This is a genomic window from Pseudomonas sp. BTN1 (assembly GCF_001907715.1).
Lineage (GTDB): Bacteria > Pseudomonadota > Gammaproteobacteria > Pseudomonadales > Pseudomonadaceae > Aquipseudomonas > Aquipseudomonas paracarnis.
Genome location: NZ_MPBM01000051.1, coordinates 1 through 57088 on the forward strand (window position 1 = coordinate 1; position 57088 = coordinate 57088).

The 57088-nt window shown below is 59.9% G+C and carries 53 protein-coding genes (1 of these 53 cut by a window edge); 18 read left to right on the forward strand and 35 right to left on the reverse strand.

Annotated features, from left to right (window positions below):
- Nucleotides 1–26 precede the first annotated feature (26 nt).
- From BMH52_RS23740 to pdeM, 9 genes are all read left to right on the forward strand, one after another.
- Nucleotides 27–1031, forward strand: coding sequence for a ligase-associated DNA damage response exonuclease (locus BMH52_RS23740; protein WP_014717257.1), 1005 nt, complete (start codon nucleotides 27–29; stop codon nucleotides 1029–1031).
- On the forward strand, nucleotides 1028–2662 hold the full coding sequence (locus BMH52_RS23745) for an ATP-dependent DNA ligase (RefSeq protein ID WP_032903242.1): 1635 nt from the start codon (nucleotides 1028–1030) through the stop codon (nucleotides 2660–2662). The genes BMH52_RS23740 and BMH52_RS23745 overlap by 4 nt, the downstream gene beginning before the upstream one ends.
- 224 nt (nucleotides 2663–2886) lie before the next feature.
- The gene (locus tag BMH52_RS23750) at nucleotides 2887–3666 is read left to right on the forward strand and encodes a transporter substrate-binding domain-containing protein (RefSeq protein ID WP_014717255.1); all 780 of its coding nucleotides are present in this window, start codon (nucleotides 2887–2889) and stop codon (nucleotides 3664–3666) included.
- A 57-nt stretch (nucleotides 3667–3723) separates the two neighbouring features.
- A complete protein-coding gene (locus BMH52_RS23755; protein WP_014717254.1) occupies nucleotides 3724–4452 on the forward strand; it encodes an ABC transporter permease in 729 nt (242 codons plus the stop codon).
- The gene (locus BMH52_RS23760; protein WP_003189226.1) at nucleotides 4449–5159 is read left to right on the forward strand and encodes an ABC transporter permease; all 711 of its coding nucleotides are present in this window, start codon (nucleotides 4449–4451) and stop codon (nucleotides 5157–5159) included. Before BMH52_RS23755 ends, BMH52_RS23760 begins: the two co-directional genes overlap by 4 nt.
- Nucleotides 5160–5168: 9 nt before the next feature.
- Nucleotides 5169–6287: a succinylglutamate desuccinylase/aspartoacylase family protein gene (locus tag BMH52_RS23765; protein ID WP_072434311.1), complete on the forward strand. Its 1119-nt coding sequence runs from the start codon at nucleotides 5169–5171 to the stop codon at nucleotides 6285–6287.
- A gap of 13 nt (nucleotides 6288–6300) precedes the next feature.
- Entirely contained in the window at nucleotides 6301–7065 is a 765-nt protein-coding gene (locus BMH52_RS23770) for an ABC transporter ATP-binding protein (protein WP_034126849.1), read from the forward strand.
- A 158-nt stretch (nucleotides 7066–7223) separates the two neighbouring features.
- Complete coding sequence (locus BMH52_RS23775; protein WP_073845255.1) at nucleotides 7224–9704, forward strand: ligase-associated DNA damage response DEXH box helicase; 2481 nt, start codon at nucleotides 7224–7226, stop codon at nucleotides 9702–9704.
- Complete coding sequence (gene pdeM, locus BMH52_RS23780; protein WP_073845257.1) at nucleotides 9704–10354, forward strand: ligase-associated DNA damage response endonuclease PdeM; 651 nt, start codon at nucleotides 9704–9706, stop codon at nucleotides 10352–10354. The genes BMH52_RS23775 and pdeM overlap by 1 nt, the downstream gene beginning before the upstream one ends.
- Before the next feature lie 21 nt (nucleotides 10355–10375).
- On the opposite strand, the gene BMH52_RS23785 is transcribed toward pdeM, so the two are convergent.
- Both BMH52_RS23785 and dcd read right to left on the reverse strand, forming a co-directional pair.
- Entirely contained in the window at nucleotides 10376–10573 is a 198-nt protein-coding gene (locus BMH52_RS23785; protein ID WP_005785769.1) for a hypothetical protein, read from the reverse strand.
- 108 nt (nucleotides 10574–10681) lie between these two features.
- Nucleotides 10682–11248 carry a dCTP deaminase gene (dcd, locus tag BMH52_RS23790; RefSeq protein WP_003189215.1) on the reverse strand — a complete coding sequence of 189 codons (567 nt, stop codon included), beginning with the start codon at nucleotides 11246–11248 and terminating at the stop codon, nucleotides 10682–10684.
- 388 nt (nucleotides 11249–11636) lie between these two features.
- Here dcd and BMH52_RS23795 point away from each other — a divergent pair, with 388 nt between their 5' ends.
- On the forward strand, nucleotides 11637–11846 hold the full coding sequence (locus BMH52_RS23795; protein ID WP_002554837.1) for a cold-shock protein: 210 nt from the start codon (nucleotides 11637–11639) through the stop codon (nucleotides 11844–11846).
- A 156-nt stretch (nucleotides 11847–12002) separates the two neighbouring features.
- Here the strand turns inward: BMH52_RS23795 and rpoS are convergent, their stop codons facing one another.
- From rpoS to BMH52_RS23835, 8 genes are all read right to left on the reverse strand, one after another.
- On the reverse strand, nucleotides 12003–13010 hold the full coding sequence (gene rpoS, locus BMH52_RS23800) for an RNA polymerase sigma factor RpoS (RefSeq protein ID WP_003189214.1): 1008 nt from the start codon (nucleotides 13008–13010) through the stop codon (nucleotides 12003–12005).
- Nucleotides 13011–13116: 106 nt separating this feature from the next.
- The gene (locus tag BMH52_RS23805) at nucleotides 13117–13953 is read right to left on the reverse strand and encodes a peptidoglycan DD-metalloendopeptidase family protein (RefSeq protein ID WP_003189213.1); all 837 of its coding nucleotides are present in this window, start codon (nucleotides 13951–13953) and stop codon (nucleotides 13117–13119) included.
- Between the two features lie 209 nt (nucleotides 13954–14162).
- Entirely contained in the window at nucleotides 14163–14798 is a 636-nt protein-coding gene (locus tag BMH52_RS23810; protein ID WP_169850588.1) for a protein-L-isoaspartate(D-aspartate) O-methyltransferase, read from the reverse strand.
- 41 nt (nucleotides 14799–14839) lie between these two features.
- Complete coding sequence (gene surE / locus BMH52_RS23815) at nucleotides 14840–15589, reverse strand: 5'/3'-nucleotidase SurE (protein ID WP_014717247.1); 750 nt, start codon at nucleotides 15587–15589, stop codon at nucleotides 14840–14842.
- The gene (truD, locus tag BMH52_RS23820) at nucleotides 15577–16635 is read right to left on the reverse strand and encodes a tRNA pseudouridine(13) synthase TruD (RefSeq protein ID WP_073845259.1); all 1059 of its coding nucleotides are present in this window, start codon (nucleotides 16633–16635) and stop codon (nucleotides 15577–15579) included. Before truD ends, surE begins: the two co-directional genes overlap by 13 nt.
- Nucleotides 16632–17105: a 2-C-methyl-D-erythritol 2,4-cyclodiphosphate synthase gene (gene ispF / locus BMH52_RS23825; protein WP_003189207.1), complete on the reverse strand. Its 474-nt coding sequence runs from the start codon at nucleotides 17103–17105 to the stop codon at nucleotides 16632–16634. Before ispF ends, truD begins: the two co-directional genes overlap by 4 nt.
- Before the next feature lie 54 nt (nucleotides 17106–17159).
- Complete coding sequence (gene fghA / locus BMH52_RS23830; protein ID WP_073845261.1) at nucleotides 17160–18005, reverse strand: S-formylglutathione hydrolase; 846 nt, start codon at nucleotides 18003–18005, stop codon at nucleotides 17160–17162.
- 8 nt (nucleotides 18006–18013) lie between these two features.
- Nucleotides 18014–19126: an S-(hydroxymethyl)glutathione dehydrogenase/class III alcohol dehydrogenase gene (locus BMH52_RS23835; protein WP_073845263.1), complete on the reverse strand. Its 1113-nt coding sequence runs from the start codon at nucleotides 19124–19126 to the stop codon at nucleotides 18014–18016.
- A gap of 109 nt (nucleotides 19127–19235) precedes the next feature.
- On the opposite strand from BMH52_RS23835, the gene BMH52_RS23840 reads away from it, so the two are divergent.
- The gene (locus tag BMH52_RS23840) at nucleotides 19236–20132 is read left to right on the forward strand and encodes a LysR substrate-binding domain-containing protein (protein WP_019817856.1); all 897 of its coding nucleotides are present in this window, start codon (nucleotides 19236–19238) and stop codon (nucleotides 20130–20132) included.
- Between the two features lie 129 nt (nucleotides 20133–20261).
- Here the strand turns inward: BMH52_RS23840 and ispD are convergent, their stop codons facing one another.
- From ispD to rpsB, 23 genes are all read right to left on the reverse strand, one after another.
- Nucleotides 20262–20969, reverse strand: coding sequence for a 2-C-methyl-D-erythritol 4-phosphate cytidylyltransferase (gene ispD, locus BMH52_RS23845; protein WP_014717241.1), 708 nt, complete (start codon nucleotides 20967–20969; stop codon nucleotides 20262–20264).
- Nucleotides 20966–21244, reverse strand: coding sequence for a cell division protein FtsB (gene ftsB, locus BMH52_RS23850; RefSeq protein WP_003189195.1), 279 nt, complete (start codon nucleotides 21242–21244; stop codon nucleotides 20966–20968). The genes ispD and ftsB overlap by 4 nt, the downstream gene beginning before the upstream one ends.
- 171 nt (nucleotides 21245–21415) lie before the next feature.
- A complete protein-coding gene (gene eno, locus BMH52_RS23855) occupies nucleotides 21416–22705 on the reverse strand; it encodes a phosphopyruvate hydratase (protein ID WP_003189193.1) in 1290 nt (429 codons plus the stop codon).
- 157 nt (nucleotides 22706–22862) lie between these two features.
- A complete protein-coding gene (gene kdsA, locus BMH52_RS23860; RefSeq protein WP_003189190.1) occupies nucleotides 22863–23708 on the reverse strand; it encodes a 3-deoxy-8-phosphooctulonate synthase in 846 nt (281 codons plus the stop codon).
- Between the two features lie 5 nt (nucleotides 23709–23713).
- Nucleotides 23714–25345 (reverse strand): CTP synthase, encoded by a 1632-nt coding sequence (locus BMH52_RS23865; RefSeq protein WP_003189189.1) that lies wholly within the window; start codon nucleotides 25343–25345, stop codon nucleotides 23714–23716.
- A 273-nt stretch (nucleotides 25346–25618) separates the two neighbouring features.
- Nucleotides 25619–26938, reverse strand: a complete 1320-nt coding sequence (gene tilS / locus BMH52_RS23870; protein WP_073845265.1) for a tRNA lysidine(34) synthetase TilS — start codon at nucleotides 26936–26938, stop codon at nucleotides 25619–25621.
- Between the two features lie 162 nt (nucleotides 26939–27100).
- On the reverse strand, nucleotides 27101–28048 hold the full coding sequence (locus BMH52_RS23875; protein ID WP_003189182.1) for an acetyl-CoA carboxylase carboxyltransferase subunit alpha: 948 nt from the start codon (nucleotides 28046–28048) through the stop codon (nucleotides 27101–27103).
- Nucleotides 28049–28177: 129 nt separating this feature from the next.
- Nucleotides 28178–31699, reverse strand: a complete 3522-nt coding sequence (gene dnaE, locus BMH52_RS23880; protein WP_003189180.1) for a DNA polymerase III subunit alpha — start codon at nucleotides 31697–31699, stop codon at nucleotides 28178–28180.
- Between the two features lie 76 nt (nucleotides 31700–31775).
- Nucleotides 31776–32402, reverse strand: a complete 627-nt coding sequence (rnhB, locus tag BMH52_RS23885; RefSeq protein ID WP_161793220.1) for a ribonuclease HII — start codon at nucleotides 32400–32402, stop codon at nucleotides 31776–31778.
- 2 nt (nucleotides 32403–32404) lie between these two features.
- Entirely contained in the window at nucleotides 32405–33544 is a 1140-nt protein-coding gene (gene lpxB, locus BMH52_RS23890; protein ID WP_073845267.1) for a lipid-A-disaccharide synthase, read from the reverse strand.
- 2 nt (nucleotides 33545–33546) lie between these two features.
- The gene (gene lpxA / locus BMH52_RS23895) at nucleotides 33547–34323 is read right to left on the reverse strand and encodes an acyl-ACP--UDP-N-acetylglucosamine O-acyltransferase (protein WP_073845269.1); all 777 of its coding nucleotides are present in this window, start codon (nucleotides 34321–34323) and stop codon (nucleotides 33547–33549) included.
- On the reverse strand, nucleotides 34320–34760 hold the full coding sequence (gene fabZ, locus BMH52_RS23900; RefSeq protein WP_003172281.1) for a 3-hydroxyacyl-ACP dehydratase FabZ: 441 nt from the start codon (nucleotides 34758–34760) through the stop codon (nucleotides 34320–34322). Before fabZ ends, lpxA begins: the two co-directional genes overlap by 4 nt.
- Nucleotides 34761–34871: 111 nt before the next feature.
- The gene (lpxD, locus tag BMH52_RS23905; protein ID WP_020300967.1) at nucleotides 34872–35927 is read right to left on the reverse strand and encodes a UDP-3-O-(3-hydroxymyristoyl)glucosamine N-acyltransferase; all 1056 of its coding nucleotides are present in this window, start codon (nucleotides 35925–35927) and stop codon (nucleotides 34872–34874) included.
- A 3-nt stretch (nucleotides 35928–35930) separates the two neighbouring features.
- Entirely contained in the window at nucleotides 35931–36434 is a 504-nt protein-coding gene (locus BMH52_RS23910; RefSeq protein WP_003189173.1) for an OmpH family outer membrane protein, read from the reverse strand.
- 45 nt (nucleotides 36435–36479) lie between these two features.
- A complete protein-coding gene (gene bamA, locus BMH52_RS23915; protein ID WP_014717234.1) occupies nucleotides 36480–38867 on the reverse strand; it encodes an outer membrane protein assembly factor BamA in 2388 nt (795 codons plus the stop codon).
- A gap of 74 nt (nucleotides 38868–38941) precedes the next feature.
- On the reverse strand, nucleotides 38942–40294 hold the full coding sequence (gene rseP / locus BMH52_RS23920; RefSeq protein ID WP_014717233.1) for a sigma E protease regulator RseP: 1353 nt from the start codon (nucleotides 40292–40294) through the stop codon (nucleotides 38942–38944).
- 53 nt (nucleotides 40295–40347) lie between these two features.
- Nucleotides 40348–41538 carry a 1-deoxy-D-xylulose-5-phosphate reductoisomerase gene (gene ispC, locus BMH52_RS23925; RefSeq protein ID WP_019817859.1) on the reverse strand — a complete coding sequence of 397 codons (1191 nt, stop codon included), beginning with the start codon at nucleotides 41536–41538 and terminating at the stop codon, nucleotides 40348–40350.
- Entirely contained in the window at nucleotides 41535–42341 is an 807-nt protein-coding gene (locus tag BMH52_RS23930) for a phosphatidate cytidylyltransferase (protein ID WP_032903249.1), read from the reverse strand. The genes ispC and BMH52_RS23930 overlap by 4 nt, the downstream gene beginning before the upstream one ends.
- A complete protein-coding gene (uppS, locus tag BMH52_RS23935) occupies nucleotides 42342–43097 on the reverse strand; it encodes a polyprenyl diphosphate synthase (protein WP_003189167.1) in 756 nt (251 codons plus the stop codon). It lies immediately after the preceding gene.
- A 17-nt stretch (nucleotides 43098–43114) separates the two neighbouring features.
- Nucleotides 43115–43672 carry a ribosome recycling factor gene (frr, locus tag BMH52_RS23940; protein ID WP_003189163.1) on the reverse strand — a complete coding sequence of 186 codons (558 nt, stop codon included), beginning with the start codon at nucleotides 43670–43672 and terminating at the stop codon, nucleotides 43115–43117.
- Nucleotides 43669–44412: a UMP kinase gene (gene pyrH / locus BMH52_RS23945; RefSeq protein WP_003189161.1), complete on the reverse strand. Its 744-nt coding sequence runs from the start codon at nucleotides 44410–44412 to the stop codon at nucleotides 43669–43671. The genes frr and pyrH overlap by 4 nt, the downstream gene beginning before the upstream one ends.
- Before the next feature lie 211 nt (nucleotides 44413–44623).
- Complete coding sequence (tsf, locus tag BMH52_RS23950; protein ID WP_003189160.1) at nucleotides 44624–45487, reverse strand: translation elongation factor Ts; 864 nt, start codon at nucleotides 45485–45487, stop codon at nucleotides 44624–44626.
- A 191-nt stretch (nucleotides 45488–45678) separates the two neighbouring features.
- Nucleotides 45679–46416 carry a 30S ribosomal protein S2 gene (gene rpsB, locus BMH52_RS23955; protein WP_003189158.1) on the reverse strand — a complete coding sequence of 246 codons (738 nt, stop codon included), beginning with the start codon at nucleotides 46414–46416 and terminating at the stop codon, nucleotides 45679–45681.
- A 387-nt stretch (nucleotides 46417–46803) separates the two neighbouring features.
- On the opposite strand from rpsB, the gene map reads away from it, so the two are divergent.
- From map to dapC, 3 genes are all read left to right on the forward strand, one after another.
- Nucleotides 46804–47586 (forward strand): type I methionyl aminopeptidase, encoded by a 783-nt coding sequence (gene map / locus BMH52_RS23960; RefSeq protein ID WP_003189156.1) that lies wholly within the window; start codon nucleotides 46804–46806, stop codon nucleotides 47584–47586.
- Between the two features lie 64 nt (nucleotides 47587–47650).
- Complete coding sequence (locus BMH52_RS23965; protein ID WP_014717230.1) at nucleotides 47651–50353, forward strand: [protein-PII] uridylyltransferase; 2703 nt, start codon at nucleotides 47651–47653, stop codon at nucleotides 50351–50353.
- Between the two features lie 143 nt (nucleotides 50354–50496).
- A complete protein-coding gene (dapC, locus tag BMH52_RS23970; protein ID WP_060767066.1) occupies nucleotides 50497–51696 on the forward strand; it encodes a succinyldiaminopimelate transaminase in 1200 nt (399 codons plus the stop codon).
- A gap of 11 nt (nucleotides 51697–51707) precedes the next feature.
- Here dapC and BMH52_RS23975 read toward each other — a convergent pair whose 3' ends face one another.
- The gene (locus BMH52_RS23975; RefSeq protein WP_073845271.1) at nucleotides 51708–53351 is read right to left on the reverse strand and encodes a Na+/H+ antiporter; all 1644 of its coding nucleotides are present in this window, start codon (nucleotides 53349–53351) and stop codon (nucleotides 51708–51710) included.
- Between the two features lie 279 nt (nucleotides 53352–53630).
- Between BMH52_RS23975 and BMH52_RS23980 the strand changes: the two genes are divergently transcribed.
- From BMH52_RS23980 to BMH52_RS23995, 4 genes are all read left to right on the forward strand, one after another.
- On the forward strand, nucleotides 53631–53939 hold the full coding sequence (locus BMH52_RS23980) for an arsenate reductase (protein ID WP_229999207.1): 309 nt from the start codon (nucleotides 53631–53633) through the stop codon (nucleotides 53937–53939).
- Nucleotides 53940–53970: 31 nt separating this feature from the next.
- The gene (dapD, locus tag BMH52_RS23985) at nucleotides 53971–55005 is read left to right on the forward strand and encodes a 2,3,4,5-tetrahydropyridine-2,6-dicarboxylate N-succinyltransferase (protein ID WP_014717226.1); all 1035 of its coding nucleotides are present in this window, start codon (nucleotides 53971–53973) and stop codon (nucleotides 55003–55005) included.
- A gap of 67 nt (nucleotides 55006–55072) precedes the next feature.
- The gene (locus BMH52_RS23990) at nucleotides 55073–56278 is read left to right on the forward strand and encodes an aminotransferase class V-fold PLP-dependent enzyme (RefSeq protein ID WP_073845273.1); all 1206 of its coding nucleotides are present in this window, start codon (nucleotides 55073–55075) and stop codon (nucleotides 56276–56278) included.
- Complete coding sequence (locus BMH52_RS23995; RefSeq protein WP_073845275.1) at nucleotides 56275–56682, forward strand: SufE family protein; 408 nt, start codon at nucleotides 56275–56277, stop codon at nucleotides 56680–56682. The genes BMH52_RS23990 and BMH52_RS23995 overlap by 4 nt, the downstream gene beginning before the upstream one ends.
- Before the next feature lie 123 nt (nucleotides 56683–56805).
- On the opposite strand, the gene tcdA is transcribed toward BMH52_RS23995, so the two are convergent.
- Nucleotides 56806–57088, reverse strand: the end of a protein-coding gene (tcdA, locus tag BMH52_RS24000; RefSeq protein WP_019817865.1) for a tRNA cyclic N6-threonylcarbamoyladenosine(37) synthase TcdA. The gene runs 527 nt beyond the window's last position; only the last 283 of its 810 coding nucleotides appear in the window; the start codon falls outside the window, past its right edge; it ends in the stop codon at nucleotides 56806–56808.

The following is a 57088-nucleotide window of genomic DNA, read 5'->3' on the forward strand; positions in this document are numbered from 1 at the left end:
CCGTAGACGTGTAGAATAGCCAACCCATGGACCTTGTCATCGCCCGCCCCGAAGGCCTCTACTGCCCTGCCGGTGATTTTTACATCGACCCCTGGCGCCCAGTAGAACGTGCAGTCATCACCCACGCCCACGGCGACCACGCCCGCACCGGCAATCAACACTACCTGGCCGCCGCCCCCGGCGAAGGTATCCTGCGCTGGCGCCTGGGCCAGGACATCAACCTGCAAACCCTGGCCTACGGCGAACGGTTGGTGCATCACGGCGTGACCTTGAGTTTTCATCCAGCCGGGCATGTTCTGGGCTCGGCCCAGGTGCGCCTGGAATACCAGGGCGAGGTCTGGGTGGCGTCCGGCGACTATAAGGTCGAGCCCGATGGCACCTGCGCACCCTTCGAACCGGTGCGTTGCCACACCTTTATCACCGAATCCACATTCGGGCTGCCGATTTACCGCTGGCAGCCTCAGGCGCAGATTTTTGCCGGGATCAATGACTGGTGGAAGGCCAATATCGCCAGCGGCAAAGCCAGCGTGTTGTTCTGTTATTCCTTCGGCAAGGCCCAACGCATTCTCCATGGGCTGGACGCCAGCATCGGCCCGATCCTCAGCCACGGCGCGGTCGAGCCGTTGAACCGGGTGTACCGCGAAGCGGGCATCTACATCCCCGAGACCCTGTATGCCGGCGACTTCAAAAAGACCGACCCACTGCTGCGCCAAGCCCTGATCATCGCCCCGCCCTCCGCCGGAGGCAGTACCTGGATGCGCCGCTTTGGCGACTACAGCGACGCCTTCGCCAGCGGCTGGATGCGCTTGCGTGGTACCAGACGGCGACGCGGTGTGGACCGTGGCTTCGTGCTCTCGGACCACGCCGATTGGCCCGGCTTGTTGTGGGCCATCGAACAAACCGGCGCACAACGGGTAATGGTCACCCATGGTTCGGTCGGTGTGTTGGTGCGTCACCTGCGGGAAAAGGGCTTGGATGCCCAAGGCTTCAGCACCGAATACGGCGATGACGAAGAAGAGGCTACTGCATGAAAGCCTTCGCCGAGCTGTACGCCAACCTCGACGCCACCACTTCCAGCAATGCCAAGCTTGCGGCTCTGCAAGCCTACTTCCTGCAGGCGCCGCCAGCCGATGCGGCCTGGGCGGTGTACTTTCTCAGCGGCGGGAGGCCACGGCAACTGGTGCCGACGCGCCTGCTACGGGACATGGCCACCGAAGCGGCCGGCATCGAACCCTGGCTGTTCGAAGAGAGCTACCAGTCCGTAGGTGACCTGGCCGAGACGATCTCACTGCTCCTGCCAGAATCCACCTACACATCCGAAGACGGCCTGGCCGTGTGGCTGGAAGAAAAACTGCTGCCCCTGCGCGGTCTGCCACCCTTGGACCTTGCAGACCGGCTGCCGGCGCTGTGGGCGCAACTGGACCAACCGAGCCTGATGGTGTGCATCAAGTTGATCACCGGCAGCTTTCGGGTGGGCGTATCCAAACTGCTGGTGACCCGCGCCCTCGCTGCCATGGCCGACCTCGACAGCAAGCGCGTGGCGCAGCGGTTGGTGGGCTACACCGATTTGTCGAACCGTCCCACAGCCGAAGGCTACCTCAAGCTGATTGCCGCCGAATCATCCGACGAGCACGCGCAACGTGGCGGGCAACCCTATCCGTTTTTTCTGGCTCACGGGCTGGCGCAACCGGTGGAGCAATTCGACACCCTGCTCGGTTCACCCGCCGATTGGCAGGTGGAATGGAAGTTTGATGGCATTCGCGCACAACTGGTCAAGCGCGAGGGCCGCCTGTGGGTCTGGTCTCGCGGGGAAGAGTTGCTGACTGAACGTTTCCCTGAACTCCACAGCCTGGTCAGTGGCCTGCCCGATGGTACGGTGATTGATGGCGAAATCGTGGTGTGGAAAGACTCGGTGCAACCCTTCGCGCTGCTGCAACAGCGCATTGGCCGTAAAACCTTGAGTAAAAAAGTTCTTGAGGATGCGCCAGTGGCGGTGCTCGCGTACGACCTGCTGGAGTATCAGGGCGACGACTGGCGCAACCACACCCAAGCCGAACGCCGTACCCAATTGGAACAGGTCATCGCTGCGTGCAACCAACCGGTGTTATTGCCCTCGCCCTTGCTGGAAGGCAAGACCTGGGCAGCCTTGGCCGAGCAGCGCGAAGCCTCTCGCAGCCTGGGCGTGGAAGGCATGATGCTCAAGGATCGCAACGGCCTCTACGGCGTGGGCCGCACCAAGGACATGGGCCTGTGGTGGAAGTGGAAGGTCGACCCCTTCAGCGTCGACGCCGTGTTGATCTACGCCCAGCGCGGCCATGGCCGGCGCGCCAGCCTCTACAGCGACTACACCTTCGCGGTATGGGACGGCCCGCCAGGCAGCGAGCGCACTCTGGTGCCGTTCGCCAAGGCGTATTCCGGGCTGACTGACGAGGAAATGCGCAAGGTCGACGCCATTGTGCGCAAAACCACAGTGGAGAAGTTCGGCCCGGTCAGCAGCGTGACGCCGAGCATGGTGTTTGAGCTGGGTTTTGAAGGGATTGCTCTGTCCAAGCGGCACAAGAGCGGGATTGCGGTGCGGTTTCCACGGATGCTGCGCTGGCGCCAGGACAAGGCGGTGGAGGAAGCGGACAACCTGGCCACGCTACAAGACCTGTTGGCCTGATCCACCTCCCACCTTCTTGATAAATGAAAGATCCAGAATGGTGCACTGTAAATTCAATGCCCATTTTTGGGCGCCGCCTACACTTGGAACTGCCTTATCCCGCCGTTTAAAAAGCCCACCCGGAACTATGGTGCAGAAATTGCTACTTGTGGTGGGTCTGACACCGTTCAGTAACAGTCCTAATCGCGCCACAAGCGCTTATCTTGGTTTCCAGGGATTACCTAATGAAAAAAGCATTGCTGACCCTTTCTGCACTGGCTCTGTGCATGGCTGCTGGTGTTGCTACAGCCAAGGAATACAAGGAATTGCGTTTTGGTGTCGACCCTTCCTACGCACCGTTCGAATCCAAGGCCGCCGACGGCAGCCTGGTGGGCTTCGATATCGACCTGGGCAATGCGATCTGCGCGGAGCTGAAGGTCAAGTGCAAGTGGGTCGAAAGTGACTTCGACGGCATGATCCCGGGCCTGAAAGCCAATAAATTCGATGGCGTGATTTCGTCGATGACCGTGACTCCAGTGCGCGAGAAGGCCATCGACTTCTCCTCCGAGCTGTTCTCCGGCCCGACTTCGCTGGTGTTCAAGAAAGGCGCTGGCTATTCGACGCCAGAATCTCTCAAGGGCAAATCCGTGGGTTATGAGCAAGGCACCATCCAGGAAGCCTACGCCAAGGCCGTACTGGATAAAGCCGGGGTGACCACCAAGGCTTACGCCAACCAGGACCAGGTGTACGCCGACCTGACCTCCGGGCGCCTCGACGCTTCCGTGCAGGACATGCTGCAAGCCGAACTGGGCTTTCTCAAGTCGCCCGCCGGTGCTGGCTATGAAGTGAGCGCCGCTATCGACGACCCGCTGCTGCCGTCGAAAACCGCCATCGGTATCAAAAAAGGTAACACTGAACTCAAGGCGCTTTTGGATAAAGGTATCAAAGCGTTACACGATGATGGCACCTACGCCACTATCCAGAAGAAACACTTTGGCGATCTGAACCTGTACAGCGGCAAATAATGCCTGGGGCGCCCTGCTTCGGGTGGGGCGCTTTTTTATCGCCATAGGTCCTGATTTATGTTCGAAGATCTGTTGCAAACCCTCGGGCTGAGCGCATTCAGCCTGAAGGGTTTCGGCCCGCTGTTGCTGCAAGGCACCTGGATGACCATCAAGTTGTCGGTGCTGTCCCTGGCCGTCAGCGTAGTGCTGGGCCTGCTCGGCGCCAGCGCCAAATTGTCCAGCCTGGCCATTGTGCGTATCCCCGCCCAGCTCTACACCACCCTGATTCGCGGGGTACCGGACCTGGTGCTGATGCTGTTGATTTTCTACAGCCTGCAAACCTGGCTCAGTGGCTTTACCGACTTTATGGAATGGGAATACATCGAGATCGACCCGTTCAGCGCCGGGGTGATCACCCTGGGCTTTATCTACGGTGCGTATTTCACCGAAACCTTTCGCGGTGCGATCCTCGCCGTGCCCCGCGGCCAACTCGAAGCCGCCACCGCTTACGGGCTCAAGCGCGGGCAGCGGTTTCGCTACGTGACCTTCCCGCAGATGATGCGCTTTGCGCTGCCGGGCATCGGCAATAACTGGATGGTGATGCTCAAGGCCACCGCACTGGTGTCGATCATCGGCCTGGCAGACTTGGTAAAAGCCGCCCAGGACGCTGGCAAGAGCACCTATCAATTGTTTTATTTCCTGGTGCTGGCGGCGCTGATCTACCTGTTGATCACCAGCGCGTCCAACTTTGTCTTGCGCCGACTTGAACGTCGCTACTCCGCAGGCGCCCGGGAGGCCGTGCGATGATCGAGCTATTGCAGGAATACTGGCGCCCCTTTCTTTATAGCGACGGCCAGCACATCACCGGTCTGGCCATGACCTTGTGGCTGCTCAGCGCCTCACTGGTCATTGGTTTTCTGGTATCGATTCCACTGTCTATCGCCCGCGTTTCGCGCAAGCGCCTGGTGCGTTGGCCCGTGCAGTTCTACACCTACCTGTTTCGTGGTACGCCGCTCTATATCCAATTGCTGATCTGCTACACCGGCATCTACAGCCTTGCCGCCGTACGAGCACAACCGGTGCTGGATGCGTTCTTTCGCGATGCGATGAACTGCACCCTCCTCGCGTTCGCCCTCAACACCTGCGCCTACACCACCGAGATTTTCGCCGGGGCGATCCGCAGCATGGCCCACGGCGAAGTCGAGGCGGCCAAGGCTTATGGCCTAAGCGGCTGGAAGCTGTACGCCTACGTGATCATGCCTTCCGCGTTGCGACGCTCGTTGCCCTACTACAGCAACGAAGTGATCCTGATGCTGCACTCGACCACCGTGGCCTTTACCGCGACGATCCCGGATATCCTCAAAGTGGCGCGGGATGCCAACTCCGCCACCTTCATGACCTTCCAGTCATTCGGCATTGCCGCACTGATCTATCTGACGGTGACCTTTGCCCTGGTCGGCCTGTTTCGCCTGGCGGAACGCCGTTGGCTGGCCTTTCTCGGGCCGAGCCACTAAGGAGTTTGCATGCACCATCAGCTACATGACTTGATCGCGCCGGTGCCCGGCACGGCGCGGCAGATCCACAGTTTTCACTTCGGCCCGCAGCAGCCCGAAGGCAAGGTGTACATCCAGTCCTCCCTGCATGCCGATGAATTGCCGGGCATGCTGGTGGCCTGGCATCTGAAGGCGCGCCTGGCAGAACTTGAAACGGCCGGGCGCTTGCGTAGCGAAATCGTGCTGGTGCCCGTCGCCAACCCGGTGGGACTGGAACAGGTGTTGATGGACATCCCCTTGGGCCGCTACGAACTGGAAAGCGGGCAGAACTTCAATCGCCTGTTTGTCGACCTCAGCGAAGACGTCGGTAACCAGGTCGAAGACCTGCTGGGCGATGATCCCCAGCGCAATGCCCAATTGATCCGCAGCGCACTGTCCCACGCCCTGGCCGCGCACACCGCCCAGACCCAGTTGCACTCCCAACGCCTGGTGCTGCAACGCCTGGCCTGTGATGCCGACGTGGTGCTGGACCTGCATTGCGACTTCGAAGCCGTGACGCACCTGTACACCACGCCCGAAGCCTGGCCACAGGTAGAGCCGTTGGCGCGCTACCTGGGTTCGCAGGCCAACCTGTTGGCCACCGATTCCGGCGGGCAGTCTTTTGATGAGTGTTTCACCCTGGTGTGGTGGCAGTTGCAGCAACGCTTCGGCGAACGCTACCCGATCCCCATGGGCAGCTTGTCGGTGACCGTCGAGCTGCGTGGCCAGGGCGATGTCAACCACGGCCTCGCCGCGCTGGACTGCCAGGCCATCATTGATTATTTGATCCACTTCGGCGCCATTCGCGACAATGCAGCCCCCTTGCCTGCCCTGGCCTACCCGGCTACGCCGTTGGCGGCGGTGGAGCCGGTGACCACGGCGGTGGGTGGCTTGCTGGTATTCAACGCCCTGCCAGGCCAATACCTGGAGGCCGGGCAATGGGTCGCCGACATCATCGACCCCATTACAGACCGCGTAACGCCTGTGCACTGCCAGCACGCCGGGCTGCTTTACGCCCGTTCGCTACGCCGCATGGCCACGGCCGGCATGGTGATCTGCCATGTCGCCGGCACACAGGCCTACCGCAGCGGTTATCTACTTTCGCCTTGAGGATGCATGCCCCATGTACAAACTGACCGTTGAAGGCCTGCACAAAAGCTATGGCGACAATCAAGTGCTCAAAGGTGTGTCGCTCAAGGCCAAGACCGGTGATGTGATCAGCCTGATCGGCGCCAGTGGCTCAGGCAAGAGTACCTTCCTGCGCTGTATCAACTTTTTGGAAACCCCCAACGATGGCGCCATGACCCTGGACGGCCAAGCGATCCGCATGGTCAGCGACCGCCATGGCATGCGCGTGGCCGACGACGCCGAGTTGCAACGCTTGCGCACACGGCTGGCAATGGTGTTCCAGCACTTCAACTTGTGGAGCCACATGAGCGTGCTGGAAAACATCACCATGGCCCCGCGCCGCGTGCTGGGTTGCAGCAAGAAGGACGCCGAAGACCGTGCCCGCCGCTACCTGGACAAAGTCGGGCTACCGGCGCGGGTGGCTGATCAATACCCGGCATTCCTCTCCGGCGGCCAGCAGCAGCGTGTCGCCATCGCCCGCGCCCTGGCCATGGAGCCGGAGGTGATGCTGTTCGATGAACCCACGTCGGCGCTGGACCCGGAGTTGGTGGGCGAAGTGTTGAAGGTGATCCAGGGCCTGGCCGAGGAAGGTCGCACCATGATCATGGTGACCCACGAGATGAGCTTTGCGCGCAAGGTTTCAAGCCAGGTGCTGTTCCTGCACCAGGGTCTGGTGGAGGAGCAGGGCTTGCCGGAGGATGTGCTGGGCAATCCGAAAAGCGAACGCCTGCAGCAGTTTCTGAGTGGCAATTTGAAGTAGGCGCGAGCTTGCTCGCCAAAATCATCAACGATAACGCGGGCCTCCAGATTAAACGCAGCGCCTGGGCTTTGTTCGCGGGCAAGCCCGCGCCTACAGTTGGAACGTCGGCACTGCTTGAAGGGTCTTTGAACTAACCCCTCCAGAGCGTCCGCTGCCGCATGGCAAAAACCCACGACTTCGCCAAGCAATGGTTTGCCACCCAAGGCTGGAAGCCATTCGCCTTTCAGAAAGAGGTATGGGCCGCGGTCAAGGCCGGCCAGTCGGGGTTACTGCATGCCAGCACCGGGGCGGGTAAAACCTATGCCTTGTGGTTTGCCGCACTCAACCGTTTCGCCATTACCCGCCCGCCCGCTACAAGCAAGCGCAAACCGCCTGCCGAGCCGCTGACCGTCCTGTGGATCACGCCGATGCGCGCCCTGGCCGCCGACTCCGCACGCGCCCTGCAAGCACCGTTGGAGGCCTTGCACATTCCCTGGAGCGTGGGCCTGCGCACCGGCGATACCAGCAGCAGCGAACGCGCACGCCAGACCCGCCGCCAGCCCACCGCCCTGGTCACCACCCCGGAAAGCCTGACCCTGATGCTGGCCCGTGCCGACAGTGAAACCAGCCTGGCGCACCTGCGCATGGTCATCGTGGATGAATGGCACGAACTGATCGGCAATAAGCGTGGCGTGCAGTTGCAACTGGCACTGGCACGCTTGCGGCGCTGGCATCCTGAGTTGATGGTGTGGGGTATTTCCGCGACGCTGGGTAATCAGGCCCACGCCTTGGAGGTACTGGCCCCACAGGGCGGCGGCATCAATGTACAGGGGCAAACGGCCAAGGCACTGAAGGTCGACACCTTGCTGCCGCCCGTCACCGAGCGCTTTCCCTGGGCCGGGCATATCGGCTTGAAGATGTTGCCGCAAGTGGTCGCCGAGGTAGAGGCCAGCAGCAGTTGCCTGGTATTTACCAACACCCGCGCGCAATCCGAGATCTGGTACCAGGCGATTCTGGGCGCTCGTCCGGACTGGGCCGGCTTGATTGCCCTGCACCACGGTTCGTTATCGCGAGAGACCCGGGACTGGGTGGAGCGAGCGTTGAAAGATGGACAGCTCAAGGCAGTGGTGTGCACTTCCAGCCTCGACCTGGGCGTTGACTTCCTGCCGGTGGAACGGGTGCTGCAAATCGGCTCCGCCAAGGGCGTAGCACGGCTGATGCAACGCGCCGGGCGCTCCGGCCACGCGCCAGGGCGGCCCTCACGGGTAACGCTGGTGCCCACCCACAGCCTGGAGCTGGTGGAAGCCGCAGCCGCCCAGGATGCGATCGCCCAACGGCGCATCGAAGCGCGGGAATCACCGTACAAGCCGCTGGATGTGCTGGTCCAACACTTGGTCAGCATGGCCTTGGGTGGCGGGTTTACTCCGGCGGCACTGTTGGACGAAGTTCGCGGCGCCTGGGCCTATCGCGACCTCACCGAAGCGGACTGGGCCTGGGCCCTGGGGTTTGTGCGCCATGGTGGCCTGTCACTCACCGCTTATCCGGATTACCGCCGGGTGGAGCCCGATGAGCACGGCATCTGGCGCGTTCCGGATGCCCGCCTGGCACGCCGCCACCGCATGAGCGTGGGCACCATCGTCAGTGACGCCAGCATCCAGCTCAAGTTCTGGAGCAAAGGCGGCGGCGGCAAGAACCTGGGCAGTGTCGAGGAAGGCTTTATTGCAAGGCTCAAGCCGGGGGATGGATTTTTGTTCGCGGGGCGGTTGCTGGAATTGGTGCGCGTGGAAAACATGACCGCTTACGTACGCCGCAGCAACGCGAAAAAAGCCGCCGTGCCACGCTGGAATGGCGGGCGCATGCCCCTTTCCAACGAACTGGCCCAGGCGGTGGTCGAGCGTTTTGATGCCGCCGCGCATGGGCACTTCGACGGCCCAGAGATGAAGGCGGTGCAACCGTTGCTGCATACCCAATTGCGCTGGTCCGGGCTGCCGACCCGCGAGCATTTGCTGGCTGAAACCCTGCGGTCGCGAGAGGGCTGGCACCTGTTTCTGTACCCATTCGCTGGCCGCCAGGTACACCTGGGCCTAGCCAGTTTGCTGGCATGGCGGGTCAGCCAGCAGCAGCCGCTGACCTTTTCGATTGCGGTGAATGATTATGGCCTGGAGCTGTTGAGCGCCACCGAGGTGCAGTGGCCCCAGTTGTTGAATACAAGGTTGCTGAGCCCCCAAGGCCTGCTGGCGGATGTGGTCGCCAGCCTCAATGCCGGCGAACTGGCCCTGCGCCGCTTTCGCGAGATTGCGCGAATCGCCGGGCTGGTATTTGCCGGGTATCCCGGCGCGCCAAAAAGCACGCGACAAGTGCAGGCTTCCAGTGGTTTGTTCTTTGAAGTGTTCAAGCAATATGACCCACAAAATCTGCTGCTGGCCCAGGCAGGAGAAGAAGTTCTGCGGGACGAGCTGGATATTCGCCGGCTGGAACAGACGCTGAATCATCTGTCGACGCTGAAGCTGGACCTGCACAGGATCCAGCGGCCCACGCCCCTGGCCTTTCCGCTGCTGGTAGAACGGATGCGCGAAAGCATGAGCTCGGAAAAACTCTCGGAGCGCATCGCGCGGATGGTCAAGGACCTGGAAAAAGTCGCCGACAAAGGGCAAGGCTGATGCATTACCCACTGACGCTAGAAGGTGAAGAGCTATGGCTATTGCCGCAGAAAGCTGTGTACTGGCCCGCGCGTAAATGTTTGCTGATCGCCGACGCGCATTTTGGCAAGGCGTCGGCCTATCGCAGCCTGGGGCAGCCGGTGCCACAGGGCACGACTACGGCCAACCTGGAAGGCCTGGACAGGCTGTTATCGGCCCTACCCTGCGAACAGTTGATCTTTCTCGGCGATTTCCTGCACGGCCCCGGCTCTCACGCCAGCGCCACCCTGAACGCAATCCGGGCCTGGCGTGAGCGCAATCGCACACTGGCCTTGATCTTGATTCGCGGCAATCACGACAAACGTGCCGGCGACCCACCACTGGACTTGGGCATCGACGTGGTCGCGGAGCCTCTGCTGATGGGCCCTTTCGCCTTGCAACATGAGCCCGACGCCCATGCCAGCCATCATGTACTGGCGGGGCATGTGCATCCTGTGTACCACCTGCGCGGTAAAGGGCGCCAACGGCTACGCCTGCCGTGCTTCCAAGTCGGCGGGCGGGTAAGCCTGCTGCCAGCCTTTGGCGCGTTTACAGGGGGCTATGCCGTGGAGCAGGCCCCAGACCGCCGAATCTATGTGATCGGCGATCACCAGGTCTGGCCGATTCAATGATCGATAAGGCCTGCTCAGGGATCAGGCAACGGGCGCGGGTGGCGGCTCGTCCGGTAAGGTCGGCTCACCCGGTTCGGTAGGCTGTGGGTAATCAGGTTCGGGTTGACCAGGGATGCCCCCCGCGTGCGCGGGGTTGGCCATCAAGGACCAGGCCAGAACACCAATCTGGTTGGGTTCAAGCCGGGCGAGTTCTGCGCTGATTCGCGGGTCGATCTTCATAAGGTACTCCTCAAGTATGGCCCGGCGCGTTTCACACGCGCCGAAGCAGTACACCTAGATAGAGTCACTTTCTGCAGACAAATTCCCTTTACCCGAAGGCGCTTTCGATCAAGCGCGTGGGAGAGTGACGCCGCGTTGGCCCTGATACTTGCCCGCACGGTCCTTGTAAGACACTTCACAAGCCTCATCGGACTGCAGGAACAGCATCTGTGCCACGCCTTCGTTGGCGTAGATTTTCGCCGGCAAGGTGGTGGTGTTGGAGAATTCCAGGGTCACGTGGCCTTCCCACTCCGGCTCGAGCGGTGTGACGTTGACGATAATGCCGCAGCGGGCATAGGTGCTTTTACCCAGGCAGATGGTCAACACGTCGCGCGGAATACGGAAGAATTCCACGGTGCGCGCCAGGGCGAAAGAGTTGGGCGGGATGATGCACACGTCGCTCTTGACGTCGACGAAGCTCTTTTCGTCGAAGTTCTTTGGATCGACGATCGCCGAATTGATGTTGGTGAACACCTTGAATTCATCGGCGCAACGCACGTCGTAGCCATAGCTGGAAACACCGTACGAAATCACGCGCTCGTCGCCTTCGCCACGAATCTGACGTTCGACGAACGGCTCGATCATGCCGTGTTCCTGCGCCATGCGGCGAATCCACTTGTCCGATTTGATGCTCATGGCGGTGTCCTGAATAGCGAGGCGAAAAAAATCTGTGGGCCATCTTACCGGGGCCGGCGTTGGGGTTCAAAGGCCGTACGGGTTTTCTTGATCAATGCACGGCCGGTTATAAGCCATAGCGAGCGTGGCCGGGACCCGGACGGCAGGCGCCAATGACTGTAAATACCACCGCCAGTCACGAAAATAGAGAAACCTTCGGAAATACCATTGGCACGTTCCGGAAAAAGGGTTAAGGTGGCGCCACTGTGCTGCTTGTGTCACTGAGAATCTCTACACGATATGTTGAATTTCGATCCAACCATCTCCAAGAATTTTTCCTGCTCTTTGCACTCAGTCTCGGCCAGGGCTTTTCCTGAGTCGCAGTTAACTTTGTCCAAGGAGATACACCATGTCTAATCGCCAAACTGGTACCGTTAAGTGGTTCAACGATGAAAAAGGCTTCGGCTTCATCACTCCACAATCCGGTGACGACCTGTTCGTTCACTTCAAAGCTATCCAATCCGACGGCTTCAAAAGCCTGAAAGAAGGCCAACAGGTTTCTTTCATCGCTACCCGCGGTCAGAAAGGCATGCAAGCTGAAGAAGTTCAAGTTATCTAACTTGTACTGACTTAGTCGAAAAAACCCCGCCCTTAAAAGCGGGGTTTTTTTATGCCCGATCGTTCCCGCGCTTTGCGTGGGAACGATCAGGGCACAGCAAAACGCCCGATGCATTCACATGCATCGGGCGTTTTGTCATCGCTTCCCTACCAATCGTTATTGGAACAACGACTCACTCGACAAGCCATTCTTCTCCAGGATCTCGCGCAAGCGCTTGAGGCCCTCTACCTGGATCTGCCGCACCCGCTCACGGGTCAGACCAATCTCCAGACCTACATCCTCCAGGGTGCTGCTCTCATGACCGCGCAGACCGAAGCGGCGAATCACCACTTCACGCTGCTTGTCCGTGAGCTCTGACAGCCACTGGTCAATACTTTGGGAAAGATCATCGTCCTGCAACAGCTCGCAAGGGTCCGTCGGACGATCATCGGTCAGGGTGTCCAGCAGGGTCTTATCCGAATCCGGCCCCAGCGAGACATCGACCGAAGAGACACGCTCGTTAAGGCCCAGCATGCGCTTGACCTCCCCTACCGGTTTTTCCAGCAGGTTGGCGATCTCTTCAGGCGAAGGTTCATGATCGAGTTTTTGCGTCAGCTCACGCGCCGCCCGCAGGTAGACGTTGAGCTCCTTGACCACATGGATCGGCAACCGGATCGTGCGGGTCTGATTCATGATCGCCCGTTCGATGGTCTGGCGAATCCACCAGGTGGCATAGGTGGAGAAACGGAAGCCCCGCTCAGGGTCGAATTTTTCCACAGCCCGGATCAAGCCCAGGTTGCCCTCCTCGATCAGGTCCAACAGGGACAGCCCACGATTGACGTAGCGTCGGGCGATTTTCACCACCAGGCGCAGGTTGCTTTCAATCATGCGCTTACGCCCAGCCGGATCGCCCTTCTGCGACAGACGCGCAAAATGGACTTCTTCTTCGGGGGTCAACAGAGGGGAAAAGCCGATTTCATTGAGGTACAGCTGGGTCGCATCGAGCGCCCGCGTGTAATCAACGTACTTGTGCTGCTTCAACGCGGCAGCATTTTTGGATTTGGTGCGAACTGAAGGTGGTGATACCCCTTCATTATCTGACATCGTTTCCAAATCGATACCGGCCTCCATAAGGAGAACCTCATCGTCGATGTCAAACTCCGGCACTTCTTTACTGAGAGCCATTGTTATAGTCCTTTGGTGAGTTCGACCTCAAGCTCAAGCGACGCCTCTATCCTTGGCAACGCTGGAGCCTGTTCCTTCTACGTGAGGGAACAGGCTGTGCAACACATCAACGACGGGGCAGGAATTGCAGCGGATCTACAGGCTTCCCTTGGCGGCGAATCTCAAAGTGCAGTTTCACCCGGTCTGTGCCCGTTGACCCCATTTCGGCAATCGTCTGTCCGACTTTGACCTGCTGCCCCTCCCGAACCAACAACCTGCGGTTATGACCGTAGGCACTGACGTAGGTATCGCTGTGTTTGATGATGACCAGCTCGCCGTAGCCCCGCAAACCACTCCCGGCGTACACCACCGTCCCATCAGACGCAGCTAAAACAGGCTGTCCCAAATCCCCGGCGATATCAATGCCTTTATTCAAACTACCGTTTGAAGAGAATTTTCCAATCAACACTCCGTTTGAAGGCCATCCCCAACCGGTCGGCGCAGGCCCGGCAGGTGGCAACGGCGCGGGTGCCGGTTTGCTCGCAACCGTAGGCGTGGCGCTGCCTGCAGGCCGAGTGATGATGGTGGTCTTGCTTGAGGACGATGGCGAAGAACCCGACTTTGTCACAACTGCCGTAGGTGCAGAACCCGAGCGACCATCGAAACGAATGGTTTGCCCGGGATGGATCGTATACGGCACAGGAATGTTGTTACGGGCGGCCAGCGCCTTGTAGTCCCAGCCATAACGGAAGGCAATCGAGAACAGGGTGTCGCCTTTGCGCACCACGTATTGGCCGGTGGTGACCGTAGGTCTCTGGGGGGTTGCGTTGGTACGGTCAACGACCCGCGCACCGCCGGATGGCGTGCTCGAGCAGGCTGCCAATAAGGAACTCAAGACAAGGCCAAGCACCAGTCGCTGAAAGCTTGTTTTACTCATTCGCTGCGCAGGACCTGTGAGACTCACCCGCCGCTCCCTTTGTGGTGGCTGAACGTTAACGCCTGGATCAGGCTTGAAATATGACGCAAGTATAACTGGGCATTGGCTTTTTACTGGCACCTGACTGAAAGGAAAAATTCATCATGTTTAATCGTGGCTGCCAGGTGTGTTGATTCAATAGACCCCGCCGTAAGACACATCCCCGCCTACAGAATTCACTGCGCGCGAAGAAATGATCAGGCCAGCGGGCCGTTGAGCAAGGGGACGAAACGCACAGCACCGAGTACATGCCGGGAAAAACCTTCGTCCTCACGGATAATAAGCATCAACTGTTGCACTTCGCCGGAGCCCACCGGGATGACCAGCCGCCCGCCAGGTGCCAATTGATCCAGCAAGGCTTGCGGCACATCGGTGGCCACGGCGGTGACGATGATACCGTTGTAGGGCGCCAGCGCCGGCCAGCCCTCCCAGCCATCGCCCCAGCGGAATACCACGTTGCGCAGGTTCAGCTCCACCAGACGCTCTTTGGCCCGGTCCTGTAGCACCTTGATGCGCTCGACCGAAAACACTCGCTCTACCAATTGCGACAGCACGGCCGTCTGATAGCCAGAGCCGGTACCAATCTCCAGCACCTTGTCCAACGGCCCCGCCGCCAGCAATAGCTCGCTCATACGCGCAACCATATAGGGCTGAGAGATGGTCTGGTTGTGGCCGATGGGCAACGCTGTGTCTTCATAGGCGCGATGTGCCAGTGCCTCATCAACAAACAGATGCCGCGGCGTGCGTCGGATTACTTCCAGCACCTGTGCGTTGGACAAGCCTTCTTCATACAGACGCTGGATCAACCGCTCCCGGGTGCGCTGGGAGGTCATCCCGATGCCGCGGCGCAACAAGTCGTCTTGTTCACGAGCCATCAACGCAGTCCCTCCAGCCAGCCATCAAGGCCACTGAAGGCATCACTGAAGGTGCGATCAAACAGCAACGGGGTAACGGAGACATAGCCTTGCATCACCGCATGAAAGTCCGTGCCCTCGCCGCCATCTTCGGCGTCACCGGCCGCGGCGATCCAGTATCCTTCCTTGCCGCGTGGGTCGACCACCTTCAAGGGCGCCGCAGCACGGGCGCGATGGCCCAGGCGCGTGAGTTGGATACCGCGAATATGGTCGAGGGGCAAGTTGGGGATATTGACGTTGAGCACCGTACGCGGCGGCAGGTCCAGGGAGCCATGGGCCTCCACCAGCTTGCGCGCGTAATACGCCGCCGTCGCCAGATTATCCAATTGCCGCGAGGCAAAGGAAAAGGCAAAGCCGGTGCGGCCCAGGAAGCGCCCCTCAAGGGCGGCCGCCACGGTACCGGAATACAGCACGTCATCACCCAGGTTGGCGCCCAGGTTGATCCCCGAGACCACCAGGTCTGGCTGGTGCTCCAGCAAACTGTTGATTGCCAGGTGCACACAGTCGGTGGGGGTGCCGTTAACGCTGATAAAGCCATTGGCCAGGACCCGCGGATGCAGCGGACGGTCGAGCGTCAGCGAACTGCTGGCGCCGCTCTTGTCCTGGTCGGGGGCAACCACCACGCACTCGGCGTAATCCTGCAGCGCAGCATGGAGCGCGGCAAGACCGGGTGCGGTGGCACCGTCATCGTTTGATATCAGAATACGCATGGGCTGTCCGTCTGCCCCACCGGCACCAGATCAACAAGCTCGCGCACCAAGACAGTGGCGAAGCATCCGGCCGGCAGGACGAATTCCAATTGCAGAATGTCAGGCCCGGGATAATGCCACGTCAACCCGCCAATGGGCAGTCGCAGAATGCGACGTTCCTGGCTCATTCCCGCCTTCACCAACCAATCACGTAGGTCTGCTTCTCCAGCGGCGACAGATTGTTCCAACTCGTATGTAAGACCTTTCGCCGGCGAATCGCCTTCGCCCCACTGCGGGCCGGTGGGATGCAGGTCCAGGATCGCCAGGCGCGGGTCACTGCACTCAGCTTCCCCGGCCGGAAAAAAACTGCGACTGTCGGTAAACGCCAGCAGATCGCCAACTTGGGCACGCTGCCATGAACCGTCGGCGACGCGGGCCGCCAACACTTGGTTGAACAGGTAACTGCGAGCCGTGGACAGCAAGCGCGAGCGCACGTTGCGCTGCTCGGGCAGGGCCTCGCGGGCAGCCCACTCGCGAGCATCCGCCACATTGCCGCCGTTGTGGCCAAAACGCTGGGTGCCGAAATAATTGGGGATGCCGTGCCGGGCAATCAACTGCAGACGTGCGTCGATGGCAGCGGTGTCGCCGGCCAGTTGGGTCAGGCGCAAGGTGAAACCATTGGCCGAATGGGCCCCACGCTGCAACTTGCGCTTGTGACGGGCGGTTTTAAGGATCTTGAGGGTGTCGTTTTCTGCGCCGCTCATGTCCGGGTCGGCCTTGCCGGGCAACTGCACGCTGAACCACTGGCGGGTCAGGGCCTGACGATCCTTGAGCCCGGCATAGCTGACGGTGCGCAATGGCACCCCAGCAGCCTTGGCGATACGCCGTGCCGCTTCCTCAGTGTTCAAGCCGCGCTTTTCCACCCACAGCCACAGGTGCTCGCCATCGCCGGTCAGCGGGATGTCCAGCACCTCATCAACCTGGAAGTCTTCGGCCGTGGCCTTCAGTACCGCGCTGCCCAGGGCCTCGCCATAGGCCCGCGGGCCCAGCAGTTGCAGGTCGTTCATGCGCGCAGCAACAAGGCGACGGAGTGCACCGCAATGCCCTCTTCACGACCGGTAAACCCGAGCTTTTCGGTAGTGGTGGCTTTCACGTTGACTTGATCCAATTCAATTTGCAGGTCTGCGGCGATCGCTGTGCGCATCGCTTCGATATGGGGGGCCATTTTCGGCGCCTGGGCGACGATGGTGTTATCGACGTTGCCAACCTTCCAGCCCTTGGCATGGATCAGGCCGACCACATGGCGCAGCAACACACGGCTGTCCGCGCCCTTGAAGGTGGGATCGGTGTCCGGGAAGTGCTTGCCGATATCGCCCAATGCAGCCGCGCCGAGCAAGGCATCGCTCAAGGCGTGCAAGACCACGTCGCCGTCGGAATGAGCCAGCAACCCATGGTGGTGTGCAATACGCACGCCGCCCAGGGTGATGAAATCGCCTTCAGCGAAACGGTGCACATCGTAGCCGTGGCCAATACGCATAAAAAAACGCCCCGATTTAATTCAGGGCGTGATTCTACCTACTTTTGCCTCAGATTAACCGAGCAAAGCACGACCATGATGCCGCAAATGGTCTTCGATGAAGCTGGCGATGAAGAAGTAGCTGTGGTCGTAGCCAGGCTGCAGGCGCAGTTCCAGCGGATGGTTGGCTGCCTTGGCTGCTTGCAGCAGGGCTTCGGGCTTGAGCTGAATGGCGAGGAAATCGTCGCGATCGCCCTGGTCCACTAACAGCGGCAACTTTTCCGAGGCTTCGCTGATCAGCACGCAGGCATCCCATTCACGCCACTTCGAGCGCTCTTCACCCAAATAACGGGAAAAGGCCTTCTGGCCCCACGGACAGTCCATCGGATTGTTGATCGGCGAAAATGCCGACACCGACAGGTAACGTCCAGGGTTGCGCAGCGCACAGACCAGCGCACCGTGACCGCCCATGGAGTGGCCGCTGATGCCGCGCTTATCCGACGCAGGGAAATGCGCCTCCACCAGTGCCGGCAATTCCTGCACCACGTAGTCATGCATCCGATAGTGCTTGGCCCAGGGTTCCTGGGTGGCATTGAGGTAGAAGCCGGCGCCGAGGCCGAAGTCCCAGGCATTGTCCGGGTCGCCCGGCACGCCGGGGCCACGGGGGCTGGTGTCCGGCGCGACGATAATCAAGCCCAACTCGGCGGCCATGCGCTGGGCGCCGGCCTTTTGCATGAAGTTTTCGTCAGTACAGGTCAAACCGGACAGCCAATACAACACCGGCAGCTTGCCGCCCTGCTCCGCTTGCGGAGGCAGGTAGACGGCAAAGGTCATGTCGCAACCGAGCACATCGGAATGATGCTTGTAGCGTTTATGCCAGCCGCCGAAGCTCTTCTGGCATGACAGGTTTTCCAGACTCATGGCCGACCTCAGAAGTGAATGACGGTACGAATGCTCTTGCCTTCATGCATCAGGTCAAACGCTTTGTTGATATCTTCCAGGCCCATGGTGTGGGTGATGAAGGTATCCAGCGGAATTTCACCGGACTGAGCCATTTCCACGTAGCTTGGCAATTCGGTACGACCGCGCACGCCACCAAACGCCGAACCACGCCAGACGCGACCGGTGACCAGCTGGAATGGGCGAGTGGCAATTTCCTGGCCAGCACCGGCCACGCCGATGATCACTGACTCGCCCCAGCCTTTGTGGCAGCACTCAAGGGCCGCACGCATCAGTTGCACATTGCCGATGCACTCGAAAGAGAAGTCCACGCCGCCGTCAGTCAGGTCGACAATCACGTCCTGGATTGGGCGGTCGTAGTCTTTCGGGTTGATGCAATCGGTGGCACCCAGTTGCTTGGCGATTTCGAACTTGGCCGGGTTGATATCAATAGCAATGATGCGACCGGCCTTGGCCTTGACTGCACCGATAATCGCCGACAGGCCAATACCGCCCAGGCCGAAGACGGCCACGGTGTCGCCCGGCTTGACCTTGGCGGTGTTGATCACCGCACCGATGCCGGTGGTGACACCACAACCGAGCAGGCAGACTTTTTCCAGCGGCGCTTCTTTAGGAATCTTGGCCACGGAGATTTCCGGCAGCACGGTGTACTCGGAGAACGTCGAGGTGCCCATGTAGTGGAAAATCGGCTGGCCCTTGTAGGAGAAACGCGTGGTGCCATCCGGCATCAAGCCCTTGCCCTGCGTGGCGCGAATGGCCTGGCACAGGTTGGTCTTGCCACTCAGACAGAACTTGCACTTGCCGCATTCCGGGGTATACAGCGGGATCACGTGATCGCCCACAGCCACCGAAGTTACGCCCTCGCCGATGGCTTCCACCACTGCGCCGCCTTCATGGCCGAGGATCGACGGGAAGATGCCTTCCGGGTCAGCCCCCGACAAGGTGTAGGCGTCGGTGTGGCACACGCCGGACGCGACCACCCGCAGCAGCACCTCGCCAGCCTTGGGCATGGCGACATCCACTTCAACAATCTCAAGGGGCTTATTGGCCTCGAAGGCTACGGCGGCACGGGACTTGATCATCCGGGTTTCTCCATCGGGTTAAAAACTGAGACGGTGAGTGTAAATCATCACCTATTGATGAATAATTCGGACTAAAGCAAAACATTATTGCTGTACAGGGACAATCACCATGCTGGAGAACCGCTGGGAAGGCATTGACGAGTTTGTCGCGGTGGCCGAATGCAGCCAGTTCACGGCGGCGGCCGAACGGTTGGGGGTGTCTTCATCCCATGTCAGCCGGCAAGTGGCGCGCCTTGAAGAACGCCTGCAAACCCGATTGCTGTACCGCAGTACGCGCAAGGTGACTTTGACCGAAGCCGGTCAGACCTTCCTGCAGCACTGCCAACGCCTGCAGGACGGTCGCGAGGAAGCGTTGCGGGCGGTGGGCGACCTGACCAGCGAACCCAAGGGCATGTTGCGCATGACCTGCGCCGTGGCCTATGGCGAACGCTTTATCGTGCCGCTGGTGACACGATTCATGGCGCACTATCCGCAACTGCGCGTGGACATCGAGTTGACCAACCGCTCGCTGGACCTGGTGCATGAAGGCCTCGACCTGGCCATCCGCCTGGGACGCCTGCAAGACTCGCGCATGGTTGCCAGCCGCCTGGCACCTCGACGCATGTACCTGTGCGCGTCGCCCTCCTACCTCGAACGGTACGGTCGGCCACACAGTTTGTCGGAGTTGAGCCGGCATAACTGCCTGATTGGCAGCTCGGATATCTGGCAAATGGCTCAGGATGGGCGGGAATTTTCCCAGCGCGTGCAAGGCAATTGGCGCTGCAACAGCGGGCAAGCGGTGCTGGATGCGGCGTTACAAGGCATGGGCTTGTGCCAGTTGCCGGATTACTACGTGCTGGAGCATCTGCACAGCGGGGCGTTGGTGTCGTTGCTGGAGGCTCATCAACCGCCAAATACTGCGGTGTGGGCGTTGTATCCGCAGCAGCGGCATTTGTCGCCGAAGGTGAGGAAGCTGGTGGACTTTTTGAAGGTGGGGTTGGCGCAGAGGCCGGAGTACAAGCATTGAATTGAGGTGGTCTGCACCGGCCTCATCGCGGGCAAGCCCGGCTCCCACAGTTGGACGTGTTGTTTGATGTGGCAGCGATCAAATGTGGGAGCTGGCTTGCCTGCGATGAAGCAGACCCGGTCTGACGGGTTACCGCCGGTTAGCCCAGCGCAACTTCAACCACTCCAGGTCTTCCGGCCGAGTCACCTTGATATTGTCCGAACGCCCTTCGATCAGGCGCGGCGCCTGCCCGGACCATTCCATGGCCGACGCTTCATCGGTGATCACCGCATCGGCCACCAGGCTGTCGGCCAAGGCGCGATGCAAGGCGCCCAGGCGGAACATCTGCGGCGTGTAAGCCTGCCAGATCAGGCTGCGATCAACGGTATCCACCACACGGCCATGCTTGTCGACACGCTTGAGGGTGTCGCGCGCCGGCACCGCCAGCAGGCCGCCTACCGGATCGTCAGCCAGTTCCGCCAACAATTTGTCGAGGTCATCACGGCTCAGGTTAGGCCGCGCAGCGTCGTGCACCAACACCCAGTCGTCATCACTGGCGCCCAGGGCGTTGAGTTGCAGCAGCGCATTGAGTACCGAGCCGGAACGTTCCGAGCCCCCGTCGGCACGCTGTATACGCGGGTCAGTGGCGCATGCCAAGGTGGGCCAATAAGGATCGTCAATTGCAAGACTGACCACCAGGCCCTTGAGGCGTGGGTGGTCGAGAAAACAGCCGAGGCTGTGTTCGAGAATAGTGCGCCCGCCCAGTTGCAGGTACTGCTTGGGACGGTCTGCGGCCATACGGGCACCGACGCCCGCGGCAGGAATCACGGCCCAGAAGGCCGGTAAATCGTGGCTCATTGGGCCAACTGGTAGAGGGTCTCGCCCTCCTTGACCATGCCCAACTCATGACGAGCCCGCTCTTCAACGGTCTCCGTGCCTTTTTTCAGCTCAAGCACTTCAGCGTCCAGGACACGGTTGCGCTCCAGCAGGCGTTCGTTTTCGGCACGCTGGTCGGCAATTTGCTGGGTCAGTTCTTCCACCTGCGCAAAGCTGCCATTACCGACCCATAGGCGGTACTGCAGGCCAGCCAGCAACAAGAGCAAGACGAGGAACAACCAATTGGGACTGCGCATCGAAATCCGGGTATCCAGTTAAAAAAGACAGTTATGCAAACCTTTTGCAGCAACTGATAGCACAAAGCCTGGAAAAACCAGGCTTGCGCTTGTCAGTCAGCAGATTAGCGCCGAAATTCACATTTTCGTGAGATTTCTGACGCTATCTGCCGACTTTTTACCATTTACTGCTTAGCCGCGAAACTCGCCACGACCGTTGTACTTGGCTTTACCTGCCAATTGCTCTTCGATGCGCAGCAATTGGTTGTACTTGGACACGCGATCGGAACGGCACAGGGAACCGGTCTTGATCTGGCCCGCCGAAGTACCCACGGCCAGGTCGGCAATGGTGGAATCTTCGGTTTCGCCGGAGCGATGGGAGATCACGGCGGTGTAGCCCGCGGCCTTGGCCATCTGGATGGCTTCCAGGGTTTCGGTCAGGGTGCCGATCTGGTTGAACTTGATCAGGATCGAGTTGGCGATCTTCTTGTCGATGCCTTCTTTCAGGATCTTGGTGTTGGTCACGAACAGGTCGTCACCCACCAGCTGGATTTTTTCGCCGATCTTGTCGGTGAGGATTTTCCAGCCATCCCAGTCGGACTCGTCCAGGCCGTCTTCGATCGAGATGATCGGGTAGCGCTGGGTCAGGCCTTTGAGGTATTCAGCGAAGCCTTCGGAGTTGAACACCTGGCCTTCGCCGGACAGGTTGTACTTGCCGTCTTCATAGAATTCGCTGGCGGCGCAGTCCAGGGCCAGGGTCACGTCGGTGCCCAGCTTGTAGCCAGCGTTGGCCACGGCTTCGGAGATGACTTTCAGTGCATCTTCGTTGGAGGCCAGGTTCGGCGCGAAACCACCTTCGTCACCCACGGCAGTGCTCAGGCCACGAGCCTTCAGTACAGCCTTGAGGTGATGGAAAATCTCGGTACCCATGCGCAGGCCTTCGGAGAAGGACTTGGCGCCAACCGGCTGTACCATGAATTCCTGGATGTCGACGTTGTTATCTGCGTGCTCGCCACCGTTGATGATGTTCATCATCGGCACCGGCATCGAGTAGACGCCCGGTGTGCCATTCAGATTGGCAATGTGTGCGTACAACGGCAGGTCCTGGTCCTGCGCAGCCGCCTTGGCAGCTGCCAGGGACACCGCGAGGATGGCGTTGGCGCCGAGGCTGCCTTTGTTTTCAGTGCCGTCGAGCTTGATCATCGCGTGGTCCAGGGCTTTCTGGTCCAGCGGGTCCTTGCCCAGCAACAGGTCACGAATCGGACCGTTGATGTTGGCTACAGCCTTGAGTACACCCTTGCCCAGGTAACGGCTCTTGTCGCCATCACGCAGTTCCAGCGCTTCGCGCGAACCGGTGGAAGCACCGGACGGCGCGCAGGCGCTGCCGATGATGCCGTTATCGAGAAGCACGTCGGCTTCGACGGTGGGGTTGCCACGGGAGTCGAGAACTTCACGACCTTTGATGTCGACGATTTTTGCCATTGTTGTAAACACTCCAAAGTTGACGAAAACGACGCAGCTGAAGGAAATCTTTTGACCGACCGCAAGGGTGGAACAACGGGGCAGGCTTGCAGACGACAAGGCTCAGGCCCGGGGGCCTGAGCGTAAAGCGTGGGAAATTCTACCGGAGAAATGCCAGTTACGCGGTCTCTACCGTCGGAAAACTCTTGACCAGCTCGTCCAACTGCTTGAGTTGGGCCAGGAATGGCTCCAGCTTGTCCAGGCGCAGGGCGCATGGGCCATCACATTTGGCGTTGTCCGGGTCCGGGTGAGCTTCAAGGAACAGGCCCGCCAGGGACTGGCTCATGCCCGCCTTGGCCAGGTCCGTCACCTGGGCACGTCGCCCGCCAGCGGAGTCCGAACGACCACCGGGCATTTGCAGCGCGTGGGTCACGTCGAAGAACACGGGGTATTCGAACTGTTTCATGATGCCGAAACCGAGCATGTCCACCACGAGGTTGTTGTAGCCGAAGCTCGAACCCCGCTCGCAGAGGATCAACTGGTCGTTACCCGCTTCCACGCATTTGCTCAGGATGTGTTTCATCTCCTGAGGAGCGAGGAATTGGGCTTTCTTGATGTTGATCACAGCGCCGGTCTTGGCCATGGCGACCACGAGGTCGGTCTGGCGCGACAGGAAGGCCGGCAACTGGATGATGTCGCACACCTCGGCGACCACGGCAGCCTGCTCAGGCTCGTGGACGTCGGTGATGATCGGCACGCCGAAGGCTTGCTTGATGTCCTGGAAGATCCGCATGCCTTCTTCAAGGCCCGGGCCGCGATAGGAGGTCACGGACGAACGGTTGGCCTTGTCGAAGCTGGCCTTGAAGACGTAAGGGATACCCAGTTTCTGGGTGACCCGCACGTACTCCTCACACACCTGCATCGCCATGTCGCGGCTTTCCAGCACGTTCATGCCGCCGAACAGCACCATGGGCTTGTCGTTGGCAATCTCGATGTCGCCTACGCGAATGATCTTCTGGGCCATCAGGTTTACGCCTTCTTCTGATGTTGCGTCAGTGCTGCTTTGACGAAACCACTGAACAACGGGTGACCGTCGCGCGGCGTCGAGGTGAACTCCGGGTGGAACTGACACGCCACGAACCACGGATGATCCGGTGCCTCGACCACTTCAACCAGCTTGCCATCACCGGAGCGGCCGGAGATTTTCAGGCCAGCTTCTTTGATCTGCGGCAGCAGGTTGTTGTTCACTTCATAGCGGTGGCGGTGACGCTCGACGATCACGTCCTTGCCGTAGCAGTCGTGTACCAGCGAGCCAGCTTCCAGCAGGCAATCCTGTGCACCCAGGCGCATGGTGCCGCCCAGGTCGGACGTTTCGGTACGGGTTTCAACGGCGCCAGTGGCGTCTTCCCACTCGGTGATCAGACCCACGACCGGATGGCCGCTGCTGTGATCGAACTCGGTAGAGTTGGCGTCTTTCCAGCCCAGCACGTTACGGGCGAACTCGATAACGGCCACTTGCATGCCCAGGCAGATACCCAGGTACGGCACCTTGTTTTCACGGGCGTACTGCACGGCAGTGATCTTGCCTTCCACACCACGCAGGCCGAAACCGCCGGGAACGAGGATAGCGTCAACACCTTCGAGCAGCGCAGTGCCCTGGTTCTCGATGTCTTCGGAGTCGATGTAGCGCAGGTTGACCTTGGTACGGTTGCTGATACCGGCGTGGCTCATGGCTTCGATCAGCGACTTGTACGCGTCCAGCAGTTCCATGTATTTGCCGACCATGGCGATGGTGACTTCATGCTCTGGGTTGAGCTTGGCGTCGACAACCGCTTCCCACTCGGACAGGTCTGCACCGCCGCACTGCAAGCCGAAACGCTCGACCACAAAATCATCCAGGCCTTGCGAATGCAGGATGCCCGGGATCTTGTAGATGGTGTCGGCGTCTTCCAGGGCAATCACCGCACGTTCTTCAACGTTGGTGAACTGCGCAATCTTGCGGCGCGAGGAAATATCGATCGGGTGATCGGAGCGGCATACCAGCACATCCGGCTGCAGGCCGATGGAACGCAGTTCCTTGACCGAGTGCTGGGTAGGCTTGGTTTTGGTTTCGCCGGCAGTGGCGATGTACGGCACCAATGTCAGGTGCATCAGCATCGCGCGCTTGGCGCCGACTTCGAAACGCAACTGGCGGATGGCCTCGAGGAACGGTTGGGACTCGATGTCACCCACGGTGCCACCGATCTCGACCATGGCCACGTCGGCATCGCCTGCACCCTTGATGATGCGGCGCTTGATTTCGTCGGTGATGTGCGGGATCACCTGGATGGTTGCACCCAGGTAGTCACCACGGCGCTCTTTGCGCAACACGTGCTCGTAGACACGGCCGGTGGTGAAGTTGTTGTTCTGGGTCATGGTCGTGCGGATGAACCGCTCGTAGTGGCCCAGGTCCAGGTCGGTCTCGGCGCCGTCGTGGGTGACGAACACTTCACCGTGCTGGAACGGGCTCATGGTGCCCGGGTCGACGTTGATGTACGGGTCCAGCTTGAGCATGGTGACCTTAAGTCCCCGCGCCTCCAGGATGGCCGCCAATGAAGCGGAGGCAATGCCTTTCCCCAATGAAGAAACAACACCGCCCGTGACGAATATGTAGCGCGTCATGAAAAACCCTAGAAGTCTGCGTTAAAGCGGTCCGAGCCGCCGGGGAAAGCGAAGGAAGGCCGAAGCCCCCGATCACCTGCATTAATCACAGTGCACCTTTCAAAAAAACCGCCGCGTTGTGACAGACCAGCAATGAAACACCGGTACGTTGATCGCTACACATTTTTTGGAATCGCCCAGCAAAGACTGCTTGGTAATCGGCAACGACTGCGATTCAGGCGAATCCACAGAAGTTGTATCAAGAAGGGAGCGTAGTCTACCGGAAAGGCGCTATCAGCTCAAACCTTGATCGCAGGTCTGTGGCAACCAATCCAATTGCACCTCACCCATCGACCGGGCCCATGCCCCCGCAACGCTTGGCACAGCCAGCAATTGCTCGCCCCGATAGACCAGCGGCAATCTGCCACGGACGAAGCCCGGCATGCCGCTTTCATTCAGCAGACGCTTGAGATCGCGCCGGCCTCGGCCCGGTACGTCGATGATTTCGCCACCCTGGCGATAACGCACCTGCAGCGGGCCTTCGGGGGCCTTGCCGATAAATCTCAGTTGACCATTGCCCGTTAACTCTAGTGGATTTTGCGGATCGGGCCAGCTCACCGATGCGTCGGAAAACTCCGACCATGTTGTGGGCAACCACCAGATGCGTTCACCGCTACGCTGCATTTGGCCGTCGGCCAGGCGCCACAGAGGCTGTGCGTCACGCTTGGCATCGCGCAGGGCATGCCAACCGGCCCAGTGATCGCTGTCGGGTAAACGGGTCAGTGGCATGAGCCAATGCCGCAGGGCGTTACGCTGGCGGGCATCGGACAATTCACGCAATGGTTCAAGCGCCAGGGACTGCAGAGGCAACCAGGGAAACGCAGAAGGCTGATCGGCGCGCTGCAGGTCCATCAGCGCCAATTCGTCGAGCAGCCCCTGAGCCTCAGCCATGTGTTCAGCCGTGCGAGCCAGGTGGGTGATCGCCTGGGGCCAGCGCTCCGTCACGGCAGGGAGTACACGGTGACGCAAGTAATTGCGGGAAAACCGGGAATCAACGTTGGAGGGGTCTTCGATCCACTGCAACTGATGCTGATGGGCGTAGGCTTCCAGCTCGCTACGGGTGCACGCCAGCAACGGCCGCACCAAGCGGCCTTGGGCCAACGGGCGATGCTCAGGCATAGCCGCCAACCCTCGCACACCGGCGCCACGCAGCAGGCGAAACAGCAGGGTTTCGGCTTGATCGTCGCGATGCTGGCCAGTGAAAAGCACCTCCCCTGCCTCCATGACTTGCATGAACGCTTGGTAGCGCGCCTCGCGGGCCGCGCGTTCAAGGCTCGCACCGGGACTGACCTGCACGCGCATGACGCGCAAAGGTACGCCCAGGGCGTCGCAGACCGATTGGCAATGAGCAGGCCATGCATCGGCAGCAGCTTGCAGACCATGGTGGACATGAACGGCGCTGAGGGGCGGTAATGTTTCGGATCTTGCCAGGGTGGCCAGAAGATGCAGCAGCACGGCGGAATCGAGCCCACCGGAGAAAGCGATATGCCATGCCGGGGCGTTGCGCCAGGGGGACAGGGCTTGCAGGAATTTGGCGGATAAGCTGGGCGTCATGACAAAGTACCGCCATTCATCTGGAATGAAATAAACCAGCCTGCACAAAACAAATGTGGGAGCGGGCTTGCTCGCGAATGCGGTGTATCAGACACATATTCAGTGACTGACACTCCGCATTCGCGAGCAAGCCCGCTCCCACATTTTAGTACTAAGTCGCTCTTAGAGGCCGTAGCTCATCAGGCGCTCATAACGACGAGCCAGCAGCGCTTCGTTATCCAGCTTCTTGAGCATCGCCAGTTGCGAACCCAACTCGGCACGGATGGTCGCAGCGGCGGCAGCCGGGTCACGGTGGGCGCCGCCCAGTGGCTCGGCGATGACCTTGTCCACGATACCCAGGCCTTTGAGGCGATCGGCGGTGATGCCCATGGCTTCGGCAGCGTCCGGCGCCTTTTCGGCGGTTTTCCACAGGATCGAGGCACAACCTTCCGGCGAGATCACCGCGTAGGTCGAGTACTGCAACATGTTCAATTGGTCGCAGACACCAATGGCCAGGGCACCGCCGGAACCACCTTCACCGATCACGGTGGCAATGATCGGGGTTTTCAGGCGCGCCATGACGCGCAGGTTCCAGGCAATCGCTTCGCTCTGGTTGCGCTCTTCGGCGTCGATACCCGGGTAGGCACCCGGCGTGTCGATGAAGGTCAGGATCGGCATCTTGAAGCGCTCGGCCATTTCCATCAGGCGGCACGCCTTGCGATAGCCTTCCGGGCGCGGCATGCCGAAGTTGCGGCGTACTTTCTCGCGCACTTCACGGCCTTTCTGATGACCGATCACCATAACCGGCTGATCGTCCAGGCGAGCGATACCGCCCACAATGGCCGCGTCGTCGGAGAAGTGACGGTCGCCGTGCAACTCGTCGAACTCGGTGAAGATGTGTTCGATGTAGTCCAGGGTGTAGGGACGGCGCGGGTGGCGAGCCAGGCGCGCGATCTGCCAGCTGGTCAGCTTGCCGAAGATGTCTTCGGTGAGCGTGCTGCTCTTGTCTTGCAGGCGAGCGATTTCATCACCGATGTTCAGCGAATTGTCATTGCCGACCAGGCGCAGCTCTTCGATCTTGGCTTGCAGGTCAGCGATCGGCTGTTCGAAATCAAGAAAATTCGGGTTCATAAGCGTCCGTCTTGGGTCGACGGCCAAGGGGTGCCTGGCCAGCCGGTTGTCTATTCGCGCCCTACCTTAAGGGAGAGGCGCGTTTAGGTCGAGATTAAATGTTTAGTCGAGATCAGATCTATCTGACCGTCAACGGTATTGGAGGAAGACGTTGTCTCGCCCGAACTGGTCACGCAAAGCTTGAATCAAGCCATCAGCGGGATCAATTCGCCACGTCTCACCAAACTGCAACATGGCCTTGGCATCGCTGCCGGTGTACTCCATGGTCACCGGGCATGCGCCACGATGGCGTTTTAGCAGATCACCCAACCAGCGTAGCTGATCGCCTTTAAGCGCTTCGGTTTTGACCTTCAGGCGCAGGCTTTCGGCCAGGTTGGTGCGAGCGTCTTCCATGCTCATCACGCGCTTGATGCGCAGGCGCAGGCCACCGGAGAAGTCATCATTGCTGACCTCCCCTTCCACCACCACCATGGCGTCGGTCTGCAACAGCGATTGGGCGGAGTGAAACGCGTCGGCAAACAATGACGCTTCGATGCGGCCCGAGCGGTCATCGAGGGTGATGAAGCCCATCTTGTCGCCCTTCTTATTTTTCATCACCCGCAGGGCGATGATCATACCGGCGACGGTCTGGGTATCCCGCGCCGGTTTGAGGTCGATGATGCGCTGACGGGCAAAACGGCGGATTTCGCCTTCGTACTCGTCAATCGGGTGACCGGTGAGGTACAGGCCCAAGGTGTCTTTTTCACCCTTGAGGCGTTCCTTCAGAGTCAGCTCCTTGGCCTTGCGGTGATTCGCGTAGACATCCGCATCCTCTTCGACGAACAGCCCGCCAAACAGGTCGGCGTGGCCGCTGTCATGGGTACGAGCGGTCTGCTCGGCGGCCTTGATCGCCTCTTCCATGGCGGTCAGCAGCACCGCCCGGTTACGATCGATATTGGCCTGGTAAGCCTTGGGCTCATCATGAAAATACGGGCCAAGACGGTCGAGTGCGCCGCTGCGGATCAGGCCATCGAGGGTACGTTTGTTGATGCGCTTGAGATCCACCCGCGCGCAGAAATCGAACAGGTCCTTGAACGGCCCGTCCTGACGCGCTTCGGTAATGGCCTCCACCGGGCCCTCGCCCACGCCTTTGATCGCGCCGAGGCCATAGATGATGCGGCCTTCGTCGTTCACCGTGAACTTGAACTCCGAAGCGTTCACGTCCGGCGCGTCGAGGCGCAGCTTCATGGTGCGCACTTCCTCGATCAAGGTCACGACCTTGTCGGTGTTGTGCATATCCGCCGAGAGTACCGCCGCCATGAACGGTGCCGGGTAGTGGGCTTTCAACCAGGCGGTCTGGTACGACACCAGGCCATAGGCGGCGGAGTGGGATTTGTTGAAGCCATAACCGGCGAATTTTTCTACCAGGTCGAAGATGTTACCGGCCAGGTCGGCATCGATGTTGTTGGTGGCGCAACCTTCAATGAAACCGCCGCGCTGCTTGGCCATTTCCTCGGGCTTTTTCTTACCCATGGCGCGACGCAGCATGTCCGCACCGCCGAGGGTGTAGCCGGCCATCACCTGGGCGATCTGCATCACCTGTTCTTGGTACAGGATGATGCCGTAGGTCGGCGCCAGTACGGGCTTGAGGCCCTCGTACTGGTAGTCGGAGTGCGGGTAAGCCAGCTCGGCGCGGCCGTGTTTACGGTTGATGAAGTCATCCACCATGCCCGATTGCAGCGGGCCCGGACGGAACAGGGCCACCAGTGCGATCAAGTCTTCCAGGCAGTCGGGCTTGAGCTTTTTGATCAGCTCCTTCATGCCCCGGGATTCAAGCTGGAACACCGCCGTGGTTTCGGCTTTTTGCAGCAGGCTATAGGTCGGTTTGTCGTCCAGCGGGATAAACGCGATATCCAGCGGTTCTTCGCCGACCTTGGCACGGTCGCGGTTGATGGTCTTGAGTGCCCAGTCGATGATCGTCAGGGTCCGCAGGCCGAGGAAGTCGAACTTCACCAGGCCGGCGGCCTCCACGTCGTCCTTGTCGAACTGGGTGACCAGGCCGTCGCCTTCTTCATCGCAATAGATCGGCGAAAAGTCGGTGAGCTTGGTCGGCGCAATAACCACGCCACCAGCGTGTTTACCGACGTTACGCACCACGCCTTCGAGCTTGCGCGCCATGTCCCAGATTTCGGCGGCTTCTTCATCGACCTTGATGAAGTCGCGCAGGATTTCTTCCTGCTCGTAGGCTTTTTCCAGGGTCATGCCGACTTCGAACGGGATCATCTTCGACAGGCGGTCCGCCAAACCGTAGGACTTGCCCTGCACCCGCGCCACGTCGCGGATTACCGCTTTGGCGGCCATGGAGCCGAAGGTGATGATCTGACTCACCGCGTTGCGGCCATATTTTTCGGCCACGTACTCAATCACGCGGTCACGGCCATCCATGCAGAAGTCGACGTCGAAGTCGGGCATGGAAACCCGTTCCGGGTTCAGGAACCGTTCGAACAGCAGGTCATATTCAAGCGGGTCAAGGTCGGTGATCTTCTGTACGTAGGCCACCAGCGAGCCAGCACCTGACCCCCGGCCAGGGCCTACCGGTACACCGTTGTTTTTTGCCCACTGGATAAAGTCCATTACGATCAGGAAGTAACCGGGGAATCCCATCTGGATAATGATATCCAGCTCGAAATTCAACCGATCGACATACACCTGGCGCTTGGCTTCGTAGTCCTCGGTGGTGTCCTTGGGCAGCAGAACACTAAGGCGTTCTTCCAGACCATCGAACGACACTTTGCGGAAATACTCATCGATGGTCATGCCATCGGGTATCGGGAAGTTGGGCAAAAAGTGCTTGCCCAGCTTCACTTCAATATTGCAGCGCTTGGCGATCTCGACGGAGTTTTCCAGGGCCTCGGGCAAGTCGCTGAACAGCTCCGCCATTTCCTCGGCGCTTTTGAGGTACTGCTCTTCGCTGTAGTTCTTCGAGCGGCGCGGGTCATCCAGGGCCCGGCCTTCACCGATGCACACGCGGGTTTCGTGGGCTTCGAAGTCTTCTTTCTTGATAAAGCGCACATCGTTGGTCGCCACCAGCGGCGCACCCAGCTTATCGGCCAGGGCGACGGCAGCGTGCAGATGCTCTTCATCGTTGGGACGGTTGGTGCGCTGGACTTCCAGGTAGAACCGGCCTGGGAACACCTGCATCCACTCACGCGCCAGCACTTCGGCTTCCTGAGGGTTGCCGCCCAGCAGCGCGATACCGATTTCGCCCTCTTTGGCCGCCGAGAGCATGATCAGGCCTTCGCTGGCTTCGGCCACCCACTCGCGCTCGATGATGATTGAGCCGTTACGCTGGCCATCGATAAAGCCACGGGAGATCAGTTCGGTGAGGTTGCGATAACCCACGCCGTTCATCGCCAGCAGGCTGATGCGGCTCAGGGGGTTATCCGGGTCTTTGTTGGACAGCCAGAGGTCGGCGCCGCAGATCGGCTTGATGCCGGCGCCCATGGCGTTCTTGTAGAACTTGACCAGGGAACACATGTTGTTCTGGTCGGTAACCGCGACCGCAGGCATGTTCATGCCCACCAGGGTTTTGACCAGCGGTTTGATCCGTACCAGGCCGTCGACCAGGGAGTACTCAGTGTGCAGGCGTAGATGAACGAATGAAGCCGGCATAGTGATCCTGTCTTGATACATGAAAACAACAAGGCCCGGATTGTACCGGGCCTGGGTAAAAACATCAGCCTTGCTGCTAAACCTCGATCAGGCTTTCACGGGCCTCATAAGCCTGGCGCACCGGGGCAAACGAGCGGCGATGGATCGGGGTGGGGCCGAGCCGAGCCAGAGCTTCCAGATGAACGGGGGTCGGGTAGCCTTTATGGCCACCAATGCCGTAGCCGGGATAGATCAATTCGAACGCGGCCATTTCACGGTCGCGGCTGACCTTGGCCAGGATCGAGGCAGCCGCAATGGCCGGAACCTTGCTATCGCCCTTGACCACCGCTTCGGACGGCATTGTCAGTTTAGGGCAGCGGTTACCGTCGATCATCGCCATTTTCGGGGTGATGTGCAGCCCTTCCACAGCACGCTGCATCGCCAGCATGGTGGCGTGCAGGATATTCAGCTCGTCGATTTCTTCGACTTCAGCCCGGGCGATATGCCAGCTCAGGGCTTTTTCACAGATTTCGTCATAGAGTTTTTCGCGACGGGCTTCGGTGAGCTTCTTCGAATCGTTGAGCCCCAGGATCGGGCGGTTCGGATCAAGGATCACCGCCGCCGTAACCACTGCGCCACAGAGCGGACCGCGCCCGACTTCGTCAACACCCGCCACCAGTTCGTGGGCCTGGGCAACGAGGCTGAAATCCAGGCCCATTTGCATGGTCATAAGGCTTCCTGTTTATGGCCGATCAAGGTCAACACGGCGTCGGCCGCCTGGTTCGAGGCATCACGGCGTAACGTGCGGTGAATATCGTCGAAACCACGGGTCTGCTCTTCGCCGCCGTCGATCAAGGGTAGTAGGGTTTGCGCAAGCGCGTCGGGCGTTGCATCGTCCTGCAACAACTCCGGCACCAGCAGGCGCTGGGCCAACAGGTTGGGCAAGGAAATGTAAGGGCTCTTGACCATGCGCTTGAGAATCCAGAAGGTCAGTGGCGCCAGGCGATAGGCCACGACCATCGGCCGCTTGTACAGCAAGGCCTCAAGCGTGGCGGTGCCCGAGGCGATCAACACCGCATCGCAGGCTGCCAGGGCCAGGTGGGACTGGCCATCGAGCAGCGTCAACGGCAGGCTGCGACCTTCCAGCAGGGTTTCGATCTGGGCACGGCGTTGTGGGCTGGCACAGGGCAGTACAAAGCGGATCCCCGGCTTTTGCGCCTGGAGACGTTCGGCGGCATCAAAAAACAGCGCTCCCAAACGTCCTACCTCGCCGCCACGGCTCCCTGGCATCAACGCAACCAAGGGGCCATCGGGCAAGCCCAGCTCGGCACGCGCAGCCGCACGATCAGCTTGCAAGGGAATGGCGTCAGCCAGGGTGTGGCCGACAAACCGCACCGGCACGCCCTTCTCTTCGTAGAACCGGGCTTCGAATGGCAGCAAGGTCAGCATCAGGTCGCAGCCTTCGCGGATTTTCAACACACGCTTCTGGCGCCACGCCCACACGGATGGGCTGACGTAGTGCACGGTCTTGATCCCGGCCTGGCGCAACTTGAGTTCGATATTGAGCGTGAAATCCGGCGCATCGATGCCGATAAAGACGTCAGGCTGTTCTTCGATCAGTGTCTTGATCAACAGCTTGCGGCGAGCCAGCAGCTCACGCAGGCGCCCCAAGACTTCCACCAGCCCCATGACCGACAGGCGCTCCATGGGGAAGTAGGAGGTCAGGCCTTCGGCCTGCATCAACGGGCCACCGACCCCGATAAATTCCACCGCCGGATGCTGGGCCTTGAGCGCCCGCATCAAGCCGGCACCCAGGATATCGCCGGAAGCTTCACCGGCCACGAGCGCAATACGCAGAGTGGCCATGATCAGCGAGTGATGCCGCGAGTCGAGGTCTGGATGGAGTCACGGAACACCGCGACTTCCGAGAACTGCGTGGCAGGCTCGGCCAACTCGGCCAAGGCCTGTTCCACGGTCAACCCTTGGCGGTAAACCGTCTTGTAGGCACGGCGCAAGGCGTGGATGGCCTCTTCACTGAAACCGCGACGACGCATGCCTTCAAAATTCATGCTACGGGCTTCGGCAGGGTTGCCGAATACCGTCACGAACGCCGGGACATCCTTGCCGATGGCGGTGCCCATGCCGGAAAAGCTGTGGGCGCCGATATGGCAATACTGATGCACCAGGGTAAAACCGGAGAGGATCGCCCAGTCATCAACGTGCACATGGCCTGCCAACGCAGTGTTGTTGACCAGAATACAATGGTTGCCGATCACGCTGTCATGGCCGATGTGCGCATAGGCCATGACCAGATTGTGATCACCCAAGGTGGTTTCGGCGCGATCCTGCACGGTGCCGCGGTGAATGGTGACGCCTTCACGAATGATGTTGTGGTCACCGATGACCAGGCGTGTTTCTTCACCCTTGTACTTCATGTCCGGGGTGTCTTCGCCTACCGAGGAAAACTGGTAGATACGATTGTGTTTGCCAATTCGGGTGGGACCCTTGAGGATCACGTGCGGCCCGATGACAGTCCCCTCGCCGATTTCCACACCTGCGCCGACGATCGACCAAGGGCCGACCTCAACGTCGGCGGCCAGTACGGCCGACGGATCGATGATTGCGCGAGGGTCAATCAAACTCATAGTTTGCGTTCCGCACAGATGATCTCGGCAGAGCACACCGGCTTGCCATCTACCGAGGCCTGGCATTCAAACTTCCAGATCTGGCGTTTGCAACTGATGAACTTGGCTTCCAGGATCAACTGGTCACCCGGGGTGACCGGGTTGCGAAAACGCAGCTTGTCCGAACCCACGAAATAGTAAAGCGTGCCGTCGGCAGGCTTGAGGTCGAGCATTTTGAAACCAAGGATACCGGCAGCCTGGGCCATGGCTTCGATGATCAACACACCTGGCATGATTGGATGCGCAGGAAAGTGACCATTGAAGAATGGTTCGTTGATGCTGACATTCTTGTAGGCACGAATGCGCTTTTCCTCGACGTTGAGGTCCACTACGCGGTCCACCAGCAGGAACGGGTAACGGTGAGGCAGGTATTCGCGAATCTCGTTGATGTCCATCATTTCGGGGGGAAGCCTGTAATAAAGATTGGGGGCGGGCGCACCAGGCGCACGCCCCGCTAGCAAATCAAGGAGGCCGTCTAGCGGCCGCGCACACTTGATATGGAAATGGTATCAGCCTTCTGATGAAGCATTACCGCCAGGGGTCACGTCCCCGACACGCTTTTCAAGCTGTTTGATACGTCGTGCCATGTCGTCGATCTTCCTCAAACGCGCGGCACTCTTGCGCCATTCGGCCGCAGGTTGCATCGCGGTACCGGATGAATAGGCCCCTGGCTCTGTGATCGAGTGGGTCACCATGGTCATGCCGGTGATGAAGACGTTGTCGCAAATGTCGATATGCCCCACCAGCCCCACGCCACCGGCGAGCATGCAATGCTTGCCGATCTTGGTGCTGCCGGAAATACCCACGCAGGCGGCCATGGCGGTGTGATCGCCAATCTGTACGTTGTGAGCGATCTGGATCTGGTTATCGAGCTTCACACCGTTACCGATCACGGTATCGGCCAAGGCTCCGCGATCCACAGCAGTGTTCACACCGATCTCCACATCGTCGCCGATCAGTACGCCACCGACCTGGGCAATCTTGTGCCAGACACCTTTGGAGTTGGCAAAGCCAAAGCCTTCGCCGCCGATAACAGCACCGGACTGTATGACCACACGTTGACCAATACGCACATCGTGGTAGAGAGTCACGCGGGGGGCTAGCCAACCATCGGCACCAATTTCACAGCGTGCACCGATAAAGCAGTGGGCACCCACGGTGACACCAGCACCAATACGCACCCCGCTCTCGATCACGGCAAACGCACCGATGCTGGCGGCAGGGTCAACCTGGGCATCCTCGGCGATCACGGCAGACGGGTGAATACCGCCAGCCGCCTTCGGCTTGGGATCGAACAGGTGCGACGCCTTGGCGTACGACAGGTACGGGTCGGCCACCACCAGCGCATCCCCGGTAAACCCTTCGGCGTCAGCGGCCTTCAGCAACACGGCTGCGGCCTGGCAGTCGACCAGGTATTTACGGTATTGAGGATTTGCGAGGAAGCTCAACTGAGCTGGGCCAGCCTCCTGCAAGGTGGCTAGCCCAGTGATTTCTTTCTCCTTGGAGCCACGTAAGGTGGCCCCCAGGAACTCGGCCAACTCGCCGAGCTTGATAGTCGCTGTCATGGTTTACTTCAGCTGGTTCATGCGCTCGATCACCTGGCGGGTGATGTCGTATTGAGGCTTGACGTCGATCACGGCGCCACGCTCGAACACCAGGTCAAAGGCACCCTTCTTGATGACTTCTTCCACAGCGCTGTCCAATTTAGGCTTGAGCTGCTTGAGCATTTCGCGGTCGGCCACAGCCTTGGCTTCGTTCAGCTCCTTGGATTGGAACTGGTAGTCACGGGCCTTTTGCTTGAATTCAAGCTCCAGACGCTCGCGCTCACCTTGCTGCATCTTGTCGCCACCGGCTACCAGGCGGTCCTGGATACCCTTGGCGCTGCTTTCCAGCGTCTTGAGCTTGGTCAGTTGCGGACCGAATTTCTTCTCGGCATCCACGGCGTATCGCTTGGCCGCATCGGACTCCAGCAGGGCCATCTGATAGTTCAGGACCGCGATTTTCATTTCGGCGAAGGCCGGGGTGGTGACCAGCACAGTGGCCAGCAAGACCAATTGAGTCAACTTACGCACGATGTACTCCTACAGAATCCGTTGTCGTTATCTTAGGTCAGACGCTTAGAACGTCTGGCCGAGGGAGAATTGGAAAATCTGGGTTTCAGCGTTATCCGGTTTCTTGATCGGCATGGCCAGAGCAAAGCTCAACGGGCCCAGCGCAGTCACCCAGGTCACACCCACGCCCACGGAGCTCGCCAGGTTGCTGAGGCTTACGTCGTTGCACTGAGTGTTGGACTTCAAGCCACTTGGGTTCTTGATCTGTTCGCACTTGGAGTCGAACACGTTACCCACGTCCCAGAAGACCGAAGTACGCAGGGAACGCTGGTCCTTGACGAACGGCAGCGGGAACAGAATCTCCGCACCACCCTGGATCAACACGTTACCACCGAATGGCAGCGGGTCGTTGTCCGAGTCAGCGACAGTGCCCTGGTTACCAGTCCGGTCAACACCGCGGCTTGGCGTACCACGCGGACCCAAGGTGCTGTCCTTGAAACCACGTACCGAATTGAAACCACCTGCATAGTAGTTTTCATAGAACGGCAAGCCATCGGTCGAACCATAACCGTCGCCATAGCCCAGCTCTGTGTGCAGGCGCATGGTGTAGTTATCGCTCAACGGCTGGAACAACTGGCCGCGGTAGTCGAGCTTGAAGAACGACAGGTCGCTGCCCGGCGTGGTGACTTCCGCAGTCAGGCTCTGGGAGTGGCCGCGGGTTGCCAGTACGCCTTTGTTCAGGGTCGACTCGGACCAACCGGCAGACGCCTTGAAGTTCAGGAACTTGTCGCCTTCACGACGGGTGAAGTCGAAGATTTCGTCCACGGTGTACACACCGGTCTTGATCTCATCCTGCTGGGCGGTAAGGCCAAAGGTCAGGCGCGAGGTTTCGCTGATCGGGTAACCCACGTTGACACCAGCACCCAGGCTGTCGATCGCATAGCTTGCAACGTCAACATCGAGGTCTTTGTAGTCGGTGGTGCGGTAGAAGGCGTTGTAGCCCAGGCTCACACCGTCTGCAGTCCAGTAGGGGTCGGTGTAGCCGAAGTTGTATCGGCTCTGGTATTCGCTGCGGGTCAGGCCGATGGACACACGGTTACCGGTACCCAGGAAGTTGTTCTGCGTGATGGAACCACCCAGGATCAAACCGGCGCTCTGGGCGAAACCGACACTGGCAGTGATCGAACCCGAGGCTTGTTCTTCAACGGCGTAGTTCACGTCAACCTGGTCATCCACACCCGGTACGGCCGGGGTTTCGACGTTGACTTCCTTGAAGAAGCCCAGGCGCTCAAGACGGGTCTTGGATTGGTCGATCAGGTAGGTCGAAGCCCAGCCACCTTCCATCTGACGCATTTCACGACGCAGCACTTCGTCCGCAGACTTGGTGTTGCCTCGGAAGTTGATGCGGTTGACGTAGGCACGCTTGCCCGGATCGACGACGAAGGTGATGTCCACGGTGTGGTCTTCATCATTCGGGGTCGGCACGCCGTTGACGTTGGCGAAGGTATAGCCTTCGTTACCCAGGCGGCGGGTGATCAGCTCAGAGGTAGTGGTCATCAGCTTGCGCGAGAACACCTGGTCCTTCTGCACCAGCAACAGGGACTTGACCTGGTCTTCAGGCACTTTCAGGTCACCGCTGAGCTTGACGTCACGAACCTTGTACTTCTCACCTTCGTTGACGTTGACGGTAATGTAGACGTGCTTCTTGTCCGGGGTGATGGACACCTGGGTCGAAGCGATGTCCATGTTGATGTAGCCACGGTCCAGGTAGTAGGAGCGCAGGCGTTCCAGGTCACCGGAGAGTTTTTCACGGGCGTACTTGTCATCGTTCTTGAAGAACGACAACCAGTTGGTGGTCTTGAGTTCGAACAGGTCGACCAGGTCTTCATCAGGGAACTTGGTGTTGCCCACGACGTTGATGTGCTGGATGGCGGCCACGGTGCCTTCGTTGATGTTGACCTTCAGGCCCACACGGTTACGAGGCTGGGGGATCACTTCGGTTTCCACGGTCGCGGAGTAGCGGCCCTGGGCGACGTACTGGCGTTGCAACTCGTTACGCACACCCTCAAGGGTTGCGCGCTGGAAGATCTCGCCCTCGGCCAGGCCCGATTGCTTCAGGCCCTTCATCAGGTCTTCAGTGGAGATGGCCTTGTTACCTTCGATCGCGATACTCGCGACGGAAGGTCGCTCGACGACCGTGATGACCAGGACGTTACCTTCGCGACCCAGTTGGATATCTTGAAAGAACCCGGTTTTGAACAGCGCACGAGTGGATTCCACCAGGCGACGATCATCCGCCTGTTCCCCGACGTTCAACGGCAAGGCACCAAAGACGCTACCCGCGGAAACCCGCTGGAGGCCGTTGACGCGAATATCGGAGATGGTGAAGGACTCGGCGTGAACTTCGGCGATCATCAATACGGTGAGAACCGCAGTTAGCAGCAGACGTTTCATGAAGTCCTTTCTTATTCCAACTGGCAATAAACAAACTGCCGCAAAATGCGGCAGATTCGCAATTCAGCGAAGCGTTACAGACGTCCCAGATCGTTGACCAGGGCTAACAACATCACCCCGACCACCAAACTGATACCAATCTGTATCCCCCAACCCTGCACCCGATCCGACAAGGGGCGACCACGCACCCACTCGACCAGATAAAACAGCAGATGCCCCCCATCCAATACTGGAATGGGCAGCAAATTCAGAACCCCAAGGCTAATACTCAGATAAGCCAGGAAATTCAGGAAATCCGCGACACCCGACTGGGCAGAAGCGCCCGCCACTTTAGCAATGGTTATCGGTCCACTCAAGTTTTTTACCGAGAGCTCACCGAACAACATTTTCTTGAGGGATTCGAGGGTCAGCACGCTCATGGTCCAGGTGCGTTTCGCACCCTCGCCAATCGCGGCCAAAGGCCCGAAACTGACCTCTCGCACCATCGATGGCGGCCATTCGACACCTTTGACCCCGGCACCCAGGTATCCCCCGGCCGCCTTGGCTTCCCCTCGCACCGACAAGGTCACGGGGACGTCGATTTGAGCACCCTCGCGCTCAACTTTCAGCACAATTTTGGTATCAGGACGCACACGCACAAGGTCGACCACCTGCTGCCAGTCACCCAGCGCCTGGCCATCAAGGGCCAACAGGCGATCACCGGTTTTCAGGCCAGCAGCCTGGGCCGGCCCCTTTGGATCGAGTTCGGCCAGCACCGGCGGCAAGGCCGGACGCCAAGGGCGGATCCCCAGGGATTTGATCGGATCGGGCTCATCGGCGCCCTTGAGCCAATGGTCCAGCGCCAATGCCCGCGGGGTTTCGGCGCTGGAGTCCTGATCACGCACCACCACATTGACGGTGCCGCTTTCACCCAGGCGACGCACCAACTGCAAATTGACCGCGCCCCACCCTGTGGTGGGTTCGCCATCAATCGATACAATTTCCTGCCCTGCCGTCAGGCCCGCCTTGGCCGCGATGCTGTCGGCTTCGACCGCGCCAATGACCGGGCGCACCTGCTGGCTGCCCAGCATGGCCAAAACCCAGAAGAACACCATCGCCAACAGGAAGTTGGCAATCGGCCCCGCCGCGACAATCGCGATACGCTGACGAACGGTCTTGCGATTGAAGGATTGGTCCAACTGGTCTGCAGGCACTTCGCCTTCGCGCTCATCGAGCATCTTGACGTAGCCGCCCAACGGGATAGCAGCAATGACAAACTCAGTGCCGCGGCGGTCATGCCAGCGCAACAACGGCATGCCGAAACCGACGGAAAAGCGCAATACCTTGACGCCGCAACGACGCGCGACCCAGAAGTGGCCGAATTCGTGGAAGGTCACCAACACACCCAGAGCAACCAGGGTGCCGACAATCATGTAGAGCGCACTCATCTAATTTCTCCGCATCTCAATCCAATGCCTGAAGACTCAAACCTGCCCACGGCCTAACCCGCATTGCGATCCAACCATTGCCCAGCCAGGGCTCGGGCCTTGGTGTCAGCCTCGAACACCGCCTCCAGGTCATTCACTGCCACTACCGGCTCACGCGCCAGGACGTCCTCGATGATACTCGCGATCTGCGGAAAGCGGATGCGCCGTTCAAGAAACGCCGCCACGGCCACTTCGTTGGCCGCGTTAAGCATCGCCGGGGCACTGTTACCCGCCTCGGCCGCTTGCCGCGCCAGGCGCAAACAAGGGAAACGCTGCTCGTCTGGAGCTTCGAAGTCCAGGCGCGCAATTGCAAACAGGTCCAACGGTGCTACGCCGGAATCAATCCGCTCAGGCCACGCCAAGGCGTTGGCGATCGGTGTGCGCATGTCCGGGTTACCCAACTGCGCCAACACCGAGCCATCCACGTAATCGACCAGGGAATGGATCACACTTTGTGGATGAATGACCACCTCAACCTGGTCAGGCCGCGCATCGAACAGCCAGCATGCCTCGATCAACTCCAGGCCCTTGTTCATCATGCTCGCCGAATCCACGGAGATTTTGCGCCCCATGGACCAGTTCGGGTGAGCGCATGCCTGATCGGGAGACACATGGTCCAGCTCGGCCGACGGAGTCTGGCGGAATGGGCCACCCGATGCCGTCAGCAAAATCCGGCGCACGCCGACCTGGCTCAAGCCGCGGGCAAAATCACCGGGCATGCACTGGAAGATGGCGTTGTGCTCGCTGTCCAGAGGCAGCAGCACCGCGCCGCTCTTACGCACCGCTTGCATAAAGAGTGCGCCGGACATGACCAAGGCTTCTTTGTTGGCCAGCAGGATTTTCTTGCCAGCATCGACTGCCGCCAAGGTCGGGCGCAAACCGGCTGCACCGACAATCGCCGCCACGACGGTATCCACGTCCGCATCGGCCGAGACCTGGCACAACCCTGCCTCGCCGACCAATACCTGAGTAGCCAGCCCGGCAGCCCGCAGATCCTCTTGCAGATTACGAGCCGCAGCCGCCTCAGGCACCACGGCAAAGCGCGGCGAGTGACGCACGCACAAGGCCAGCAACTCGCGCAAACGCGTGAAGCCGGTCAGGGCGAAAACTTGATAGCGATCGGGGTGACGCGCTATGACATCAAGGGTACTGAGCCCGACCGAGCCGGTCGCGCCCAGCACCGTAACCTGCTGCAGGCGGCTCACGAAGCGATCATCCACAACAGCACGGCAAAAATAGGCAGCGCAGCGGTGAGACTGTCGATACGGTCAAGCACACCGCCATGGCCTGGCAGCAGGTTACTGCTGTCCTTGATGCCCGCCTGGCGTTTGAACATGCTCTCGGTAAGGTCGCCCACCACCGAGATGAAGACGACAATAGCCGTCCCCAGCAAGGCCAGAAGCACTTCCTTTACCGACCAGTCACGCACCACACCGACCACCAAGGTGATCAGCAGCGTCAAGGCCAGGCCGCCGTATACGCCTTCCCAGCTCTTGCCGGGGCTTACGGCCGGGGCCAGCTTGCGTTTGCCAAAGGCTCTACCCGAGAAGTAGGCACCAATGTCAGCACCCCATACCAACACCATTACAGCCAGGATCAATTCGTTGCCCAGCGGGTAACGCTTGATTTCCACCAGCCCTTGCCAGGCCGGCAACAGGATCGCCAGGCCGATCACCAGCTTGCAGGCCACGCTGGACCATTGGCCACTGGTGCGTGGATAGGTGAGTACCAGGAACGTCGCCAACGCCCACCACAACACTGCTGCTCCCAGCACCCAGGGCGCGATGTCCGGCAGGATGTACATGAAGAACAACAACAGCGCGACCACGGCGGCGTAGGCCACACGCGGCAACTGGTTGACGAAACCTGCCAGGCGCGCCCATTCCCACGCCCCAAGGGTCACGACCAAGCCGATGAACAGCGCAAAGCCGGAACCGTCGAGCAGGAAAAAACCGCACAAGGCAATCGGCAGCAGGATCAGCGCCGTGATGATTCGTTGTTTAAGCATTTAAACCCGGGCTCCAGCTTCGATCTGCTCGCTCGTTTTACCGAAACGACGCTGACGGGAAGCGAAATCGGCCAGTGCATTACGCATGGCATCGTGTTTGAAGTCCGGCCAGAACAGGTCGGAGAAGTACAGCTCGGTGTAGGCTAGCTGCCACAGCAGGAAATTGCTGATGCGATGCTCGCCACCGGTACGAATGCACAAGTCCGGCAACGGTAGGTCGCCGGTCACCAGGCAGGTTTGCAACAGTTCGGGCGTGATGTCGTCCGGGCGCAGATGGCCGGCCTGCACTTCGCGGGCCAGCCGCTGTGCAGCCTGGGCGATATCCCACTGGCCACCGTAGTTGGCTGCGATCTGCAGTACAAAACGGTTACTGCCGGCAGTGATGGCCTCGGCTTCGCGCATGGCCGTTTGCAGCTCCGGATGGAACCGCGAACGATCACCAATGATGCGCAGACTGATGTTGTTGTCATTGAGGCGCTTGGCCTCACGACGCAAGGCCTTGAAGAACAGGTCCATCAAGGCGCTGACCTCATCGGCGGGCCGCTGCCAGTTCTCACTGGAGAACGCGAACAAGGTCAGCACTTCGACCTTGGCCTCGGCGCACACTTCAATCACCGCCCTTACCGCGTCAACACCCGCTTTATGCCCGGCAACACCCGGCATAAAGCGTTTTTTCGCCCAGCGATTATTCCCATCCATGATGATCGCGACATGGCGCGGCACCACGGAGGGCACAGTCTGCTTGGTCTTTTCCATGAAGGCGTCCTGACCCCTTATACGGCCATCAGGTCCTTTTCTTTTTCTTCGGTCGCCTTGGTAATCTGGGCTTCGGCGTCCTTGGTCAGCTTGTCGATATCAGCGACGGCACGGCGCTCTTCGTCTTCGCTGATTTCCTTATCCTTGACCAGTTTCTTCAGGTCGCCCAGCGCATCGCGGCGGATGTTACGCACGGCAACGCGCGCATCTTCAGCAGCACTGCGCGCCTGCTTGGTGAAGCCCTTTCGGGTTTCTTCGGTCAGGGCTGGCATGGAGATCAGCAGCAACTCGCCCAGGTTGGTCGGGTTGAGGTTCAGGCCGGCACTCTGGATAGCCTTGTCGACAGCCGCGAGCATGTTGCGCTCGAAGGCCACAACTTGCAGGGTGCGCGAATCCTTCACGGTCACGTTGGCTACACCGCTCAGCGGGGTGTCGGAACCGTAGTAAGGCACCATCACGCTGCCCAGGATGCTTGGGTGCGCCTTGCCAGTACGGATCTGGCCAAAGGCGTGGCTCAAGGATTCCAGGGATTTCTGCATACGCGCCTGGGCGTCTTTCTTGATTTCGTTGATCATTGTTGGCCTTCCTCGATCAGAGTCCCTTCTGCGCCGCCGTGTACGATATTCAGCAGGGCGCCGGGCTTGTTCATGTTAAATACGCGCAGCGGCATCTTGTGGTCGCGGCACAGGCAGATAGCGGTCAGGTCCATGACACCCAGCTTGCGATCCAGTACTTCATCGTAGGTCAGATGATCGAACTTCTCGGCATGCGGGTCTTTGAATGGGTCTGCAGTGTAAACGCCATCCACCTTGGTCGCTTTCAACACCACGTCGGCATCGATTTCGATAGCACGCAGGCATGCGGCCGAGTCGGTGGTGAAGAACGGGTTACCTGTGCCAGCGGCAAAGATCACCACTTCCTTGGAGTTCAGGTGGCGCATGGCTTTGCGGCGATCATAATGATCGGTCACGCCAACCATGGAAATAGCCGACATCACAATGGCCGAGATATTGGCGCGCTCCAAGGCGTCGCGCATGGCCAGGGCGTTCATCACAGTGGCCAGCATGCCCATGTGGTCGCCGGTAACCCGGTCCATACCGGCAGCACTGAGTGCCGCACCGCGGAACAGGTTGCCACCACCAATCACCAGGCCGACCTGCACACCGATACCGACCAATTGGCCGACTTCCAGCGCCATGCGGTCAAGCACCTTGGGGTCGATCCCGAACTCTTCCGAGCCCATCAGGGCCTCGCCGCTGAGCTTGAGTAGAATGCGTTTATAGCGAGCCTGATAACCACTGCCCTGCTGAGCCATTGCGAATCTCTCCTGCGGCGTATTTTTTAAAAATTCTTGGCGAGCCGTTTTACGGCTTGCGTTCACTCTAGCTGGACGCTGTCACAGCGCCATCGGAACACGGCTTTGTAAGCCAGTTCCGAGAGGAAACCAAATAAAATTGGCCTTCCCATTTGAAAAGAGGCTGCGCGCGTGAGCGGGCAGCCTCTTTCGGCGACAGTTTGGAACTGTCTTATTGCTTGGCGGCAGCCAGCTGGGCAGCAACTTCTTCAGCGAAGTTGTCGACCGGCTTCTCGATGCCTTCGCCTACTTTGAAGTAAGTGAAGGAAACGATTTCAGCACCGGCTTTCTTGGCCAGTTCGCCAACCTTGATTTCAGGGTTCTTGACGAACGCCTGCTCAACCAGGCTTGCTTCAGCCAGGAACTTGCTGATGCGGCCTTTAATCATGTTTTCAACGATGTTCTCTGGCTTGCCGGCGATCTTGTCGGCGTTAAGGCTCAGGAACACTGCTTTTTCACGTTCGATTGCGTCGGCAGACACTTCCGAAGGCAGCAGGAACTCAGGGTTGCTTGCAGCAACGTGCATTGCGATGTCTTTAGCCAGCTCAACGTCGCCGCCTTTCAGAACAACTGCAACACCGATCTTGTTGCCGTGCAGGTAACCACCAACAACATCACCTTCAACGCGAACCAGGCGACGGATGTTGACGTTTTCGCCAACCTTGCCGACCAGTACCAGGCGATCAGCTTCTTGAGCTTCGATCAGTGGAGCGGCGTCAGTCATTTTCTCGGCGAACGCTTTTTCAACGCTGGCAGCAACGAATGCCTTGAAGTCATCCTGCAGAGCCAGGAAGTCGGTCTGGGAGTTCACTTCCAGCAGAACGGCGGATTTGCCGTCTTCTTTCAGAGCGATAGCGCCTTCAGCAGCCACGTTGCCTGCTTTCTTGGCAGCCTTGATGGCGCCGGAAGCACGCATGTCATCAATGGCTTTTTCGATGTCGCCGCCGGCCTTGGTCAAGGCCTTTTTGCAATCCATCATGCCTTCGCCGGTACGCTCACGCAGTTCTTTAACCAACGCCGCAGTAATCTCTGCCATTTCAAAATCCTCTTGGATAGGTTTTCAACCATTCCACCCGATCAAACGGGCGATCAATTCTTCCCGAATCTCCGTTGTAGGCCGCTGCACGTTACAAACAATGTAGCTGCGCTGCCGACAAATGGTTTTCGAGGTGGCAAAAAGGGGGCCAAGCCCCCTTTTTGCTTACTGAGTCAACGCCAGGGCGTCAGTTACTCAGCGGCAGCTACCGGAGCTTCTTCAACGAACTGCTCGGTACCGCCAGCAACGTGGTTGCGGCCACGGATTACAGCGTCAGCCATCGAACCCATGTACAGCTGGATAGCGCGGATTGCGTCATCGTTGCCTGGGATGATGTAGTCAACGCCTTCCGGGCTGCTGTTGGTATCGACTACGCCGATAACCGGGATGCCCAGCTTGTTGGCTTCGGTGATCGCGATGCGCTCGTGATCAACGTCGATCACGAACAGTGCGTCAGGCAGACCGCCCATGTCCTTGATACCACCCAGGGAACGATCGAGCTTTTCCAGATCACGGGAGCGCATCAGCGCTTCTTTCTTGGTCAGCTTGGCGAAAGTACCGTCTTCGGCTTGTACTTCAAGGTCACGCAGACGCTTGATGGAAGCACGGATGGTTTTGAAGTTGGTCAGCATGCCGCCCAACCAGCGGTGATCGACGTACGGCGAACCGCAACGTGCTGCTTCTTCAGCAACGATCTTGCCAGCGGAACGCTTGGTGCCGACGAACAGGATCTTGTTTTTGCCCTGCGCCAGACGCTCTACGAAAGTCAGCGCTTCGTTGAACATTGGCAGGGTTTTTTCAAGGTTGATAATGTGAATCTTGTTACGCGCGCCGAAAATGTACTTACCCATTTTCGGGTTCCAGTAACGGGTCTGGTGACCGAAGTGCACACCGGCCTTCAGCATATCGCGCATGTTGACTTGGGACATGATAGTTCCTTAATAAGTCGGGTTTGGCCTCCACGTATCCCAATGACCAACCAGCGGCATCAAGGCCTCCGGCACCCAGGTCATCGTGTCGACACGTGTGTGGATTTAAGCTTTGCGGGGTATCCCCGGAAAGCGGCGCATTTTATACCACAGCATCGGCAAAAACGAAACCCGCAATCACATTTGCCGGTCGCCGCCTTTGCGTAAGCCCTTGAATACAGCCAACATGCCTCTACCTCATAGAGAGAAGCGATCACCAGACGCGCATGATTTGCCAGCATCGTCTGTTAGAATCGCGTTTTTTGGGACTTGCGCGAATGTTGTAACCCTTTGTCGCGCCCCCGTGAACCGTATTGATTTCAGCGCGTCGCGCTAGAGAGAGCCTGTATGACCGTTACCTTGAAAACCGCCGAAGACATCGCAGGCATGCGCGTTGCCGGCAAACTGGCTGCCGACGTGCTGGAAATGATCGCCGAACACGTCAAGCCCGGCGTCACCACCGAAGCGCTGGACCGTATCTGCCACGACTATATAGTCGACGTGCAAAAAGCCATCCCTGCCCCGCTGAATTACAAAGGTTTCCCCAAGTCGATCTGCACCTCGATCAACCACGTGGTCTGCCACGGCATTCCGGGCGACAAACCACTGAAAGACGGCGACACCCTGAACATCGACGTCACGGTGATCAAGGATGGTTACCACGGCGATACCAGCCGCATGTTCCACGTCGGTAACGTGCCGGTGTGGGCCGAGCGCCTGTCCCAGGTCACCCAGGAATGCATGTACAAGGCCATCGAGATCGTCAAACCCGGCTGCCGCTTGGGTGACATTGGCGAAGTGATCCAGAAGCACGCGGAAAAGAACGGCTTCTCGGTGGTGCGCGAATTCTGCGGCCATGGTATCGGCAAAGTGTTCCACGAAGAGCCGCAGATTCTGCACTACGGCCGTGCGGGCACCGGCATGGAACTCAAGGCCGGCATGACCTTCACCATCGAACCGATGATCAACCAGGGCAAGGCCGACACCAAGGTGTTGGGCGACGGTTGGACCGCCATCACCAAGGACCGCAAGCTCTCGGCCCAGTGGGAACACACCCTGCTGGTCACCGACACCGGTTATGAGATCTTCACCCTGCGCGCCGACGACACCATCCCACGCGTTTCGGCCTGAAGGCTGCCCAGGTTTTCCCACAGCGTGTTGTGACTGACTGATAGATAGAAAGGAAAGCCGATCGATGCCCCAGGTGGATCCCGAACTCTTCGACCGTGGCCAGTTCCAGGCCGAGCTGGCATTGAAGGCAAGCCCCATCGCCGCCTTCAAGAAGGCCATCCGCCAAGCCCGCGAGGTGCTCGATGCGCGCTTTCGCAGTGGCCGGGATATTCGCCGCCTGATCGAAGACCGCGCCTGGTTCGTCGATAACATCCTGCAAAAGGCCTGGGAGCAGTTCAATTGGAGTTTCGACGCCGATATCGCCCTGGTGGCGGTCGGCGGCTACGGTCGCGGCGAACTGCACCCCTACTCCGACATTGACCTGCTGATCCTGCTGGACAAAGCCGATCACGAGACCTTTCGCGATTCCATCGAGCGCTTTCTGACGTTGCTGTGGGACATCGGCCTGGAAGTCGGCCAGAGCGTACGCTCGGTGGACGAATGCGCGGAAGAGGCCCGTGCGGACCTGACGGTGGTCACCAACCTGATGGAAAGCCGCACCATCTGTGGCCCCGAGCGCCTGCGCCAGCGCATGCTCGAAGTCACCAGCACCGCGCACATGTGGCCAAGCAAAGACTTTTTCCTGGCCAAGCGCGCCGAACAAAAAGCCCGGCACCACAAGTACAACGACACCGAATACAACCTGGAACCCAACGTCAAAGGCTCACCGGGCGGGCTGCGGGATATCCAGACGATTTTGTGGGTAGCGCGCCGCCAATACGGCACGCTGAACCTGCGCGCCCTGGCTGGCGAAGGCTTTCTGGTGGAGAGCGAAAACACTCTGCTGGCCTCGTCCCAGGAATTCCTGTGGAAGGTGCGCTACGCCCTGCACATGCTGGCTGGTCGTTCCGAAGACCGCCTGCTCTTCGACCACCAGCGCTCTATCGCTACCCTTCTGGGCTTTGAAGGCGAAGATGCGAAGACCAGCATTGAAAGCTTCATGCAGCAGTACTACCGGGTGGTCATGAGCATTGCTCAGCTCAGCGACTTGATTATCCAGCACTTCGAAGAAGTGATCCTGGCTCCCGAAGATGAAGCGCCGCCGCAGCCGATCAACGCGCGTTTCCAACTGCATGACGGCTATATCGAAGCGCGTAACGACAACGTGTTCCGCCGCACACCGTTCGCCATGCTGGAAATCTTTGTGTTGATGGCCCAGCAGCCGGAGATCAAAGGCGTGCGCGCTGACACCATCCGCTTGCTGCGGGAAAACCGTCACCTGATCGACGACGACTTTCGCAACGATATCCGCAACACCAGCCTGTTTATCGAGCTGTTCAAGTGCCGCATCGGCATCCATCGCAACCTGCGGCGCATGAACCGCTACGGCATTCTCGGGCGCTACCTGCCGGAGTTCGGCTTTATCGTCGGGCAGATGCAACACGACCTGTTCCATATCTATACCGTCGATGCCCACACCCTGAACCTGATCAAGCATCTGCGTAAGTTGCAGTACACCCAGGTGTCAGAGAAATTCCCGCTGGCCAGTAAGCTGATGGCCAAGCTGCCCAAGCCCGAGTTGATTTACCTGGCCGGCTTGTACCACGACATCGGCAAGGGCAGGCATGGCGACCACTCGGAGATCGGCGCGGTCGATGCCGAAGCCTTCTGCCAGCGCCACCAGTTGCCGGTGTGGGACAGCCGCCTGATTGTCTGGCTGGTGCAGAACCACCTGGTGATGTCGACCACGGCCCAGCGCAAGGACTTGTCCGACCCGCAGGTGATCCACGACTTTGCCGGCATCGTCGGCGATGAAACCCGCCTGGATTACCTGTATGTGCTGACCGTCTCCGACATCAACGCCACCAACCCGACGCTGTGGAACTCCTGGCGCGCCAGCCTGTTGCGCCAGCTATACACCGAGACCAAGCGCGCCCTGCGCCGTGGCCTGGAGAACCCGGTGGACCGCGAAGAGCAGATCCGCCGCACCCAAAGCGCAGCCCTGGATATCCTGGTGCGCGGCGGTAACGACCCGGACGACGTCGAGCAACTCTGGTCGCAACTGGGTGACGATTACTTCCTGCGCCACACCGCCGGCGACGTGGCCTGGCACAGCGACGCGATCCTGCAGCAACCCGCCGATGGTGGCCCGTTGGTCTTGATCAAAGAAACCACCCAGCGCGAATTCGAAGGCGGCACGCAGATCTTCATCTACGCCCCCGACCAGCACGATTTCTTTGCCGTGACCGTGGCGGCCATGGACCAGCTCAACCTGAACATCCATGACGCCCGGGTCATCACCTCCAGCAGCCAGTTCACCCTCGACACCTACATCGTGCTCGACACCGACGGCGACTCGATTGGCGATAACCCGGCGCGGGTGAAAAAGATCCGCGAAGGTCTTACCGAAGCCCTGCGCAACCCCGACGACTACCCCACCATCATCCAGCGCCGGGTGCCGCGCCAGCTCAAGCACTTTGCCTTTGCGCCCCAGGTGACCATCTCCAACGACGCACAGCGACCGGTGACGGTGCTGGAGCTCAGCGCACCGGATCGCCCGGGCCTGCTGGCACGCATCGGCGGGATTTTCCTGGAGTTCGACCTGTCGTTGCAGAACGCCAAGATTGCGACCCTGGGCGAGCGTGTGGAAGACGTGTTCTTTATCACCGATGCCGATAACCAGCCGCTGTCCGACCCGCAGCTGTGCCTGCGTTTGCAAGCGGCGATCGTGGAGCAATTGAGCGTGAGCCAGGAACCCGGCGTCGAGCTGACACGCCTGACCATTTGAATTTTTAACTTTGTGAACAGGAGTCATGTGGGAGCTGGCTTGCCTGCGATGCAGACACCTCGGTGCGTCAGGTCGACCGCAGTGAGGCCATCGCAGGCAAGCCAGCTCCCACAGGATCCGCGCTCACCGTGACAGAGGCTTATATGAACAACGCCCTTAACCAGTTGCAGCCCTACCCCTTCGAGAAACTGCGCGCTCTGCTCGGCAGCGTGACGCCGAACCCGGACAAGCGCCCGATTGCGCTATCCATCGGCGAGCCCAAGCACACCTCACCGGCCTTCGTTGCCGAGGCCTTGAGCAATAACCTCGATCAAATGGCGGTGTACCCCACCACCTTGGGTATTCCGGCCCTGCGCGAAGCCATCGGCGCCTGGTGCGAACGTCGCTTCAACGTGCCCAAGGGCTGGCTGGACCCGGCACGCAACATCCTGCCGGTCAACGGTACGCGCGAGGCGCTGTTTGCCTTCACCCAGACCGTGGTCAACCGTGGCGACGACGCGCTGGTGGTGAGCCCCAACCCGTTCTACCAGATCTACGAAGGCGCCGCGTTCCTGGCCGGGGCCAAGCCGCATTACCTGCCGTGCCTGGACAGCAATGGCTTCAACCCGGACTTCGACGCCGTCTCCCCCGACATCTGGAAACGTTGCCAGATCCTGTTCCTGTGCTCCCCAGGCAACCCGACCGGCGCGCTGATCCCGGTCGACACCCTGAAAAAACTCATCGCCCTGGCCGACGAATATGACTTCGTCATCGCCGCCGACGAGTGCTACAGCGAGTTGTACTTTAACGAGCAAACCCCACCGCCGGGCCTGCTCAGCGCCTGCGTCGAGCTGGGGCGCCAGGACTTCAAGCGTTGCGTGGTGTTCCACAGCCTGTCCAAGCGCTCCAACCTGCCAGGCCTGCGCTCAGGCTTCGTGGCCGGCGACGCCGAGATCCTCAAAGCCTTTTTGCTGTACCGCACCTACCACGGCTGCGCGATGCCCGTGCAAACCCAGCTTGCAAGCATTGCGGCCTGGCAGGACGAAGCCCACGTACTGGCCAACCGTGACCTGTACCGCGAGAAGTTCGACGCGGTGCTGGCGATCCTCAAGCCGGTGCTGGACGTGCAAAGCCCGGACGGCGGCTTTTACCTGTGGCCGAATGTAGAGGGTGACGACGCCACTTTCTGCCGCGATTTGTTCGTGGAAGAACATGTGACGGTGGTGCCGGGCTCTTACCTGTCGCGCGAAGTGGACGGCTTTAACCCTGGCGCGGGGCGTGTGCGCCTGGCATTGGTTGCGCCGTTAGCCGAATGCGTGGAAGCGGCTGAGCGGATTCGCGACTTTATCCAGCGTCGCCGTTAAGGGCCTACCGGTCACTTCATGTGACCCAAATTCGCCTCGCTCATATCCAACTCCGCCAACACCTCCCTCAACACGTCATCACCAATCTGGTGATGACGGCTCAAGCTGTACAACTCCAACCGTTGCGCGCGTAGGGCCTTGAGCCGCAGCTTGCGCTCCAATTGGTCCATCTGCAGCGCCAGCGCCTGGGCTTCAGCCGAATCATTAAACACATCCAACTGATGACGATACTCCGCCATCAGCCGCGCCTTGAGCTCGGTGGCCAGCGCAGCTTGAGCGGCATCCGGGGTTTCGGCTTCGGCGGGTTCCTGGGCCTCCAGCGCATGGATCGCCGCCACGGCGGTCTTCTTCCAGGCTTCGCGCACTTCGTTGTGGCGCTTCTCATCCGGGCCTTTTTCGACACCACGCAGCAGTAACGGCAGCGCGATGCAGGCAGCGACCAGCGACAGCAGGATCACCCCGGCAGCGATAAAGATCAGCAGGTCACGCTCAGGGAAATCCTGGCCCGGCGCCAGCAACAAGGGCACCGACATGACGCCCGCCAGGGTCACCGCTCCGCGAACACCGCCGACGGTCAGTAACCAGCAGGAGCGGGCCGTCGGCACCAGGGTCAGCGCGCTTTTGCCACGCAGCCTGCGCAGCAACCCCGACAGCCGCCAGATGCTCTGCACCCAGATAAAGCGCAATACCACCAGCACCAGGAAGATCGCCACCACATCCAGGCAGCGATACATCAAGGTGGGCCACAGCGTGGTTTCATGACTGACCACAGCCTTGATGATGTCCGGCAATTGCAGGCCGAGCAGCAGGAAAATCAGGCCATTGAAGGCAAACTCCAGCAGCGACCAGACGCTGCGGTTGAGCAAACGCGTGCTGGTCTGGCGCGGCAGCAGGTCGAGCCAGCTTTGCATCATGCCCGCCGCCACCGCCGAGAGAATGCCGGACGCGCCCAGGCGTTCAGCCAGTACGTACGCAGCAAAGGGCAGCAGCAACATGAACACCACATGGGTCGCCGGGTCATCCCAACCGCGCGCGATCATCCAGGCGCGCAGGCGGCCGACCAGCCAGCTCAGCGCCACGCCGATCGCCAACCCACCCACTGCCACCAGTACAAACGTCAGGCTGGCATCCGCCAGGGAAAAGACCCCGGTCAACGCCGCGGCCAGGGCGAACTTGAAAGTCACCAGGCCCGACGCGTCATTCATCAAGGCCTCGCCCTGGAGCATGTGCATCAGCGGCTTGGGCAAACGGTTCTGGGAAATGGCCGATACCGCCACGGCGTCCGTCGGGGATAAAACCGCTGCCAGGGCAAAGGCCACCGGCAAGGGGATCGAGGGCAGCAACCAATGAATAAAGTAACCAGCGCCCACCACGGTGAACAGCACCAGCCCCACCGCCAACGTCAGGATCGGACCACGCAGGCGCCACAACTCGCGCTTGGGCATGCGCCAACCATCGGAAAACAACAGTGGCGGCAGGAACAGAAACAGGAACAGCTCCGGGTCCAGCGCCACATGCAGCCCCAACGTGGGCCAGGCCAGCAAGGCGCCGGCGGCGATCTGCACCAGGGGCAACGGCATTGGGATGATGCGCCCGACCAGGCGCGAAAGGCTGACCAGCATCAGCAGGATAAGGACGGTGTAGGCGGTTTGCATAACGCGGGTTTCCCGGACAATCGGCTTGCAAAGACACATCAGGCAACAACTGGCCGTTGAAGTGCCATATTACCCGGCTATGTTACCTGGCTATGTTACTCGCCTATGCTGCGCACTGGCACTTTGCGCAAAAGTCGCACGCTGTTGACGAGCGGCGCCGAAACCCGCTGGTCGTGGCATAATCGGCGATCTTTCATTTTCATACGTCCAAAGGGGGGCAATTCCTTGAGTGCTTCAAGCAAAACCTTGCACCTTTTCGGCATCAAAGCCTGCGACACCATGAAAAAGGCGCGCACCTGGCTCGATGAGCACGGGGTGAGCTATGAGTTCCATGACTACAAAACGGCCGGTATCGACCGTGAACACTTGACCCAATGGTGCAATGAGCACGGTTGGCAGGTGGTTTTGAACCGTGCGGGCACCACCTTTCGCAAACTCGAAGACGAACGCAAAGCCGATCTCGATCAGTCGAAAGCCATTGAATTGATGCTCGCACAACCCTCGATGATCAAGCGCCCGGTGCTCGATCTCGGTGACAGAACCCTGATTGGCTTCAAGCCAGATAGTTATTCGGCGGCCCTCAAGTAGGCCAGCCTTCCATTTTTGTAGAGGTAACAGCATGTCCAATTCCCTGTTCAGCCTGGGCTTCGGCGTCGGCACTCAGAACCGCCAAGGTGCTTGGCTGGAAGTGTTTTACGCACAACCCTTGCTCAACCCGTCGGCTGAAATCGTTGCCGCCATCGCACCGATCCTCGGTTACACCGAAGGCAACCAGGCGATCACCTTCACCGTGAGCCAGGCCCTGCAACTGGCCGACGCGCTCAAAGGCGTCGATGCTACCCAGGCCGCCCTGCTCAGCCGCCTGGCCGAAAGCCACACGCCGCTGGTCGCGACCTTGCTGGCCGAAGACGCAGCGCTGACCTCCACGCCTGAGGCCTACCTCAAGCTGCACCTGCTGTCCCATCGTTTGGTCAAGCCCCACGGCCTGAGCCTGGCCGGGGTGTTCCCGCAGTTGCCGAACGTGGCCTGGACCAGCCAGGGCGCCATCGACATCAACGAACTGGCCGAGCGCCAACTGGAAGCGCGCCTGCGTGGCGACCTGCTGGAAGTGTTCTCGGTGGACAAGTTCCCGAAAATGACCGACTACGTCGTACCGGCTGGCGTGCGTATCGCTGACGCTGCACGTATCCGCCTGGGCGCGTACGTAGGCGAAGGCACCACCGTGATGCACGAAGGCTTCGTCAACTTCAACGCGGGCACCGAAGGCCCGGGCATGATCGAAGGCCGCGTATCGGCGGGCGTATTCGTCGGCAAGGGCTCGGACCTGGGCGGCGGTTGCTCCACCATGGGCACCCTGTCGGGCGGCGGCAATATCGTGATCAAGGTGGGCGAAGGCTGCCTGATCGGCGCCAACGCCGGTACCGGTATCCCATTGGGCGACCGCAACACCGTGGAGTCGGGCCTTTACATCACCGCCGGCACCAAGGTTGCCCTGCTGGATGAGCAGAACCAACTGGTCAAGGTGGTCAAGGCGCGTGAGTTGGCTGGCCAGCCAGACCTGCTGTTCCGTCGTAACTCCGAGACCGGTGCCGTGGAGTGCAAAACCCACAAATCGGCCATCGAACTGAACGAAGCGCTGCACGCTCACAACTAAGCAGCCACTCGATGCCACTAGCGGCCGCACCTTCGGGGGCGGCTCGCTTATACGAGTCTTGATCACCATGCTTGTGCCCTCCCCCTGGCGCGCCGATTTCCCGGCCATCGCCACCCTGCAACGGCAAGACCAGACCTATCTGGACAGCGCCGCGACCACGCAAAAACCCCAAGCCCTGCTGGATGCCATCAGTCATTACTACGCCAATGGCGCAGCCAATGTGCACCGTGCTCAGCATTTGCCCGGAGCCCATGCGACCCAGGCGTTCGAAGACAGCCGCAGCAAGGTCGCGCAGTGGTTGAACGCAGGTGACAGCGGGCAGGTCGTGTTTACCCACGGCGCAACCTCTGCGCTGAACCTCCTGGCCTATGGCCTGGAGCACTTATTCAATGCGGGCGATGAGATTGCCATCAGCGCCCTGGAACACCACGCCAACCTGTTGCCCTGGCAGCAATTGGCCAAACGCCGCGCACTCACACTGGTGGTCTTGCCTCTGGACGATGACGGCGTCATCGACCTGGACGCCGCGGCCAGCTTGATTGGCCCACGCACACGCTTGCTGGCGGTGAGCCAGTTATCCAACGTGCTCGGTGCCTGGCAGCCGCTGCCAGCCTTGCTGACGATGGCCCAGGCACACGGCGCCCTCACGGTGGTGGACGGCGCCCAAGGCATCGTCCATGGCCGTCACGACGTGCAGGCCCTGGGCTGCGACTTCTACGTATTTTCCAGCCACAAACTCTACGGCCCGGACGGCGTGGGTGTGCTGTATGGCCGTAATGAGGCCCTGCACCACCTGCGCCACTGGCAGTTCGGCGGCGAGATGGTGCAACAGGCCGACTACCACAGCGCCAGCTTTCGCCCCGCGCCGCTGGGTTTCGAGGCCGGCACTCCTCCGATTGCCAGTGTGATCGGCCTGGGCGCGAGCCTGGATTACCTGAGTTCACTGGATCCCTCGGCGGTGATCGCCCACGAAGCCGCCCTGCATGACTACCTGCTGCGTGGGCTTAAGGCCCGCAATGGCGTACGCGTGCTGGGATCGCCGCAGGTGGCGCTGGTGAGTTTTGTGGTGGCGGGCGTGCACAACGCCGACCTCGCCCACCTGCTGACCGAGCAAGGCATTGCTGTGCGTGCCGGTCACCACTGCGCAATGCCGCTGTTGAAGGCGATGAATCTGTCAGGCGCCATCCGCGTTTCACTGGCGCTCTACAACGATTCCGACGACCTGGAGCGCTTTTTTGAAGCGTTGGACCAGGCGCTGGACATGCTGCGATGAGCTTGCCGCTGGAGGCACACGCCGCACTGCAAGCCTTCCAGGCCATTGGCAGTTGGGAGCAGCGCGCCCGGGTGCTGATGCAATGGGGTGAACGCTTGCCCGCCCTGGCCGATGATGAAAAGGTCGACGCCAACCTGGTGCAAGGTTGCGAAAGCCTGGTGTGGCTGGTGGGGCGTTTGCAGGACGGCCATTGGCAGTTTACGGCGAGCAGCGAGGCGCGGATGATTCGTGGGTTGGTGGCGTTGCTGCTGGCGCGGGTCAATGGGCTGTCGGCTGATGAACTGCAAGCGGTTGACCTGCCTGACTGGTTCAATCAACTGGGCTTGTCGCGCCAGTTATCGCCGTCGCGCAGCAATGGCTTGAATGCCGTACTGCAACGCATGCGAGACCTGACGCGTACATAGAAATAATGTGGGAGCTGGCTTGCCTGCGATAGCGGCGAATCAGTCAGTATTTTCAGTGGCTGACACACCGCTATCGCAGGCAAGCCAGCTCCCACAATTTGGATCTATGTTCGGCAATGAGATTTAGCTGGGTTTGATGCGCTCCGACGGCCTGCGCACTCCCGCCACGATCTTGTCTACCGCCTTGGTGGCCGCCACCATGCCGAACGTGGCTGTGACCATCATCACCGCGCCAAACCCGCCCGCGCAGTCCAGCTTCACGCCATCACCGACAAAACTCTTCTGCAGGCAGATGCTGCCATCGGGCTTGGGGTAGCGCAGTTGCTCGGTGGAAAACACGCACGGCACGCTGTAATGACGGGTCACCGTGCGCGAGAAGCCATAATCGCGGCGCAAGGTAGAGCGC

What these genes read in the sequence shown, in the direction of transcription:
- BMH52_RS23740 (WP_014717257.1), top strand. Translation starts at nt 27, where the DNA reads ATGGACCTTGTCATCGCCCGCCCCGAAGGCCTCTACTGCCCTGCCGGT.
- BMH52_RS23745 (WP_032903242.1), top strand. Translation starts at nt 1,028, where the DNA reads ATGAAAGCCTTCGCCGAGCTGTACGCCAACCTCGACGCCACCACTTCC.
- BMH52_RS23750 (WP_014717255.1), top strand. Translation starts at nt 2,887, where the DNA reads ATGAAAAAAGCATTGCTGACCCTTTCTGCACTGGCTCTGTGCATGGCT.
- BMH52_RS23755 (WP_014717254.1), top strand. Translation starts at nt 3,724, where the DNA reads ATGTTCGAAGATCTGTTGCAAACCCTCGGGCTGAGCGCATTCAGCCTG.
- BMH52_RS23760 (WP_003189226.1), top strand. Translation starts at nt 4,449, where the DNA reads ATGATCGAGCTATTGCAGGAATACTGGCGCCCCTTTCTTTATAGCGAC.
- BMH52_RS23765 (WP_072434311.1), top strand. Translation starts at nt 5,169, where the DNA reads ATGCACCATCAGCTACATGACTTGATCGCGCCGGTGCCCGGCACGGCG.
- BMH52_RS23770 (WP_034126849.1), top strand. Translation starts at nt 6,301, where the DNA reads ATGTACAAACTGACCGTTGAAGGCCTGCACAAAAGCTATGGCGACAAT.
- BMH52_RS23775 (WP_073845255.1), top strand. Translation starts at nt 7,224, where the DNA reads ATGGCAAAAACCCACGACTTCGCCAAGCAATGGTTTGCCACCCAAGGC.
- pdeM (WP_073845257.1), top strand. Translation starts at nt 9,704, where the DNA reads ATGCATTACCCACTGACGCTAGAAGGTGAAGAGCTATGGCTATTGCCG.
- BMH52_RS23785 (WP_005785769.1), bottom strand. Translation starts at nt 10,573, where the DNA reads ATGAAGATCGACCCGCGAATCAGCGCAGAACTCGCCCGGCTTGAACCC.
- dcd (WP_003189215.1), bottom strand. Translation starts at nt 11,248, where the DNA reads ATGAGCATCAAATCGGACAAGTGGATTCGCCGCATGGCGCAGGAACAC.
- BMH52_RS23795 (WP_002554837.1), top strand. Translation starts at nt 11,637, where the DNA reads ATGTCTAATCGCCAAACTGGTACCGTTAAGTGGTTCAACGATGAAAAA.
- rpoS (WP_003189214.1), bottom strand. Translation starts at nt 13,010, where the DNA reads ATGGCTCTCAGTAAAGAAGTGCCGGAGTTTGACATCGACGATGAGGTT.
- BMH52_RS23810 (WP_169850588.1), bottom strand. Translation starts at nt 14,798, where the DNA reads ATGACCTCCCAGCGCACCCGGGAGCGGTTGATCCAGCGTCTGTATGAA.
- surE (WP_014717247.1), bottom strand. Translation starts at nt 15,589, where the DNA reads ATGCGTATTCTGATATCAAACGATGACGGTGCCACCGCACCCGGTCTT.
- truD (WP_073845259.1), bottom strand. Translation starts at nt 16,635, where the DNA reads ATGAACGACCTGCAACTGCTGGGCCCGCGGGCCTATGGCGAGGCCCTG.
- ispF (WP_003189207.1), bottom strand. Translation starts at nt 17,105, where the DNA reads ATGCGTATTGGCCACGGCTACGATGTGCACCGTTTCGCTGAAGGCGAT.
- fghA (WP_073845261.1), bottom strand. Translation starts at nt 18,005, where the DNA reads ATGAGTCTGGAAAACCTGTCATGCCAGAAGAGCTTCGGCGGCTGGCAT.
- BMH52_RS23835 (WP_073845263.1), bottom strand. Translation starts at nt 19,126, where the DNA reads ATGATCAAGTCCCGTGCCGCCGTAGCCTTCGAGGCCAATAAGCCCCTT.
- BMH52_RS23840 (WP_019817856.1), top strand. Translation starts at nt 19,236, where the DNA reads ATGCTGGAGAACCGCTGGGAAGGCATTGACGAGTTTGTCGCGGTGGCC.
- ispD (WP_014717241.1), bottom strand. Translation starts at nt 20,969, where the DNA reads ATGAGCCACGATTTACCGGCCTTCTGGGCCGTGATTCCTGCCGCGGGC.
- ftsB (WP_003189195.1), bottom strand. Translation starts at nt 21,244, where the DNA reads ATGCGCAGTCCCAATTGGTTGTTCCTCGTCTTGCTCTTGTTGCTGGCT.
- eno (WP_003189193.1), bottom strand. Translation starts at nt 22,705, where the DNA reads ATGGCAAAAATCGTCGACATCAAAGGTCGTGAAGTTCTCGACTCCCGT.
- kdsA (WP_003189190.1), bottom strand. Translation starts at nt 23,708, where the DNA reads ATGGCCCAGAAGATCATTCGCGTAGGCGACATCGAGATTGCCAACGAC.
- BMH52_RS23865 (WP_003189189.1), bottom strand. Translation starts at nt 25,345, where the DNA reads ATGACGCGCTACATATTCGTCACGGGCGGTGTTGTTTCTTCATTGGGG.
- tilS (WP_073845265.1), bottom strand. Translation starts at nt 26,938, where the DNA reads ATGACGCCCAGCTTATCCGCCAAATTCCTGCAAGCCCTGTCCCCCTGG.
- BMH52_RS23875 (WP_003189182.1), bottom strand. Translation starts at nt 28,048, where the DNA reads ATGAACCCGAATTTTCTTGATTTCGAACAGCCGATCGCTGACCTGCAA.
- dnaE (WP_003189180.1), bottom strand. Translation starts at nt 31,699, where the DNA reads ATGCCGGCTTCATTCGTTCATCTACGCCTGCACACTGAGTACTCCCTG.
- rnhB (WP_161793220.1), bottom strand. Translation starts at nt 32,402, where the DNA reads ATGCAAATGGGCCTGGATTTCAGCCTCGTTGCCCAGGCCCACGAACTG.
- lpxB (WP_073845267.1), bottom strand. Translation starts at nt 33,544, where the DNA reads ATGGCCACTCTGCGTATTGCGCTCGTGGCCGGTGAAGCTTCCGGCGAT.
- lpxA (WP_073845269.1), bottom strand. Translation starts at nt 34,323, where the DNA reads ATGAGTTTGATTGACCCTCGCGCAATCATCGATCCGTCGGCCGTACTG.
- fabZ (WP_003172281.1), bottom strand. Translation starts at nt 34,760, where the DNA reads ATGATGGACATCAACGAGATTCGCGAATACCTGCCTCACCGTTACCCG.
- lpxD (WP_020300967.1), bottom strand. Translation starts at nt 35,927, where the DNA reads ATGACAGCGACTATCAAGCTCGGCGAGTTGGCCGAGTTCCTGGGGGCC.
- bamA (WP_014717234.1), bottom strand. Translation starts at nt 38,867, where the DNA reads ATGAAACGTCTGCTGCTAACTGCGGTTCTCACCGTATTGATGATCGCC.
- rseP (WP_014717233.1), bottom strand. Translation starts at nt 40,294, where the DNA reads ATGAGTGCGCTCTACATGATTGTCGGCACCCTGGTTGCTCTGGGTGTG.
- BMH52_RS23930 (WP_032903249.1), bottom strand. Translation starts at nt 42,341, where the DNA reads ATGCTTAAACAACGAATCATCACGGCGCTGATCCTGCTGCCGATTGCC.
- uppS (WP_003189167.1), bottom strand. Translation starts at nt 43,097, where the DNA reads ATGGAAAAGACCAAGCAGACTGTGCCCTCCGTGGTGCCGCGCCATGTC.
- frr (WP_003189163.1), bottom strand. Translation starts at nt 43,672, where the DNA reads ATGATCAACGAAATCAAGAAAGACGCCCAGGCGCGTATGCAGAAATCC.
- pyrH (WP_003189161.1), bottom strand. Translation starts at nt 44,412, where the DNA reads ATGGCTCAGCAGGGCAGTGGTTATCAGGCTCGCTATAAACGCATTCTA.
- tsf (WP_003189160.1), bottom strand. Translation starts at nt 45,487, where the DNA reads ATGGCAGAGATTACTGCGGCGTTGGTTAAAGAACTGCGTGAGCGTACC.
- rpsB (WP_003189158.1), bottom strand. Translation starts at nt 46,416, where the DNA reads ATGTCCCAAGTCAACATGCGCGATATGCTGAAGGCCGGTGTGCACTTC.
- map (WP_003189156.1), top strand. Translation starts at nt 46,804, where the DNA reads ATGACCGTTACCTTGAAAACCGCCGAAGACATCGCAGGCATGCGCGTT.
- BMH52_RS23965 (WP_014717230.1), top strand. Translation starts at nt 47,651, where the DNA reads ATGCCCCAGGTGGATCCCGAACTCTTCGACCGTGGCCAGTTCCAGGCC.
- dapC (WP_060767066.1), top strand. Translation starts at nt 50,497, where the DNA reads ATGAACAACGCCCTTAACCAGTTGCAGCCCTACCCCTTCGAGAAACTG.
- BMH52_RS23975 (WP_073845271.1), bottom strand. Translation starts at nt 53,351, where the DNA reads ATGCAAACCGCCTACACCGTCCTTATCCTGCTGATGCTGGTCAGCCTT.
- BMH52_RS23980 (WP_229999207.1), top strand. Translation starts at nt 53,631, where the DNA reads ATGAAAAAGGCGCGCACCTGGCTCGATGAGCACGGGGTGAGCTATGAG.
- dapD (WP_014717226.1), top strand. Translation starts at nt 53,971, where the DNA reads ATGTCCAATTCCCTGTTCAGCCTGGGCTTCGGCGTCGGCACTCAGAAC.
- BMH52_RS23990 (WP_073845273.1), top strand. Translation starts at nt 55,073, where the DNA reads ATGCTTGTGCCCTCCCCCTGGCGCGCCGATTTCCCGGCCATCGCCACC.
- BMH52_RS23995 (WP_073845275.1), top strand. Translation starts at nt 56,275, where the DNA reads ATGAGCTTGCCGCTGGAGGCACACGCCGCACTGCAAGCCTTCCAGGCC.